Annotated in this window: 52 protein-coding genes (2 of these 52 running past the window's edge); 16 read left to right on the top strand and 36 right to left on the bottom strand. The window is 57.3% G+C overall.

Annotated elements, in window-relative coordinates; all coding sequences use genetic code 11:
- The 15 genes from BFP89_RS16095 to BFP89_RS16025 form a co-directional block, all read right to left on the bottom strand.
- A protein-coding gene (locus tag BFP89_RS16095; protein WP_065886427.1) for a polysaccharide biosynthesis protein crosses the window boundary here: on the bottom strand, positions 1-1884 show its 5' portion. The gene continues 111 nt to the left of window position 1, outside the view; the window shows 1884 of its 1995 coding nt (coding positions 1-1884); its start codon is at positions 1882-1884; its stop codon lies off the left edge, out of view.
- A gap of 92 nt (positions 1885-1976) precedes the next feature.
- Entirely contained in the window at positions 1977-3005 is a 1029-nt protein-coding gene (locus BFP89_RS16090) for an MraY family glycosyltransferase (protein ID WP_065886426.1), read from the bottom strand.
- Complete coding sequence (locus BFP89_RS16085) at positions 3002-3961, bottom strand: UDP-glucose 4-epimerase family protein (protein ID WP_083208077.1); 960 nt, start codon at positions 3959-3961, stop codon at positions 3002-3004. Before BFP89_RS16085 ends, BFP89_RS16090 begins: the two co-directional genes overlap by 4 nt.
- Positions 3962-3975: 14 nt before the next feature.
- Positions 3976-5103, bottom strand: coding sequence for a non-hydrolyzing UDP-N-acetylglucosamine 2-epimerase (wecB, locus tag BFP89_RS16080; protein ID WP_057722891.1), 1128 nt, complete (start codon positions 5101-5103; stop codon positions 3976-3978).
- A complete protein-coding gene (locus tag BFP89_RS16075) occupies positions 5096-6106 on the bottom strand; it encodes a polysaccharide biosynthesis protein (protein ID WP_065886424.1) in 1011 nt (336 codons plus the stop codon). The genes wecB and BFP89_RS16075 overlap by 8 nt, the downstream gene beginning before the upstream one ends.
- Positions 6107-6122: 16 nt before the next feature.
- On the bottom strand, positions 6123-6980 hold the full coding sequence (locus tag BFP89_RS16070) for a dTDP-4-dehydrorhamnose reductase family protein (protein ID WP_065886423.1): 858 nt from the start codon (positions 6978-6980) through the stop codon (positions 6123-6125).
- A 9-nt stretch (positions 6981-6989) separates the two neighbouring features.
- Positions 6990-8228: a glycosyltransferase family 4 protein gene (locus BFP89_RS16065; protein ID WP_065886422.1), complete on the bottom strand. Its 1239-nt coding sequence runs from the start codon at positions 8226-8228 to the stop codon at positions 6990-6992.
- 1 nt (position 8229) lies between these two features.
- Positions 8230-9441, bottom strand: a complete 1212-nt coding sequence (locus tag BFP89_RS16060; protein WP_065886421.1) for a glycosyltransferase family 4 protein — start codon at positions 9439-9441, stop codon at positions 8230-8232.
- A 17-nt stretch (positions 9442-9458) separates the two neighbouring features.
- Positions 9459-10574: an EpsG family protein gene (locus BFP89_RS16055; protein WP_065886420.1), complete on the bottom strand. Its 1116-nt coding sequence runs from the start codon at positions 10572-10574 to the stop codon at positions 9459-9461.
- Complete coding sequence (locus BFP89_RS16050; RefSeq protein ID WP_065886419.1) at positions 10574-11854, bottom strand: O-antigen translocase; 1281 nt, start codon at positions 11852-11854, stop codon at positions 10574-10576. The genes BFP89_RS16055 and BFP89_RS16050 overlap by 1 nt, the downstream gene beginning before the upstream one ends.
- Entirely contained in the window at positions 11838-12983 is a 1146-nt protein-coding gene (gene rffA, locus BFP89_RS16045; RefSeq protein ID WP_065886463.1) for a dTDP-4-amino-4,6-dideoxygalactose transaminase, read from the bottom strand. Before rffA ends, BFP89_RS16050 begins: the two co-directional genes overlap by 17 nt.
- Before the next feature lie 445 nt (positions 12984-13428).
- A complete protein-coding gene (locus BFP89_RS16040) occupies positions 13429-14703 on the bottom strand; it encodes a Wzz/FepE/Etk N-terminal domain-containing protein (protein WP_065886418.1) in 1275 nt (424 codons plus the stop codon).
- A gap of 449 nt (positions 14704-15152) precedes the next feature.
- Positions 15153-15392, bottom strand: coding sequence for a lipopolysaccharide assembly protein LapA domain-containing protein (locus BFP89_RS16035; RefSeq protein ID WP_065886417.1), 240 nt, complete (start codon positions 15390-15392; stop codon positions 15153-15155).
- A gap of 20 nt (positions 15393-15412) precedes the next feature.
- On the bottom strand, positions 15413-15709 hold the full coding sequence (ihfB, locus tag BFP89_RS16030) for an integration host factor subunit beta (RefSeq protein ID WP_065886416.1): 297 nt from the start codon (positions 15707-15709) through the stop codon (positions 15413-15415).
- Positions 15710-15840: 131 nt separating this feature from the next.
- Positions 15841-16125: a hypothetical protein gene (locus BFP89_RS16025; RefSeq protein ID WP_065886415.1), complete on the bottom strand. Its 285-nt coding sequence runs from the start codon at positions 16123-16125 to the stop codon at positions 15841-15843.
- Between the two features lie 472 nt (positions 16126-16597).
- Here BFP89_RS16025 and BFP89_RS16020 point away from each other — a divergent pair, with 472 nt between their 5' ends.
- The 3 genes from BFP89_RS16020 to BFP89_RS29740 are packed head-to-tail and all read left to right on the top strand — an operon-like array spanning position 16598 to position 19302.
- A complete protein-coding gene (locus BFP89_RS16020) occupies positions 16598-17845 on the top strand; it encodes a hypothetical protein (protein WP_065886414.1) in 1248 nt (415 codons plus the stop codon).
- 39 nt (positions 17846-17884) lie between these two features.
- Positions 17885-18892, top strand: a complete 1008-nt coding sequence (locus BFP89_RS16015; protein ID WP_083208076.1) for a glycosyltransferase family 2 protein — start codon at positions 17885-17887, stop codon at positions 18890-18892.
- On the top strand, positions 18889-19302 hold the full coding sequence (locus BFP89_RS29740; protein ID WP_083208075.1) for a GtrA family protein: 414 nt from the start codon (positions 18889-18891) through the stop codon (positions 19300-19302). The genes BFP89_RS16015 and BFP89_RS29740 overlap by 4 nt, the downstream gene beginning before the upstream one ends.
- 137 nt (positions 19303-19439) lie before the next feature.
- Here BFP89_RS29740 and rpsA read toward each other — a convergent pair whose 3' ends face one another.
- The 8 genes from rpsA to mtnA all read right to left on the bottom strand — a co-directional run bounded on the left by rpsA (position 19440) and on the right by mtnA (position 31832).
- On the bottom strand, positions 19440-21125 hold the full coding sequence (gene rpsA / locus BFP89_RS16005) for a 30S ribosomal protein S1 (RefSeq protein ID WP_065886412.1): 1686 nt from the start codon (positions 21123-21125) through the stop codon (positions 19440-19442).
- Positions 21126-21244: 119 nt separating this feature from the next.
- Complete coding sequence (gene cmk / locus BFP89_RS16000; RefSeq protein ID WP_012722932.1) at positions 21245-21934, bottom strand: (d)CMP kinase; 690 nt, start codon at positions 21932-21934, stop codon at positions 21245-21247.
- On the bottom strand, positions 21931-24177 hold the full coding sequence (locus tag BFP89_RS15995; protein ID WP_065886411.1) for a bifunctional prephenate dehydrogenase/3-phosphoshikimate 1-carboxyvinyltransferase: 2247 nt from the start codon (positions 24175-24177) through the stop codon (positions 21931-21933). Before BFP89_RS15995 ends, cmk begins: the two co-directional genes overlap by 4 nt.
- On the bottom strand, positions 24170-25282 hold the full coding sequence (gene hisC, locus BFP89_RS15990) for a histidinol-phosphate transaminase (protein ID WP_065886410.1): 1113 nt from the start codon (positions 25280-25282) through the stop codon (positions 24170-24172). Before hisC ends, BFP89_RS15995 begins: the two co-directional genes overlap by 8 nt.
- Before the next feature lie 9 nt (positions 25283-25291).
- Positions 25292-26386, bottom strand: a complete 1095-nt coding sequence (gene pheA, locus BFP89_RS15985; RefSeq protein ID WP_053132458.1) for a prephenate dehydratase — start codon at positions 26384-26386, stop codon at positions 25292-25294.
- Entirely contained in the window at positions 26386-27471 is a 1086-nt protein-coding gene (serC, locus tag BFP89_RS15980) for a 3-phosphoserine/phosphohydroxythreonine transaminase (protein ID WP_065886409.1), read from the bottom strand. Before serC ends, pheA begins: the two co-directional genes overlap by 1 nt.
- Positions 27472-27681: 210 nt before the next feature.
- The gene (gene gyrA / locus BFP89_RS15975; RefSeq protein WP_065886408.1) at positions 27682-30336 is read right to left on the bottom strand and encodes a DNA gyrase subunit A; all 2655 of its coding nucleotides are present in this window, start codon (positions 30334-30336) and stop codon (positions 27682-27684) included.
- Positions 30337-30761: 425 nt separating this feature from the next.
- Positions 30762-31832 carry an S-methyl-5-thioribose-1-phosphate isomerase gene (gene mtnA / locus BFP89_RS15970; protein WP_065886407.1) on the bottom strand — a complete coding sequence of 357 codons (1071 nt, stop codon included), beginning with the start codon at positions 31830-31832 and terminating at the stop codon, positions 30762-30764.
- A 110-nt stretch (positions 31833-31942) separates the two neighbouring features.
- Between mtnA and BFP89_RS15965 the strand changes: the two genes are divergently transcribed.
- From BFP89_RS15965 to BFP89_RS15950, 4 genes are all read left to right on the top strand, one after another.
- Positions 31943-33274, top strand: coding sequence for a TRZ/ATZ family hydrolase (locus BFP89_RS15965; protein WP_065886406.1), 1332 nt, complete (start codon positions 31943-31945; stop codon positions 33272-33274).
- A gap of 29 nt (positions 33275-33303) precedes the next feature.
- The gene (gene ubiG / locus BFP89_RS15960) at positions 33304-34002 is read left to right on the top strand and encodes a bifunctional 2-polyprenyl-6-hydroxyphenol methylase/3-demethylubiquinol 3-O-methyltransferase UbiG (protein ID WP_003189760.1); all 699 of its coding nucleotides are present in this window, start codon (positions 33304-33306) and stop codon (positions 34000-34002) included.
- A 4-nt stretch (positions 34003-34006) separates the two neighbouring features.
- Positions 34007-34678, top strand: coding sequence for an N-acetylmuramic acid 6-phosphate phosphatase MupP (gene mupP / locus BFP89_RS15955; protein WP_065886405.1), 672 nt, complete (start codon positions 34007-34009; stop codon positions 34676-34678).
- A gap of 87 nt (positions 34679-34765) precedes the next feature.
- Positions 34766-35506, top strand: coding sequence for a YciK family oxidoreductase (locus tag BFP89_RS15950; protein WP_065886404.1), 741 nt, complete (start codon positions 34766-34768; stop codon positions 35504-35506).
- A 132-nt stretch (positions 35507-35638) separates the two neighbouring features.
- Here BFP89_RS15950 and BFP89_RS15945 read toward each other — a convergent pair whose 3' ends face one another.
- Genes BFP89_RS15945 through BFP89_RS15920 form a run of 6 tightly spaced genes read right to left on the bottom strand, consistent with a single transcriptional unit; the run spans position 35639 to position 41796 of the window.
- Complete coding sequence (locus tag BFP89_RS15945) at positions 35639-37153, bottom strand: ABC transporter substrate-binding protein (RefSeq protein ID WP_065886403.1); 1515 nt, start codon at positions 37151-37153, stop codon at positions 35639-35641.
- The gene (locus tag BFP89_RS15940; RefSeq protein WP_065886402.1) at positions 37135-38154 is read right to left on the bottom strand and encodes an ABC transporter ATP-binding protein; all 1020 of its coding nucleotides are present in this window, start codon (positions 38152-38154) and stop codon (positions 37135-37137) included. Before BFP89_RS15940 ends, BFP89_RS15945 begins: the two co-directional genes overlap by 19 nt.
- Positions 38151-39107 carry an ABC transporter ATP-binding protein gene (locus BFP89_RS15935; protein WP_065886401.1) on the bottom strand — a complete coding sequence of 319 codons (957 nt, stop codon included), beginning with the start codon at positions 39105-39107 and terminating at the stop codon, positions 38151-38153. Before BFP89_RS15935 ends, BFP89_RS15940 begins: the two co-directional genes overlap by 4 nt.
- Positions 39104-39961, bottom strand: a complete 858-nt coding sequence (locus BFP89_RS15930) for an ABC transporter permease (RefSeq protein ID WP_065886400.1) — start codon at positions 39959-39961, stop codon at positions 39104-39106. The genes BFP89_RS15935 and BFP89_RS15930 overlap by 4 nt, the downstream gene beginning before the upstream one ends.
- Positions 39958-40905: an ABC transporter permease gene (locus tag BFP89_RS15925; protein WP_065886399.1), complete on the bottom strand. Its 948-nt coding sequence runs from the start codon at positions 40903-40905 to the stop codon at positions 39958-39960. Before BFP89_RS15925 ends, BFP89_RS15930 begins: the two co-directional genes overlap by 4 nt.
- Positions 40906-40908: 3 nt before the next feature.
- The gene (locus BFP89_RS15920; protein ID WP_065886398.1) at positions 40909-41796 is read right to left on the bottom strand and encodes a proline iminopeptidase-family hydrolase; all 888 of its coding nucleotides are present in this window, start codon (positions 41794-41796) and stop codon (positions 40909-40911) included.
- A gap of 182 nt (positions 41797-41978) precedes the next feature.
- On the opposite strand from BFP89_RS15920, the gene BFP89_RS15915 reads away from it, so the two are divergent.
- Together BFP89_RS15915 and BFP89_RS15910 are read left to right on the top strand one after the other, a co-directional pair.
- A complete protein-coding gene (locus BFP89_RS15915) occupies positions 41979-42743 on the top strand; it encodes a LuxR family transcriptional regulator (protein ID WP_065886397.1) in 765 nt (254 codons plus the stop codon).
- A gap of 92 nt (positions 42744-42835) precedes the next feature.
- Positions 42836-43768: a proline iminopeptidase-family hydrolase gene (locus BFP89_RS15910; protein WP_065886396.1), complete on the top strand. Its 933-nt coding sequence runs from the start codon at positions 42836-42838 to the stop codon at positions 43766-43768.
- A 180-nt stretch (positions 43769-43948) separates the two neighbouring features.
- Here BFP89_RS15910 and BFP89_RS15905 read toward each other — a convergent pair whose 3' ends face one another.
- Positions 43949-45451 carry a nucleobase:cation symporter-2 family protein gene (locus tag BFP89_RS15905; protein ID WP_065886395.1) on the bottom strand — a complete coding sequence of 501 codons (1503 nt, stop codon included), beginning with the start codon at positions 45449-45451 and terminating at the stop codon, positions 43949-43951.
- 201 nt (positions 45452-45652) lie between these two features.
- The gene (gene punC / locus BFP89_RS15900) at positions 45653-46837 is read right to left on the bottom strand and encodes a purine nucleoside transporter PunC (protein WP_065886394.1); all 1185 of its coding nucleotides are present in this window, start codon (positions 46835-46837) and stop codon (positions 45653-45655) included.
- A gap of 122 nt (positions 46838-46959) precedes the next feature.
- Between punC and punR the strand changes: the two genes are divergently transcribed.
- Complete coding sequence (punR, locus tag BFP89_RS15895) at positions 46960-47868, top strand: DNA-binding transcriptional activator PunR (RefSeq protein WP_065886393.1); 909 nt, start codon at positions 46960-46962, stop codon at positions 47866-47868.
- A gap of 154 nt (positions 47869-48022) precedes the next feature.
- On the opposite strand, the gene BFP89_RS15890 is transcribed toward punR, so the two are convergent.
- Positions 48023-49192 (bottom strand): aspartate aminotransferase family protein, encoded by a 1170-nt coding sequence (locus BFP89_RS15890; RefSeq protein ID WP_065886392.1) that lies wholly within the window; start codon positions 49190-49192, stop codon positions 48023-48025.
- A 101-nt stretch (positions 49193-49293) separates the two neighbouring features.
- Between BFP89_RS15890 and BFP89_RS15885 the strand changes: the two genes are divergently transcribed.
- Positions 49294-50199, top strand: coding sequence for a LysR family transcriptional regulator (locus BFP89_RS15885; RefSeq protein WP_065886391.1), 906 nt, complete (start codon positions 49294-49296; stop codon positions 50197-50199).
- Here the strand turns inward: BFP89_RS15885 and BFP89_RS15880 are convergent.
- Positions 50196-50819, bottom strand: a complete 624-nt coding sequence (locus BFP89_RS15880; RefSeq protein WP_065886390.1) for an HAD family hydrolase — start codon at positions 50817-50819, stop codon at positions 50196-50198. The genes BFP89_RS15885 and BFP89_RS15880 overlap by 4 nt on opposite strands.
- Positions 50820-51071: 252 nt before the next feature.
- Here BFP89_RS15880 and BFP89_RS15875 point away from each other — a divergent pair, with 252 nt between their 5' ends.
- Entirely contained in the window at positions 51072-52229 is a 1158-nt protein-coding gene (locus BFP89_RS15875) for a CyaA/EF/ExoY family adenylyl cyclase toxin (RefSeq protein WP_242527078.1), read from the top strand.
- A gap of 36 nt (positions 52230-52265) precedes the next feature.
- Here BFP89_RS15875 and fabV read toward each other — a convergent pair whose 3' ends face one another.
- Positions 52266-53459: an enoyl-ACP reductase FabV gene (gene fabV / locus BFP89_RS15870; RefSeq protein WP_065886389.1), complete on the bottom strand. Its 1194-nt coding sequence runs from the start codon at positions 53457-53459 to the stop codon at positions 52266-52268.
- Positions 53460-53722: 263 nt separating this feature from the next.
- Here fabV and BFP89_RS15865 point away from each other — a divergent pair, with 263 nt between their 5' ends.
- From BFP89_RS15865 to BFP89_RS15850, 4 genes are all read left to right on the top strand, one after another.
- Positions 53723-54547, top strand: coding sequence for an aspartyl/asparaginyl beta-hydroxylase domain-containing protein (locus BFP89_RS15865; RefSeq protein ID WP_065886388.1), 825 nt, complete (start codon positions 53723-53725; stop codon positions 54545-54547).
- 149 nt (positions 54548-54696) lie between these two features.
- Positions 54697-56070, top strand: coding sequence for a nucleotide 5'-monophosphate nucleosidase PpnN (gene ppnN, locus BFP89_RS15860; protein WP_065886386.1), 1374 nt, complete (start codon positions 54697-54699; stop codon positions 56068-56070).
- 167 nt (positions 56071-56237) lie between these two features.
- Entirely contained in the window at positions 56238-56495 is a 258-nt protein-coding gene (locus tag BFP89_RS15855; RefSeq protein WP_065886384.1) for an AbrB/MazE/SpoVT family DNA-binding domain-containing protein, read from the top strand.
- Complete coding sequence (locus BFP89_RS15850) at positions 56492-56887, top strand: PIN domain-containing protein (protein WP_065886383.1); 396 nt, start codon at positions 56492-56494, stop codon at positions 56885-56887. The genes BFP89_RS15855 and BFP89_RS15850 overlap by 4 nt, the downstream gene beginning before the upstream one ends.
- 127 nt (positions 56888-57014) lie before the next feature.
- On the opposite strand, the gene BFP89_RS15845 is transcribed toward BFP89_RS15850, so the two are convergent.
- Both BFP89_RS15845 and BFP89_RS15840 read right to left on the bottom strand, forming a co-directional pair.
- On the bottom strand, positions 57015-57344 hold the full coding sequence (locus BFP89_RS15845; protein ID WP_065886379.1) for a YXWGXW repeat-containing protein: 330 nt from the start codon (positions 57342-57344) through the stop codon (positions 57015-57017).
- A 132-nt stretch (positions 57345-57476) separates the two neighbouring features.
- Positions 57477-57671: the end of a DMT family transporter gene (locus BFP89_RS15840; RefSeq protein WP_065886376.1), read on the bottom strand. Its footprint extends 705 nt past the window's final position; the window shows 195 of its 900 coding nt (coding positions 706-900); the start codon falls outside the window, past its right edge; it ends in the stop codon at positions 57477-57479.

Genomic DNA, 57671 nt, shown 5'->3' with positions numbered 1-57671 from the left:
ATCCACCGCTGCAAGCAACTCAGTGAGCTTGCCCTTGAGGACTTCCCATGACAGATAATCTTCGTTGGCACTCATGATCATCGGGTGTTGGGTCGCGACGACGTTGTCGCCAATCAGCAATTCTTCGTAAAGCTTTTCGCCGGGACGCAGGCCGGAGAATTCGATGGCAATATCGCCATGGGGATTCTTTTCGGAACGCACGCTCAGGCCGGACAGATGAATCATTTTTTCGGCCAGCTCGACAATCTTCACCGGCTCGCCCATGTCCAGTACAAACACATCACCGCCCAAGCCCATGGAGCCTGCCTGAATCACCAACTGCGCCGCTTCAGGGATCGTCATGAAATAACGCGTGATCTTCGGGTGGGTGACCGTCAATGGGCCGCCAGACTTGATCTGCTTGTGAAAGAGCGGAATCACCGAGCCCGAAGAACCCAGTACATTGCCGAAACGAACCATCGTGAAACGGGTCTTGTTGACGCGTGAGACATTCGACTTGTCACCGAACAATACGGGAGCCAGTTCACGACTGAGCGCCTGCAGGGTCAGTTCGGCCAAACGCTTGGTACTGCCCATGACATTGGTCGGGCGTACGGCTTTGTCCGTAGAGATCAGAACAAAGTTGGAAACACCAACTTGAAGTGCGGCCTGGGCAGTATTCAACGTCCCGATGACGTTGTTCAGCACACCTTCTGCGATGTTGTGCTCAACCATCGGTACATGCTTGTACGCTGCGGCATGATAAACCGTATCCACGCGCCAGGTTTTCATCACATCCAGCAGTTTGGACTGGTTACGCACAGAACCAAGGATGGGCAATAACTTGACGGGCAACGACTCACGGACCACGCGCTGCTCAAGTTCCGACAGGATGCTGTAGAGATTGAACTCACTGTGTTCGAACAACAGCAGCGTCGTCGGACGCAACGCCAGAATCTGCCGGCACAACTCGGAACCGATCGAACCGCCTGCGCCAGTGACCAGAACAGTCTGGCCCTTGATGCAGTGTTCCAGGAGCTCGTCCTGTGCAGGCACCGTGTCGCGACCCAGCAAGTCGGCGATGTCGACTTCCTGGATGTCATCGACCTTGACGCGACCGCTGGCCAGGTCCATGAAACCCGGAACGCTTCGTACGTGGAGCGGGAAGCCTTCGAGGAAACCAAGGATTTCACGGCGACGCCCACGGTTGGAGGAAGGGATGGCCAACAGTATTTCCTGGGCGCCAGTGGTATCGATCATTCGCTGGATATGTTTGGCCTTGTACACCTGCAGACCCGAAATGACGCGATCAGTGATGCTTTCATCGTCGTCGATAAACGCAACAGGGCGCATCACCCTGCCCATCCTCAACGCCGCGACCAATTGGTTGCCGGCTGCGCCCGCGCCATAAATAGCAACGCGCGGCAGACCATCTTCCCGGCTAGTGAACGGAACGTGCTGAGCCGCCGTAAACCAGTCACCCAGGAAGTATTGGCGCATCGCCAGACGCAGGCCGCCGACCATGATCAGGCTGAGCCACCAATAGTTGAAAATGATCGAGCGCGGGACCACATTCTGGTGATTGCTGTACCAATATACGACCACGCCGAGAATCAGCGATGAAAGGCTGACCGCCTTGATAATCGCAATCAGCGCATCGTTACCGAAATACCGCATCACCGCTCGGTACATACCGAAACGAATGAACAGGGGTATCGCCACGACCGGTGCGGCAATAAACAGCCAAAGGTGAGCGATGATTGGATTAGCCATTTCATCGACGCCCAGACGTACGACGAAAGCAAGCCACAATGCAGCCCAGACCACCATTACATCGGTACTGACCTGAATCAGCCGCTTTTTGCGTCGAGGCAAACCGACTAAGAACGCCCGTAACTTATCCATAACCCCTTCGAACACCTCTGTACATTCCAATGCCTAATACTGCAAAGCCATCCACGGGCTTTTCAGGACTCGCCGACCGACTACGATAACCTTTACTTCTGCGCGACCATCATCTCGAGCTCGCCGGCATGAAACTTTATCGCCAGCGCGACCAACGGCAAGTAGGCAACAACCAACGCCCACGTACCATCCCATCCGCTCAAGACTACACCCGCCGCAATAGGCAAAAGCCAAAAAACGTTGATGGCAGCAACGGCCATGGTCACTGGCAAGTGCTTGCCATATTTGCGCGAGGCAAATTGATAAGCATGACTGCGATGCGCTTCGTAAACCTTATCACCCCTTACCAATCGACGAACAAGCGTGCAGGTCGCGTCGACGACGAAGACGCCGAGCAAAATCAACCATGCCCAGAAAAAATCCGATTTGACCCAGGCTGCCTGCAGTGAGAAGAACGCCAGGGTAATCCCCAGGAAACCGCTACCGGCATCCCCCATGAAAATCTTGGCCGGCGGAAAATTCCAAACCAGAAATGCCCCCACTGCCGCCGCCAGCAATAAAGGCAGCCAGATCATCTGCGGGTGACCGCCCAATACGTAAAGCAAACAGGCGCCCAGGCAGGCGCAAATCGCTTCCACGCTGGCGATACCGTCAATTCCATCCATGAAATTGTAGAGATTGAGCATCCAGACGATATAGACAGCCGCCAGCACAGTACCCACAAGCCCCAGATCCAGGGCCCATCCGAATATGTTCAGCGGCGCAAGTCCGTTGATCCAGAACAACGCCCATGCCGCCGCTGCAAAATGCCCTGCCAAACGCCAGCGAGCTGCAATGTGCCCATGGTCATCCATAAAGCCCAGGACGGCTATTACCATGCCGGCGCCGCCTGCTGCGACGAGCGAAGGCCACGGGACCAGGTCCAGCCACCCGACCAGCGGGAGTACCGCAAGAAAGGCCAATACAATGGCTACCCCGCCGCCCCTTGGCGTAGGAACAGAATGTGAACTCCGTGCGTTCGGTATATCAATGATGCTTCGAGATAACGCGTAGCGCCTAAGCACAGCGGTCATGACAAACGAGACAAACGCAACAACCGGAACGATCCACCAATAACTCATGTGTTTTGACTTTCCATATAAGCAGACGCCGTGACCTTGAGCGCCTCGTCAACCGACAGCGGAGGCGTCCAGCCTAAAAGGGCACGCGTCTTCCCAATATCGACCTGCAAGGAACCGCACAACCGTTGGGACAGACTGCGTTTGCCCAGGGTAATTGCGGCCGCACTCAGCAACGAGGCCGGAACGGGAAGAAGACGCGCGGGTTTGCCCAGCGCGGACGCCATTTTGCGTAATAAAACAGTGGTTGAAAGATCCTCGCCATCACTGACCATGAATACCTGGTTGGCGGCGGCTGGATGAGTGATGCAGGTAATCGAAAGATCAACCAGGTTATCCAGCGCGACCAGACTGCGCGCGTTATGAATGGCGCCGAAAGGCAATGGCACACCTTTGTGCAGCCAACGCATCATGCTCAGGAAGTTGGCTTTTACACCCGGGCCATAAACCAGCACCGGACGGATGATCACCACTTCCATCCCTGTCGTTGCAGCCATCTCCAGGAGACCCTGTTCGGCCTCCATCTTCGATATGCCGTAAGGGTCCGACGGTGCCGGCGGCTGATCGGCGGTATAAGGCGCGCCCAAGACCGTGCCTTCACCGTTGACCTTGATTGAACTGAGGAACACAAAGCGTCGCACACCAGCCTGCGCCGCCTGATGCGCCAGGGCCAGGGTGCCCTGGACATTGACGCGGCGAAAGGCTTCAAGCGGATCGGCCTCGGCATCGTTCATCACATGAACGCGGGCCGCGCAATGAACAACCGCTTCAACCCCGGTCAGAACGCCCGAAAAATCAGCGCTCGACAGGTCGTCGAATTGAACCACTTGATCGGCGCCAGGACAGGAAAAACCGGGGTCTCTGACGGCAACCGTGACCTGAACATCTGTACGAGCGGATAACACTTGGACCAACCGGCTACCAACAAATCCAGATGCCCCAGTCACAAATATGCGCACACCAAACTCCTTGTTTAGGATTTAGACCAAACGGTGCGATTAATATAATCGGTATAGCTGTGCACAATGCGCACGACTTTTTTGGAGACGGCGCCCCCCAAATAATCGCCTACCACCGACATCACTCGTTCGCCACGTACATGCTGGCTGGTCACGACCCTGACAGCGTTCAGCACGCGATCAGTCGTCAGGCCACACATGATAAGCGTGCCTTCATCCATGCCTTCTGGCCGCTCGTGAGCGTTGCGAATCGTCACCGCCGGCAGGTTCAGCAAAGACGCTTCTTCAGTGATGGTGCCGCTGTCGGACAGAATGCAAAACGCTTCCATCTGCAACTTGATGTAGTCGAGCAGACCGAACGGCTTAACGAAGCGAATCAGTGGATGGTCAAGCGACTCACCCAATGCTTCAAGGCGCTTACGCGTCCTTGGGTGTGTGGAAACAATAATAGGCAGCTTGTACTCGTCGGCCAGTGCCTTCAGCGAACCAATCAGATCCCGAAGATTATCCGGGGTATCTACGTTCTCTTCACGATGCGTGCTGACAATAAAGAAGCCACCGGAGGTCAGCCCTTCGCGAGCCAGTACATCGGAGGCTTGGATCTTGGGCATGTAGAAGTCGAGGACTTCTGCCATGTGCGACCCGGTCTTGATGATCGTTTCCGGGCGCACGCCCTCATCCAGCAGATAGCGACGGGCGTGTTCGGTCAGCACCATATTTATATCGCTGAGGTGGTCGAGAACCTTGCGATTCAGCTCCTCGGGCACGCGCTGGTCGAAGCAACGGTTACCCGCTTCCATATGGAAAACCGGGATTTTTCTGCGCTTGGCAGAAATGACAGCCAGACAGGTATTGGTATCCCCGTAGAGCAGGAGTGCATCCGGCTTTTCCGACTCGAACAACTCATCCGATTTAGCGATAACCTGAGCGATCGTCTGGGCCGCAGTATCACCTACAGCACCCAGGAAATGGTCGGGCTTGCGAATATCCAGGTCATCAAAAAATACCTGGTTAAGCTCATAATCGTAGTTCTGACCGGAATGCACCAAAATATGGTGGGTCTGTTTGTCCAGTTCTGCGATCACGCGGCTCATTTTGATGAGTTCCGGCCGAGTGCCCACCAGGGTCATGACTTTAAGCATTGAGTTGCTCCCGAACAAACTCCAACTTCATCAGCAGCGCTTTAACACCCTCAACGTCCAGGCGTTCAGTATTGTGTGATGTGTAGTCGTCCAACTCCGAAATATGCGTTTCACCCTCTACGAAATATTTCTCATAGTTCAGGTCGCGATTGTCCGCAGGGATCCGGTAATAACGGCCCATGTCTTCTGCCTTGGCCATTTCTTCGCGAGAAATCAACGACTCGTAAAGCTTCTCGCCGTGACGCGTGCCGATCACCTTGATCGAATTCATGCACTTGAACAGCTCTTTGAGCGCTTGAGCCAAATCTTCGACGGTCGATGCAGGCGCCTTTTGTACGAAAATATCGCCTTGTTCGGCATATTCAAAAGCATGCAAAACCAAATCAACCGAATCTTCCAGGGACATGAGGAAACGGGTCATGTTGGGGTCAGTTACCGTCAGTTCGCCGCCCTGCTTCAACTGATTGATGAACAGGGGGATCACCGAACCTCGGGAAGCCATAACGTTGCCGTAGCGCGTGGAACAAATGACAGGACCGTTTTGCGGGATCATCCGGGACTTGGCAACGACCAGCTTTTCCGCCATGGCTTTGGAAATACCCATCGCATTGATTGGGTAGACGGCTTTATCCGTGCTTAGAACCACTACGCGTTCTACATTGTTGGCGATCGCCGCGTTCAGCACGTTTTCCGTGCCCATCACGTTGGTTTTGACCGCTTCCATCGGATAGAACTCGCAAGAGGGAACCTGCTTGAGCGCAGCGGCGTGAAAGATGTAATTGACCCCGACCATCGCCTGGGAAATGCTGGCATAGTCACGCACATCGCCGATGTAAAACTTTACCTTGTCGTTACCCAGCGCAATGCGCATGTCTTCCTGTTTCTTTTCGTCACGGCTGAACACACGGATTTCTTTAACATCGGTATCGAGAAATCGCTTCAGCACGGTGTTACCAAACGAACCGGTACCGCCGGTAATCATCAAAACTTTATTATCGAACATCTGTAAAATCTCCTAATTATCGCTGAGCGCGCATAAATTGAATAAGGTCTGGCCAAGCAGGCGGAACGTAGCCCACAGCCTGGCGGAATCGCGTAGAGTCCAGAGACCGATCAATAGCTAGATGGTCATCCGGCACAATGTCGATTTTCTTTTCATAAATCTTCGCGATTTCATTCAGCAACGTGAATTTATCGATAGGCTCAGCGGAAACATGATAGAGACCGAACAGCTGCGGATTGGGAATCACGAAATCGGTAATGATGCGAGCGAGTTCTGAGGTCGGCACACCCGAAAATATGGCTTTCGTAAAACCTTTTACGGCACCTTCCTGGGAAAGGAACCAGTCAACCAGCGAAGCACTGCTTGCCAGCTCATGGCCGATGATTGAGGTGCGCAAGGTGATGGCGTGAGGTTGGTCTTGAACTTCACCAATAAACTTGGACTTTCCGTACAAGTCGACCGCGTCTGAAATATCAGACTCCAAATACATTCCCTTCTCGCCTGTAAAGACGCAGTCGGTACTGACATGGACAAGCCGGGCACCAATAAGCGCGCACAACTTCGACAGGCGATGCGGCAGCATCGAGTTGAGCGGCAACGTCGACAGCGGGTCCTTGGCCTGGGCTAACTGCTTGATCAAGCCCACGCAGTTGATAACGACATCCGGACGTGCCTGCTCGAAGACACCGACCAAGGCTTCGTAGTCCAGGACATCAACATCGGAATAGAAGTTTTCTGCGTACTTCTCGTCGAAGTACTTACGCCCCCCTCTACCACGCATGGTGCCAAACACACTATGTGAGGTATGGCTGGCGATGTACTTGAAAACAGCACTTCCGAGCATCCCTGTCACACCCAGCACTAAAATTTTCATATTGGATCTCTAGGTATTTTTAATTCGATCTTGAATAATTTCGACCAACCGGTGGCATTGGCTTTTCATTTCGTAATTATCACAGAAAAAGCGATACCCTGCGGCCCCGTAGGCGCTTCTTTTTTCGGGCTCGCTGCGATAAATTTCTTCGATGTTACTCGCCAGCGCAGCCGCGTCACCTGCGGGAGAGCAAAGGCCGGCGCCCGCCAACTGCACGACTCTCGCACCCTCGCCGTCAAGGGCGGCCAAGATGGGCTTGCCTGCTGCCATATAGGCCTGGACTTTGCTGGGAATGGTCAGGGTGAATATTTCGTCCTTTTTGAGCGTCACCAACAGGACTTCACTCTTGGAGAATAATTCCGGCATTGATTCAGATGGCAAACGCCCCACCAACTCCAGGTTGTGCAGCGCATGCAGACGCTTTTGCTCATTCATCCATTCAAGACGGCTACCACTGCCAACCACCACGATCTTGCAACCAAGGTGAGTCAGGGCTTTCGCCGCATCGACGATAGTTTCCAAAGATTGCGCAAATCCGAGATTACCAGCAAACACGATGCAAAAATTGGAGGTTAACAGCTGATTGATTTCATCAGGTAAAACACTGACGGCGCCTGCTGGCGGCGCGGGTGACAGCCGATAGGAGTTGGGATAATAAACAAGCTTGCTTCTGTCCACATACTTTTCGGCAGACGATATAAATGCTTCAGACTGTACCAATACGGTATCTGCCTTGGCATATATGAACCGAACCAGCACACCCACCGCCTTCAGCGCCCAGTGGTTCTTTATAAACCCGGTTGCTTTCAGCGTTTCGGGCCACAAATCCTGCACCCAGATCATCAGGTGCGCATTCGTAGAGCGTTTCAATACGATTGCGGGGATCGCAGCAGTGATGGGAGACACGGCGAACACAATGATAGCGTCGAATTTTTTTCCCGCATTTTGCTTTGGAAAATGCTTGATGCCATTAACTACAAATGACAGGTAGTTAAGGACCAGATTCTTGGCACCGCCTGCACGACGTGGCCTTAACGGTGCACGATGGACCTTTATCGAGTCTTTATAAAGGTGCTCGCTGCACGAATCGCTCTCATAGCCTTCGTAGGTATTACCGTCCGGATAATTAGGTTGTCCCGTAAATACTTCTACGGTATGGCCAAGCGACGCCAGCTCTTCAACAATATCATTGATGATAAAGCTCTCAGGATAAAAATACTGAGTAACGATTGCTATAGTTAGAGACATGTCAGTTCACACTATCGAATCTGGATTTGAGCGCTTTAGGCCCCAAAAAAATCACAGATTTAATGAATGAAACCATCGCAACCCACCGGTTAATTTTAATATCGAAACGAGGGGCGCGATTGGATTTCTCTACAAACTGAGCAGAGGTTTCCAGTATGTCAAAAAGCTTGGCCTTCGTACGGTGACGCTCGGAAACCTGCATGTACTCGGAAGGGCTCATCGCGTGCAGCGCTGCAATGGTATCAAAAATCCCTACGCGGTTGGTGGTCGCGGACTCTTCGTTATAGGAATATCCCACAACGTCCGAAAACAGACCACACGTGAGCGGTTTCTCAATCGACTCAATGCCGACGACAGAGGGAATACCAGCCGCCGAGGCTTCGATGATCGTCGTCCCCGACCCTACAAAGCAAAATGCCCCATCCAGGATAGAAGGCAGTTCGGCGTAATCTACCTCACCACAAAAATGCACGTGGGCCTCAACGCCGTGCGACCGAGCCAAGGCAACCAGCGCGCTGCGCTCAGGGCCATCGCCATATATGAAGTACTCAAAATCGGCGAGTTTGCGAAGCTCAGCCAGCTGCGAGATGACATGGCGATTGTAGATCTTGAAGTCAACCAAACGACCAACGGAAACTATACGCAAGGATGATTGGAGCGGCTGGCGAGCACTGTAGCTTTCAAAAGAAATACCCAACGGTAGAATATCCAGGCTCGACACATCGGAACCACTGAATTCCGCAGCCATTTCAGCCGTTCTTTCGTTAGGAAATAATGTGAGGTGGACGTTGCGATCATACAACTCCAGCATTTTTTTCCTGAAATAGATATTACGACCGCGCCACCAACTTATCTCCCTGGAGTGATAAATGCCGACACTGACCGATTTAAAATTCAACTGATCTTTGTTTAAATAAACATACGCCAACGTCAGCAGATCTACCGCATGAACAATATCGTAAACAGTTGTATCTGTTTTTGCCGGCATCAACGCGTTGATCCAACTGGACGCAGACAAAAACGGAACATGCTCTACAATATTAATTGTCGCGTGTTGGGAAAGTTCGGCGAACAGGCCCTTATCATACTTATCGGACAGTAAAGTCACGCTAATGGAGTGCCCGGACAGCTTGAGATACTTGGCCAATCTGACCACGTACGTCTCAACCCCGCCCATAGCGAGCCCTCCCATTACAAACAATATACTTTTCATACACCCTCAACCATAATCTATAAGAAATCGAAGAACACTTGGGACCCACCTGACCACCCTGAATTGCTATTGAGGTTCAGGTACAAAGTAGCAAAGGTGTAAGCCGCCACTAGCAAAAAGCCTATTTTTTTGCCGCACACCTGCACAGCGATCATGGGGATCAGCACGTACTCAAACATCGAAATACTTGCGTAGCCCCGACCGGCGAGGATTGCGAAATCGCCCAACACAATACGTAAAAAGGCCGCACAATAAAAAACACAGAAAATCAGATTGAAACTCTGATATCGATTTTCCAACTTTTTCCAAAATACAAGGCCTGCGATGACAACCAGCAAGTTCTTAATGTTCACCATGTCAAAAAGCGGCAATGAGTAGCTGTACATATCGGCATTGAGGTACAGTTCGATTTTATCGCCTACAAAACCGAAGAGTGCCATCTGACGCAGCACAGCTTTAAGGTCAATGGCCGCAGCGATCGCCAGCAGAACAGCACTGACTAAAAGATATAAACTGCGTTTCGGCCGAAAAAAATACAGCCCCACTGGCACAATGAAAAGCACCGACGACACATGAACTAACGTCGCGACAACGATCAGCATCGTCATCACTTTGTACTTTCGTTGATCCAGATAAGTTGCTGCCAGGAATAGCAAACCAGATGCCAGACCCAGCCGTATTGCATTGAGTTCCTTTGCCAGATAAAAATGCGTGAAGTAAACCAGCACTGCCAGCGCAAAATAAGGAGAAAAATACCTGATACTGCGAACGTTTAACGTAACCGCAATTAACGAGCTGAAACCGAATAGTACAGCTGAGTTTTTGCCGAGTGCCGCCAATACTGACAGGAACATAAAAAAGCCGAATTCGACATTAAACGTCCCGTAGCTATAATCGCAATATACGTTCTGGCAATCCAATACCGACGGTATCTGATAGAGCATCTCAAGATACGCGGCATCATCGCTGCCAACCCCAACTGCTCTGAACGTAGCCAAAAAAACAAGCGGAATGGCCATCAGCACAGAAATTACTATCGCTGGTAGTTTTCTATCACTTAACGTATCAAATGCCGCCACGAGCACTAAAAAGCCATAGGCCAAGTACAACGGGAGAGTAAATTCAAATTCCATTATCTTCGCGCCCAGCAGGCAAAGCCGATGATAGAAACGACAAAAAATATGATGTAAGCCATCATGTAGGCGTACATTACGCCATAAATACCGCCGATATTTTTTCCAAGCGAAAATGTGAGTCCAACAAAAAGCAGCGCCTGAACAACTTCAGACAATATATATAACTTGGTCGCTGCCTTGGCCACTGCCACGAAACCGATCACGTATGCTGAAACCTTGAAAAAATCGCCCACCAATTGAAAAATTATATAACTTTCCAACTCATGAAACTCGGAGGACAGCAGCAGCGGGATGAAGAAATGCCGACCAAAATAAAGCACACTCCCACCGATAAGAAAGCCGCCCATTACCAGCGACATAAACTTTATAACTTGACGTGTTATCGCCTTCTTTTCTCGCGTCGCCGATATAAGGGGCATGTAGTAGGACGCCAAGAAGACGCTAAAAAAGCCAATATAAGCACTTGAGAGCTTTATACTTCCTTGCCATATCCCTGCCTCTCTGTAGCCCACGTCCGTGATCAGCGATTCCCTGATAACAATTTCCACAACGGGAAACATGACCGCACTCACCAGCAGCATCAACCCGAATCTGGTAAACCCTTTTCCTATTTCAACATCAAACTTTCGCCACTTGAGCATTCTGAGCAGCGGCATGCCCTTGACAAAAAATAAAGACACAGTGATCGGCATGACAAAAATCGCAAGCATTGCAATCGCCGCACCTGGCATTTTATAGCTTGAAATCAAAAACCATATCAATGGAAGTGCCAGGATGTTTGAAACAACCTGCACCAGCGCATTCACATTTAGTTTACCGAGCCCATTGAAGAAACCGGAAAATAGAATATTGAACGCGAATGCAACCTGCGCGATTGCAAGGCACAGGATCACCCAGTAGAAGCGAGCCTCTCCAAACACCAGGACCGATATCTTCTCGGCAAATGAAAACAAGGCCACCAAGACAAGTATGGAGGCCCCCAGGGCATAGAATACCGAGGTAGAAAACAGCCTGTTCAGTTTGAACTTGCTGTCCTTGAACTCGGCTACATATTTGATGACACCGTGCCCTAATCCCCCCCCCGCCAACAAGACCGCGATGGAGACCAGGCTCATAAAGTGCCCTAATTTCCCTAGGCCATCTGCACCCAAATACAAGGCAATCAGCTTAAGAACGCAGAAACCTACCAGGATTTTTGATGCTTGAGCGGCGCTCGTAAAAAAAGCGCCCGCCAGCAGTCCCGCCCTTTTCTCGTTTAATTTACCGACCGGCGGCATTAACTGCACCTATAACAGAATCAATGACGTGCTGAATTTCAACGTCTGACATCCCGTACCAGATCGGCAGGCGAAGGAGGCGCTCACTTTCCTTAGTGGTAAAACGATCTTCACCATTAAAACGTCCCAACAGAATACCCGCCGGTGCGCTGTGCAGAGGCACATAATGAAAAACCCCTCCCACGCCGGAGGCGTTCAGGTGCTTAAGCACTGCTGTACGAGCGACGATGTCCTTGACCTTGATGTAAAACATGTGCGCGTTAGCCACACAGTTCTCAGGAACTGACGGCGTTTCGATTAGTTCGGCATCGACTAGATCTTTAAAAGCAGCATTGTAGCGATTCCACACATTGCATCGGAACTCGTTGATTGCATCCGCCCGTTCCAATTGACCGAATAGATAGGCCGCTTGAAGTTCACCAGGCAGGTAACTGCTGCCAATATCCACCCACGTATACTTATCGATCATCCCTCTGAAAAACTGGCTACGGTTAGTGCCCTTTTCACGGATAATTTCAGCGCGCCCGATAAAGCGCTCGTCGTTGATAAGTAGCAAGCCACCCTCGCCACCGCTGGTATAGTTTTTTGTCTCATGAAAACTATAAGCAGCCAGATGACCAATAGTGCCCAACTTGCGCCCTTTATAGGTGGACATCATGCCCTGCGCCGCATCCTCGACAACAAACAATTCATGTCGATGTGCTATGTCCATGATGGTGTCCATTTCACACGCCACGCCTGCGTAATGAACTGGCACGATGACCTTGGTTTTTTTCGTAATGGCCGCTTCAATCAATGTTTCATCAATATTCATAGTATCGGGACGAATATCGACAAATACAATTTTTGCCCCGCGCAGCACGAAGGCATTAGCGGTACTTACAAATGTGTAGCTGGGCATGATCACTTCATCACCCGGCTGTATATCGACCAGTATTGCCGCCATTTCAAGGGCTTGGGTGCAAGAGGGCGTCAATAATGCCTTTTTGCAAGAAAAAGTTTCTTCGAACCAGCGCTGGCAACTTATCGTGAAGTCTCCATCCCCTGACATCTTCGCGCTGCGCATAGCGCGAGTGACATATTGATCCTCATTACCGGTATAAGGCGGCTTATTGAATGGAACTTTCATCGAACTCACCATAAATTCTTTATTAACGTTGCCTGAAATGACAAAACAACGTATTTCGCGAAAAATCGCCTATCCCATTTATCAGCGTTATAAATGCTGGATCGGCCGCTGTTTTCACATTTTTACCAAGCTTCTTGAAGCCTGTCTGAGCCAGCTGCTTGTTTGATAAGCCATAACCTCTCCACACCTCGCCAATACTGTCAGCAACCTTACGCACGATTCCGCAGCCGGACGCTGCTGACAGGCGCTTCAAAATGTATAGGCAATTTTAAACTTGTTTTTCCTGGCGCAATAGCATAATCGCCTGTGGTGACCAAACAAATCAGTCGAATCTCAGGCCCGTTACAGATAGAGAGCGATTAGCCATCACCCACCGCAACTGAGGGCCGCATTTTTGCAGGTGCTTGCTAGCCCGCCTAGCAAGGTGTGCTCCAGGAGTCACCCCTTACGCAAGCCTTTTGGAGCGAAAAACACTGGAGAACAACACGAGGGCAATACCGAGAACCAAACCTGCAATAATGCCACCTATAATAATGAGCGACTTCTTGGGCTTTATTGCGCTCAACGGCTCCATAGCGGCTCGGTCGATAGCCACTAACTTTATGCGACTCATATCGATATTCAAATTACGCAAACGCGCCATTTCCGCTCTCAGCGGCTCAACCCCGGCCAGGAAAATATCTTCGTTTTCGCGACGATTGAGTACTTCAACTTGCCGATTGGTCTGAAGCAGCTGGAGCTCTTTGGCGATTTGGGCGATACGCGCCTCAGCGAAGTCATCGGAGTTTCGTTGATTGAGTGCCCGCTTTTCTGCCTCGAGCGCCTCTACCCCCATGAAATAAAGAGGTATCTGCTGGTTGTTCACTTCAGTGCGCATCACGCTGTTCGAGCTTGCGCGCTCAGCGTCTCCCAACGAAGAAGGCGTCGTCGGTTTGTTAATGCCCAGTGATTTGGCGATACCGATTGCCTCAGACAGTTGCGACATGCGATCGGTACGCAATGTTTTCAACTGGGCACGTAAGGCCTTCAATTCATCCAACAGTTGTGCGCGCTTCAGATTATCGGCTTCAAGTAATGAAGCTATCTTTGCTTCCTTGTCGGTTTCATAACTGGCTCGTGCAGCGTTAAACTTACCGGTGATTTCGTTAAGCCGGTTTTTTACAATGACATCCATATCGGCGGCTATTTGCTTACGCTCGCTGGCAATTGCATACTGAACGAAGTCGTTCAGAATTTTTACACCATCAACGCCTTGCGGATAATTCATTTCAAGCTTGATGTATGCGCTCAGCGACTCAGCTTTTTTCAAGTCCGGCACGATCAAATTGATCGAATTACGGTTGAACTCTTCAAAGCTCTGCTCAAGGGTACGTCCTGGACGCTCAAACTCGCTAAAGAGTTGCTGATTAGCTCTGAAAAAATTCAAGCGAGTTTCATAAGACTCAAGGGAAGCCCCAACTTTTAAAAGCGCTTCACTCGGTGGCAGCTTGTAAACTTCTGAGCGATTTAACGCATCCAGTTCATTGATTGCGGCAGGCCTTAGAACACTGCTCACCTGATATTCAGGAGTCGCCAGGAATGCGTACGCCGCTGCGAGCAGCGCCACGCCTGCAGTGGTTATCAGGACTGTTTTTTTCTGTCGCCAGACGATTTGAGATAGCGCAAAGAGGTCGACTTCACCAGTCGAGGGCACAGGGGGGGCGCGGAAGCTACTACTCACAACAAAAACCTGCCTTCAATGAGAAACTGCGGGCTCGTTATGCAGACTATCTTGCGTGATTTTTCCATCAACCGCCCAACGAGACCCAGCTTCGCTGCCTGGCCTTGAGCGCACAAAATGACTGTTCTCGAGAATATGTTGCATTTTGCCATCTCTTCGCTACATTGCAAGACTTGACAAGTCAATGAGACGCTTCCGGCCTGCGCGTAGGATATTTCCGCAGAGCTAGCAGCGCGCAACCGCTCCCCTTAAATACTGTCATTATCATTAATCGAAAAATGGATTCGACCCGCAGTCGCTACCAAAAAAGCTGCCGCTTTGAATTCTGATATTCATTTATAGGGTGTACATCAGCGCTTTCCATGTGAAAAACGACCAGGTGGATCCGACAAACGGCAAACCGCTCCCGTCACGGGTCATCTTGTCTCTCTGAACGGAGCAGATCCAGGTCACGCCGCCGGCATCTTTCTTCGGCTCTGCCTTGGCTTGAAAAGGAGGAACAGCACTGGGCCCAGTAACATTCCGAATATCAGTGCCAGCGTAACGAATACTGAAACAGGCAGCGTGGCGGAGGACCACCCCAAGAACGAAAGCGAAGCTGACTGTTGGTTTTCAAGCACAAAGCCTACGATTGCGAGAGCAACGATCGAAGCAATGATGACAGTGAAAATACGCTTGAACTGACGCATAACATACTCCTGGCAAACAATCAGATGCCCTCTTCCTCATCTTCATTTACCCGGTCGCGCAACTCTTTACCGGGTTTGAAATGAGGAACGAACTTCCCGTCAAGACTGACGGACTGGCCAGTCTTGGGGTTACGCCCTACTCGCGGTGCACGGTAATGCAGCGAAAAGCTACCGAAGCCGCGGATTTCTATACGATCCCCAGTGGCCAGGCACTGGGACATTTGCTCAAGCATAGTCTTGATAGCCAACTCGACATCCTTGGATGAGAGCAGCCCTTGATGGGTGACAATTCGTTCGATCAACTCCGACTTCGTCATATTTTTCCCTTCTTTTTCAAGCAGCTAGGAAAATCGCTTCGAAGGTTTTAGCATGACCTGAGGATTTTGAACAGCCCATGTATTAACTTATCTGCCTGTCTACTCCAGGACGGCCGTAAACGCCCAAATCTTCAATTACAGATCACCAGCATAGTGCGCGTAAGCGCGCCAGCCGGGTTCCAACCGAACGGATAGTCTTCGGCGTCATCCTTGGCTTCACTGGACCGGGCGATGACCTTGTAACCCCGCGCTTTGCACTCACGCATCGCACGCGCATCGCACTTTTCCCATTTATTTCCCAGACCCGAGCAGTCGATCTCAATACCGCTGCCGCCCCGCATCGCATGAGTCTTGGCGCTGGTAGCGGAGCAGCCTGTAAGCGTCAGCACTGCCAGCACTACAATAAACATGTTCATTCAACCCCTTATTGAATCGGCAATGTGGAACAGTTAAAGACTATAGCCAGTTGTGACCTTGAGACGTACGCGTTAGTTCTAGGTATTTGATTCACTTGATTTCAGAACTGACAGAAAGCGCCGGGTCGGTCATTGCCCGGTCTCTATATCATTCATACAACGCTTCGAAGCGCCCTCTCCGCCCCCGCGTCTCGACGGCGCGCGCATCCCGATTCGTGCGTGACAAATCCACCACACACAGGATGACGATAGACAGTCGTAAGCCGCGTTACATGCGAATCGACATCGCCTATGCATGCACGGACATCCCGTAACCTTCGGAAGATCAGCGCAGCAGCGCCGCTAACGCCATCGGGTAGCAAGCCCTTACGATGAGAAGCCAGCAAAAAGCGCACCTGCATCGCTCAGAAGGTATAATTCAAGCTAATCCGGTCCGAATTTTCACAATGAACGCCAAAGGGATGCAGCAGCAATGACGTTATTTAAACCTGCTAAACCAATTAAAAAAAATAGCAGGGTAAACGATAAAACCATATCCGACGCGCCCCATTCAAAGTACCCCACTCAATTAGTGGCTTATGCAATACTCTTGGGAATTTGCACTCTATTATTTGAGCCTCTTATCAGCACTCTGTCTGCAAACGCGTACGACTATGTGACCCATTTGAAGTGGGCAGCCGACATGGAGAATGGTCAAAAACTGATACTGCCTCACCCGCTATATCATCTGCTGGCCATCTTCACCAAAAAAACATTTGCCATCAGCTACCCTCAGTCGTCAACACTGGTCATAGTACTTTCAATATTTTTCCTTGCTGCTTTAAATTACAACATCTTGAAAATATATACGTCCACGTTGACCGCTATATTTTTCTCGATCTGCCTGCTCATCATTACGCCTTTACAACTTTTCTTCGCTATTGATCAGCATCTTTACTTTGGCTACATAGGAATAAGCATTTATCACAGCCCTACCATGCTGCTGCTCAAGCCTCTATCGCTCCTGGCATTCTGTTATACACTCAAGTCAGTAGACAACCCGCAACACAACACGCTAACCAACGGGCTCGCACTTGCTTTAGCCTTGTTTCTCAGTGGGATTTCAAAGCCAAGCTTCTTGATGATCGTGCTCCCCGCCTTTGTACTTTTTCTGCTGATCACCCGCCAACTCAAGTCAGCACTTATGAGCAAGTATATCTATCTCGCGTTTTTTCTTCCCATCGTCGGTTTGCTAGGCCTGCAGTTTTTTCAAACGTTTTTCTTCCAAGATCTCTCCCAAGGCACCGGCACTCCTGAAAGCCATATTGTTGTTCTACCCTTCGAGACCATGGCTCACTATTCGGACTTCCTATTTCCGAAGCTGATTTTATCGATAGCGTTTCCGCTGCTGACTTTTTTATTCTACCCAAGAGTTTTCATACAAGACAAAGCGGTCGTTTTTTCCTGCTGCTGCCTGTTGATGGGTTTGGTGCTGACCTATCTCTTCGCAGAAAGCGGGTCGAGAATGTACGATGGAAACTTCTGGTGGAGTGGGCAAATAGGGCTCTATCTGGTATTCCTCTTCTCTGTCGCCTTTTTATTTAAAAACAGACAACATCTGACGATTCGCAACGTAGACAAAGTAAAGTACTCACTCTGCCTCACGCTGTTTTTCTTGCATGCACTTTTTGGAATATTTTTTTACAAGCAAGAGCTTTTTTTCAATGCGAAATTTTGGTAACCGCTTGCCTACCCCACACACCAACAAGACCAAAATATTATGCCCGCAAAATTGACGCTACCTCATATCTCGGTGATCGTTCCCGTTTACAAAGCCGAAAACTCACTTGACGAACTTTACTTGCGCCTAAAATCCGCCCTCGAGGAAATCTCATTCGATTTCGAAATCGTATTGATAGAAGACTGCGGGGGTGATCGCTCATGGCAAATGATAGAGCGCCTCGCCGAGGCAGACCCAAGAGTACGTGGCATCCAGTTGAGTCGAAATTTTGGCCAGCACTATGGAATCACGGCAGGCCTGGATGCTTGCCGAGGCAAATGGGTCGTTGTGATGGATTGCGACCTTCAGGATCGCCCTGAGGAAATCCCTCGTCTCTATGACAAGGCGCAAGAAGGTTACGATATTGTTTTGGCCTTGAGAGGCAAACGAAGTGATCCGCTTCTTAAGAGATTCACCTCTTGGCTGTTCTACAAAACCTTCAGCTATCTGGCTGACTTTGAATATAATGGCGATAGCGGAAACTTTCGTATCATGTCGCGAAAGGTAGTCGATAACGTCTGCCAGATGCGTGAGCAACTTCGATTTTTTGGCGCACTGGTTCATTGGACAGGCTTTTCCAGCACCGGGATCGAAGTCTTGCATGCAGAACGCTTGGACGGGAAAAGTACCTATACATTTTCAAAGCTCTGGAACCTGGCAATGGAGACAATAATTGCCTACTCAGACAAACCACTTCGGCTTGCAGTAAAGCTAGGCTTCGCCATGGCGGCATTGGCATTTATCTATGGGGCATACCTCATTTTCACCACAATGCTACACGGAGCCGTTGTACAGGGCTGGACCAGCCTCATGGTTTCTACATTCTTTATTGGTGGCATTGTCATTTCCATCCAGGGCATTGTTGGCATATATGTCGGTAAAACCTTTGACCAGACAAAAAATCGCCCCTTGTATATTGTAGGACGAAAAACATACGATTTATCTGAAGACACATTTGGCGCACACACACAAACATCTCGATCTACATCAAGCCTCGAAAAAGAATGAAGGCCAAAATGAGCTTTTTTGCCTCACCCGCTTTTTCACAGTTGATCCGCTATGGCATTGTTGGTCTGACCAATAACGCCCTGCTTTATCTGGGCTACTTATTGCTCGTGTATTGCGGAAGTGGTGAAAAGCTGGCGATGACGCTGATTTATATAATAGGTGTTCTCACCAGTTATACGTTCAATTACAGATGGACGTTTTCCCAGCGAAAGAATCGAGGCGCCTTGATTCGATACATACAGATGCATTTAACCGGGTATCTCATAAACTTTATACTTCTGTATCTACTTGTCGACAAGTTACTTTACCCTCATCAACTTGTTCAGATTTTTGCAATCATAGTTGTCGCATTTTTTGGGTTTTTTACATGCAAGTACTTCGTCTTTCGTGAACAATCGGTTCGCGAATAAATCTATCTTTCAAGCAAGCGTGCCAGCGCTATTCACTGAAGTGCTACTGGATTACAAACTTCAAGCCTCATCAGACTGAACCAACAGGCACAAAAAAGGGCGACCGAAGTCGCCCTTTTTCTACAGCCTTACAGAACTTAGTTCTGCTTAGCCATTGCTTCGCGCAGCAGGGAGGCCATGGTGGTCTCGCCAGTTGCAGCTGCCGGAGTTTCTTTCAGACTCTGGATAGCTTCTTTCTCTTCCACTTCGTCTTTCGACTTGATGGAGAGTTGGATTACGCGGCTCTTGCGGTCAACGCTGATGATCTTGGCTTCTACTTCCTGGCCTTCTTTCAGAACGTTGCGCGCGTCTTCAACGCGGTCACGGCTGATTTCGGAGGCTTTCAGAGTCGCTTCGATATCGTCGGCCAGAGTGATGATGGCGCCTTTGGCGTCAACTTCTTTCACTGTACCTTTAACGATGGCGCCTTTGTCGTTCTCTTGTACGTACTCGGAGAACGGATCGCTTTCCAGTTGCTTGATACCCAGGGAGATGCGCTCGCGCTCTGGGTCAACCGACAGGATAACGGTGTCCAGCTCGTCGCCCTTCTTGAAACGACGAACAGCTTCTTCGCCAACTTCGTTCCAGGAGATGTCGGACAGGTGAACCAGGCCGTCGATGCCGCCGTCCAGACCAATGAAGATACCGAAATCGGTGATCGACTTGATGGTGCCGGAGATCTTATCGCCCTTGTTGAACTGGCCAGAGAAATCTTCCCATGGGTTAGATTTGCACTGCTTGATGCCCAGGGAGATACGACGACGCTCTTCGTCGATGTCCAGAACCATAACTTCCACTTCGTCGCCGACTTGTACGACTTTCGAAGGGTGGATGTTCTTGTTGGTCCAGTCCATTTCGGAAACGTGTACCAGGCCTTCCACGCCTTCTTCCAGCTCAGCGAAGCAGCCGTAATCGGTCAGGTTGGTAACACGCGCGGTCACGCGGGTGCTTTCTGGGTAACGGGCTTTGATAGCGACCCATGGATCTTCACCCAGTTGCTTCAGGCCCAGGGAAACACGGTTGCGTTCGCGATCGTATTTCAGAACCTTGACATCGATCTCGTCGCCAACGTTGACGATTTCCGATGGATGCTTGATACGCTTCCAAGCCATGTCGGTAATGTGCAGCAGGCCATCGACGCCACCCAGATCGACGAATGCGCCGTAATCGGTGAGGTTCTTGACGATACCTTTGACTTGTTGGCCTTCCTGCAGGGATTCCAGCAGAGCTTCACGCTCGGCGGAGTTCTCTGCTTCCAGGACGCTGCGACGGGAAACGACAACGTTGTTGCGTTTCTGGTCGAGCTTGATGACCTTGAATTCGAGTTCCTTGCCTTCCAGGTGCGTGGTGTCGCGCACAGGACGAACGTCGACCAAAGAACCTGGCAGGAACGCACGGATGCCGTTAACGTCGACAGTGAAGCCGCCTTTAACCTTACCGTTGATAACGCCCTTGACCACTTCTTCAGCTGCGAAGGCTGCTTCGAGAACAATCCAGCATTCAGCGCGCTTGGCTTTTTCACGGGACAGCTTGGTTTCACCGAAACCGTCTTCAACCGAGTCCAGAGCAACGTGAACTTCGTCACCGACATTGATTGTCAGATCACCAGCATCGTTGTAGAACTGTTCCAGCGGGATCAGAGCTTCAGACTTCAGACCAGCGTGAACGGTTACCCAGCGAGCTTGGTAATCGATATCAACGATAACACCGGTGATGATGGAGCCTGCCTGAAGGTTCAGGGTTTTTAGGCTTTCTTCAAAGAGTTCCGCAAAGCTTTCGCTCATTTTAATTCCTGTTGATAAGGGCGAAGAATACGCCCATCTCCACACCCCAGACGGTATGGGTCAGTTTCAATTAGAAGAAGCACCACAGGACTATGACTGGTCCCCTGCAGCCTTCTTGGTCACCCGGCGATATCGCGAATGGCGATCTCGCTCATGATGCGTTCCAGCACCTGCTCGATGGACAACTCCGTGGAATCCAGCTGTATGGCGTCAGCCGCCGGCTTGAGCGGGGCTACCGCACGCTGGGTATCACGCTCATCGCGTGCACGGATCTCATCTAGCAGACTCGACAGACTAACACCATCGACTTTGCCCTTCAACTGCAAGTAACGGCGGCGAGCACGTTCCTCGGCGCTGGCGGTCAGGAAAATTTTCAGCGGTGCCTCTGGAAACACCACCGTGCCCATGTCACGGCCGTCGGCGACCAGGCCCGGCGGCTCCTGAAACGCGCGCTGGCGCTGCAGCAATGCATCACGCACGGCGGGCAACGCGGCAACCTGGGAGGCCCAGGAACCGACTTGCTCGTTACGCAGGTCGTCGGTCACGTCGTCGCCTTCGAGGATGATCCGCTGGGGATGACCTTCCGTCGCGCCGACGAACTGGACGTCAAGGTGTGCCGCCAGCAGCTTCAGGGATTCTTCGTTGGTCAGGTCGACGCCATGGTTGCGCGCAGCGAAGGCCAGCAGGCGATACAGCGCGCCGGAATCGAGCAGGCACCAGCCCAGACGCTTGGCCAGAATGCCGGCGATCGTGCCTTTGCCCGAGCCGCTTGGCCCATCGATGGTAATCACCGGTGCTTTGATATTCACAATTGAGCCTCTTGGGCTACACGCATGCCGACATGGGCACACAGTGTAAGAAAGTTCGGAAAAGATGTAGCGACGTTGGCGCAGTCACGGATACGAATCGGCGCCGCCGCTCGCAACGACGCCACGCTCAATGCCATGGCGATGCGGTGATCGCCATGGGCATGCACGTCGCCGCCGCCTATCGGGCCGCCATCAATGATAATCCCATCAGATGTCGGTTCACACTTCACACCCAGCGCCAACAGACCGTCGGCCATGACCTGGATGCGATCGGATTCCTTCACCCGCAGCTCCTCGGCACCGCGCAACACGGTGCGCCCCTCGGCGCAGGCGGCGGCGACGAACAGCACGGGAAATTCATCGATCGCCAGCGGCACCAGCGCTTCGGGAATCTCGATGCCTTTGAGCACAGCGGCGCGTACACGCAAGTCGGCCACCGGTTCGCCACCCACTTCACGCGGGTTTTCCAGGGTAATGTCCGCGCCCATCAGGCGCAGAATATCGATCACCCCGGTGCGGGTCGGATTGATACCGACATGCTCGAGCAACAACTCGGAACCCTCGGCAATCGTGGCCGCCACCAGGAAAAATGCCGAGGAGGAAATATCCCCCGGCACTTCTATATGGGTAGCGGTCAACGTATGCCCGGACTCGACCGACGCCGTCGCGCCCTCCACGGTCACCGGGTAACCAAAACCGCGCAGCATGCGCTCGGTGTGGTCGCGGGTCGGTGCAGGCTCGGTCACTGCGGTTTTGCCTTCGGCATACAGTCCGGCCAGCAACACACAGGATTTCACCTGGGCACTGGCCATCGGCAGTACATAATTGATGCCTTTGAGTGCCTGGCCACCGCGTATGGTCAGCGGCGGGCACCCTTGCGGCCCGGTCTCGATCAGTGCACCCATGTCCCGCAACGGCTTGGCCACGCGGCTCATCGGGCGCCTGGACAGCGACGCATCGCCCGTCAGCACGCTGTCGAAGCGCTGCGCCGCCAGCAACCCGGACAGCAGGCGCATGGACGTGCCGGAATTGCCCAGGTAGATCGGCCCCGGCGCCGGTTTCAAGCCATGCAAGCCTACGCCATGAATCGTCACGCGCCCGTGGTGCGGCCCTTCAATCACCACGCCCATGTCGCGAAATGCCTGCAAGGTCGCCAGGGCGTCCTCACCTTCAAGGAAGCCTTCCACTTCGGTCACGCCATCAGCCAATGAGCCCAGCATGATCGAGCGATGGGAGATCGACTTGTCACCCGGCACCCGAATGCGCCCGCTCAAGCGGCCACCTGGACGGGCGATGAAGGTCAGTTCGTCGGCATCCACTGCGGTTTCCATATAGGCGCGCCGCGCCAGGATCTTGCTGAAGTGTTCACGCGCCACCCGCGCACGGGTGAACACGCCCAAGAGTTGATGGCCATCGCCCGCATCCACGGCGTCGCGCAAGGCGTCGAGGTCGCTGCGGAAAGTGTCCAGGGTACGCAACACCGCTTCACGATTGGCGAGGAAGATGTCGTGCCACATCACCGGGTCGCTGCCGGCAATCCGCGTGAAGTCGCGGAAGCCGCCGGCGGCATAGCGGAAAATCTCCAGGTTCTCGTTGCGCTTGGCCAATGAATCCACCAGGCCGAATGCCAACAGATGGGGCAGATGGCTGGTCGCCGCCAGCACTTCGTCGTGACGCTCGACCTGCATATGCTCCACATCCGCCCCCAACTCGCGCCACAACCGGTCCACCACGGCCAAGGCCGCAGGATCGGTCTGCGCAAGCGGCGTCAGGATCACTTTGTGCCGGCGAAACAGCTGGGCGTTGGACGCTTCCACCCCACTCTGCTCGGAGCCGGCAATCGGATGGCCGGGCACGAAACGCGGCGGCATTTCACCAAACGCCAGTTGCGCCGCGCGCACCACGTTGCCCTTGGCGCTGCCGACATCCGTGAGGATCGCGCCGCCCAAATCCAGGCCGGCCAAAAACGCCAACAGCTTTTCCATGGCCAGGATCGGCACGGCCAGTTGGATCACGTCGGCGCCCTGGCACGCGATGGCCAGGTCCGCCTCGCAGCGATCCACCACCCCCAGCTCCACCGCCAGCTTGCGCGATTGCGGGTCCAGGTCCACGCCAACCACTTCGCCGCACAGGCCGCTCTCGCGCAGGCCCTTGGCGAAGGATCCACCGATCAACCCAAGACCGACCACCACCAGGCGACCAATCTTAGGCACAGCAGGTTGCAGTGCAGTGAAATCAACCACGGGCCAGAACCTTGGCCAACGCCTCCAGGAAGCGACTGTTCTCAGCCGGCAAACCGATGGTGACGCGCAGGTGATTGGGCATGCCGTAATTGGCCACCGGGCGCACGATCACGCCTTCGCGCAGCAAACCCTGGAAGACCGGGGCGGCTACCTGGCCGAGGTCGACGCAGATAAAGTTGCCCCTGGACGCAATCCAGCCCAGGCCCAACTCGCGAAAACCGTCCTGCAATTGCTGCATGCCGCGCTCGTTGAGGCGACGGCTTTCCTCGAGGTAATCGGCATCGTTCAACGCCGCGCAGGCCGCCGCCAGGGCCAGGCTGTTGACGTTGAACGGTTGGCGCACACGGTTCAGCACATCGGCGACTACCGCGCTGGACAAGCCATAGCCAACCCGCAGCGACGCCAGGCCGTAGGCCTTGGAGAAGGTGCGCGACACCAGCAGGTTCGGATAGGCCGCCAGGAAGGCCAGGCCATCCGGCAGGTCGCTGCCTTCGGCGTACTCGATATAAGCCTCGTCCAGCACCACGAGGACGTGCGCGGGCACGTCCTGCAGGAATTCGTTCAAGGCCTGCTGATCGAACCAGGTGCCCGTCGGGTTATTCGGGTTGGCGATAAACACTACGCGGGTTTGCGCATCGATTGCGGCCAGCATTGCCGGCAGATCGTGGCCCCAGTCCTTTGCCGGAATCACCCGCGCATCGGCGCCTACGGCCTGGGTGACGATCGGGTAGACCGCAAATGCATGCTCACTGAACACCGCGTTCAGGCCCGGTGCCAGGTAGGCCCGGCCGACCAGCTCGAGGATGTCGTTGGAGCCGTTGCCCAGGGTCACCTGGTTCAGCTCGACCCGACACTTTTGCGCCAGCAACGACTTGAGGGCAAAGCCGTTGCCGTCGGGATAACGGGTCAGCTCCGCCAACTCTTCCCGAATCGCCGCCAACACTTTGGGGCTCGGGCCCAGCGGGTTTTCGTTACTCGCCAGCTTGACGATTCTGGATGGGTCCAGATTCAACTCACGCGCCAACTCGTCCACAGGCTTGCCCGGAACGTAAGGCGAGAGTTGTTGCACGCCCGGCTGCGCCAGGGCGAGGAAGTTGCCACTCATGTCAAAGCCTCACAAAACCGCTTTCGGGTAAGAGCCCAGCACCTTGAGTGCCACGGCCTCCTGGCTGATTTTCTCCAGCACACCTTTGACCAGTGGGTCGCGGTGATGCCCGATGAAGTCGATAAAGAACACGTAGGTCCATTTACCACTGCGCGAAGGACGCGTCTCGATGCGCGTCAGGTCAATCCCGTTGTCGTGGAACGGCACCAGCAGTTCATGCAGCGCGCCGGGCTTGTTGCTCATGGAGACGATGATGGAGGTCTTGTCGTCGCCGGTGGGCGGCACTTCCTGGCTGCCGATCATCAGGAAACGTGTGGAGTTGTCCGGACGGTCCTCGATTTTCTCGGCCAGGCGCGTGAGCCCGTACAGGCCCGCCGCCATATCGCCGGCAATCGCCGCCGAGTTCCACTCGCCCTTGACCCGCTTGGCCGCCTCGGCATTGCTGGAGACCGCCACGCGCTCGACGTTCGGGTAATGCGCATCCAGCCACTTGCGGCACTGGGCCAGGGACTGGGCGTGGGAATAGATACGGCTGATGCTGTCGGTCTTGGTGCTCTCGCCTACCAGCAGATGGTGGTGGATACGCAGTTCGACTTCGCCACAGATCACCATGTCGTGCTCGAGGAAGCTGTCCAGCGTGTGGTTGACCGCGCCTTCGGTGGAGTTTTCCACCGGCACCACGCCAAAATTCACCGCACCGGCCGCCACTTCGCGGAACACTTCGTCGATCGCCGCCATTGGCTTGCTGATCACGGCATGGCCGAAATGTTTCATGGCCGCCGCTTGGGTGAAGGTGCCTTCCGGGCCGAGGTACGCCACTTTCAGCGGCTGCTCCAGCGCCAGGCACGAGGACATGATTTCACGGAACAACCGCGCCATCTCTTCGTTGCCCAGCGGCCCCTTGTTGCGCTCCATCACGCGCTTGAGCACCTGAGCCTCGCGCTCGGGCCGGTAGAACACCGGCACCTCGCCTTCCGCCAGGGACGCCATTTTCACCCGGGCCACTTCCTGGGCGCAGCGTGCGCGCTCGCTGATCAGCTCGAGGACTTTCTCGTCCAGGCTGTCGATGCGTACGCGCAGGGCCTTGAGTTCTTGCTCAGACATTAGCCGTGTTCCTTTTCGAACTCTGCCATGTAGGCAACCAGCGCGTTGATGGCGTGGATGTCGACGGCGTTGTAGATGGAGGCGCGCATGCCACCGACCGAACGGTGACCCTTGAGGTTCAGCAGGCCGCGCTCGTCGGCACCGGCCAGGAACGGCTTGTCCAGGCGGTCGTCAGCCAGGCGGAATGGCACGTTCATCCATGAGCGATTGGCGAGGTTGATCGGGTTGCTGTACAGGCCGCTGGCGTCGATGAAGTCGTACAGGGTGCGCTTCTTCACTTCGTTGAGCTTGCCCATGGCAGCCACGCCGCCCTGCTCCTTGAGCCATTCGAACACCAGGCCGGACAGGTACCAGGCGAATGCCGGCGGGGTGTTGTACATCGAGCCATTATCGGCCGCGACCTTGTAGTTGAGCATGGTCGGGCACACCGAGCGCGCGCGGCCGAGCAGGTCTTCGCGGATGATGTTGACCAGGATGCCGCTCGGGCCGATGTTTTTCTGCGCGCCGGCGTAGATCATGCCGTACCGGGACACGTCGATTGGACGCGAGAGGATGTCCGAGGACATGTCGCACACCAGCGGGACGTCGCCCACTTGCGGCACCCAGTCGAATTGCAGGCCGCCGATGGTTTCATTGGCGACGTAGTGCACGTAGGCCGCATCCTTGGACAGTTTCCATTCGTTCTGACCAGGAATGGCGAAGTAGTCATAAGGCTTGGCGGTGCCTGCCACATTGACATGACCGTAGCGGGAGGCTTCTTCAATGGCCTTCTGACCCCAGATACCGGTGTCGATATAGTCGGCCGTGCCGCCTTCGGGCAGCAGGTTCAGCGGGATCTGGGCGAACTGCTGGCTCGCGCCGCCCTGCAGGAACAGCACTTTGTAGTGGGAGGGGATGTCCAGCAAGTCGCGCAGATCCTGCTCGGCCTTGGTGGCAATGGACACGAACTCATCGCTGCGATGGCTCATTTCCATCACGGAGAGGCCTTTTCCATGCCAGTCGAGGAGTTCAGCCTGCGCGCGCTGCAGGACTGCTTCAGGAAGCGCCGCGGGACCGGCACAGAAGTTATAGGCTCTCTTGCTCACATCCAATCTCTCTGATCTGGTGGGACTGAAATCAAACACTGCAGGGGCGAGCTTGCTCGCGAAAAACCCGAGAGCGCAAGGCGTATCAGGCAGCCCGCGTCATCGTTGGCGATTTTCGCGAGCAAGCTCGCTCCTACAGGGGGCGGCGTTATATTTCAAAGGGGACAAACAACAAGGGGGCGAATCTTCATCCGCCCCCTGTGTGTCCGCTTATTCCTGCGGTTCTTCTTCGTCTGCGGCAGCATCGAGGGTTGGCTCGTCGACGTTGTCATCGCCGGCTGCGATCACCTCGCCATCGAATTCCTCACCTTCGAGCGCTTCGCCCTCAACTTCCGAAGGCTCCTGCACACGCTCAAGGCCGACCAGTTTTTCGTCCTTGGCCAGCTTGATCAGGGTCACGCCCTGAGTGTTACGGCCCAGGCTCGATACTTCCGCCACGCGGGTACGTACCAGGGTGCCCTGGTCGGAAATCAACATGATTTCCTCGCCGTCGAGTACCTGCACCGCGCCGACCAGACGGCCGTTGCGGTCGTTGCTGACCATGGCGATCACGCCCTGGCCGCCACGCTTATACTCCGGGAACTCGCTGATGGCGGTGCGCTTGCCGTAGCCACGCTCGGAAGCGGTAAGGATCTGGCTGCCTTCTTCCGGAATCAACATGGAGATCAGCTTCTGCCCTTCCGGCAGGCGCATGCCGCGCACGCCGCGGGCGGTACGGCCCATGGCGCGAACGTCGGATTCCTTGAAGCGCGTGACCTTGCCGCCGTCGGAGAACAGCATGACTTCGCGCTCGCCATCGGTAATCGCGGCAGAGATCAGCACGTCGCCTTCATCCAGCTCCAGGGCGATCAGGCCCACGCTGCGTTGACGGCTGAAGGATTCCAGCGGGGTCTTCTTCACGGTGCCCATGGCGGTGGCCATGAAGATGAAGTGACCTTCGGTGTATTCCTCGACCGGCAGCATGGTGGTGATGTATTCATCACTGTCCAGCGGCAGCAGGTTGACCAGTGGACGCCCACGGGCGGCACGGGAGGCTTCCGGGATTTCGTAGGTTTTCAGCCAGTACACCTTGCCCTTGCTGGAGAACAGCAGCAGCGTGGTGTGGCTGTTGGCGACCAGCAGGTGAGCGATGTAGTCCTCATCCTTGACGCCGGTAGCCGATTTACCTTTACCGCCACGACGCTGGGCCTGGTACGCCGCCAGCGGCTGGGTCTTGGCGTAGCCACCGTGGGAGATGGTCACCACACGCTCTTCTTCCGGGATCATGTCACCCAGGGTCAGGTCGAGGCGCGCATCGAGGATCTCGGTGCGGCGCACGTCGCCGTATTCGGCGCGGATCACTTCCAGCTCTTCGCGGATCACTTCCATCAGGCGCACGGCGCTGTTGAGGATGCGGATCAGCTCGCCGATCTGGTTGAGAATCTCCTGGTACTCGGCCAGCAGCTTCTCGTGCTCCAGCCCGGTCAGGCGGTGCAAACGCAGTTCCAGGATGGCCTGGGCCTGTTCCGGCGACAGGAAATACTTGCCGTCACGCAGGCCGTATTGCGGGTCCAGGGTCTCGGGCCGGCAGGAATCAGCGCCGGCGCGTTCAACCATGGCCACCACGGCGCTGGATTCCCATGGCATCTTGATCAGGGCTTCCTTGGCTTCCGACGGCGTCGGCGAAGCCTTGATCAGGGCGATTACCGGGTCGATGTTCGACAGCGCAACCGCCTGGCCTTCCAGGATGTGGCCGCGCTCGCGGGCCTTGCGCAGTTCGAACACGGTACGACGGGTGACCACTTCACGGCGGTGACGTACGAAGGCTTCCAGCAGATCCTTGAGGTTCAGGATGCGTGGGCGGCCATCGATCAGGGCAACCACGTTGATACCAAACACGCTTTGCAGCTGGGTCTGGGCGTAGAGGTTGTTGAGGATCACCTCGGGCACTTCGCCACGACGCAGCTCGATGACTACGCGCATACCGTCCTTGTCGGACTCGTCGCGCAGTTCGGTGATGCCTTCGAGCTTCTTCTCTTTAACCAGCTCGGCGATCTTCTCGATCAGGCGCGCTTTGTTCAGCTGGTACGGCAGTTCGGTAATGACAATCTGCTGGCGGCCACCGACCTTGTCGATGTCCTCGATGATCGAGCGGGCGCGCATGTAAATGCGCCCGCGACCGGTGCGGTAGGCTTCGATGATGCCGGCGCGACCGTTGATGATCGCGGCGGTCGGGAAGTCCGGGCCGGGGATGTATTGCATCAGCTCATCGACGGTCAGCTCGGGGTTGTCGATGAGGGCCAGGCAACCGTCGATGACTTCACCGAGGTTGTGCGGCGGGATGTTGGTGGCCATGCCCACGGCGATACCGCTGGAACCGTTGACCAGCAGGTTGGGAATACGGGTGGGCATGACGGCCGGGATCATTTCGGTGCCGTCGTAGTTCGGCACCCAGTCCACGGTTTCTTTATGCAGATCGGCCAGCAGTTCGTGCGCCAGCTTGGTCATGCGCACTTCGGTGTATCGCATGGCCGCGGCGTTGTCGCCGTCGACCGAACCGAAGTTGCCCTGGCCGTCTACCAGCAGGTAGCGCAGGGAAAACGGCTGGGCCATCCGAACGATGGTGTCGTACACCGCAGTGTCGCCGTGGGGGTGATACTTACCGATCACGTCACCGACAACACGGGCAGATTTCTTGTACGGCTTGTTCCAGTCGTTACCCAGCTCGCTCATCGCGAACAGCACACGCCGGTGCACGGGCTTCAAGCCGTCGCGCGCATCAGGCAGTGCCCGACCGACAATGACGCTCATCGCGTAGTCGAGGTAGGACTGTTTCAGCTCGTCTTCGATATTGACCGGGAGGATTTCTTTGGCCAGTTCGCCCATGAGAAGCCTGATTCCTTTTTCGGGTGAAACTTCGTTACATCCATTCGGGACGAACAAAGCTCGCCGCTGCCGGCACGGTGCCTGACAACGACTTACGACAAATCAACGAGTTATGACACGGATCTGCACGTTATGGACCACCCCTCGGGGCAGCCCTGGAAACCGCCGGATGTTATCACAATCGCCGCCACGCACCTATCCCCCTGATGCGCATGGAGGCTAGTAATTTGATGAATGACAGGCTTGAGGGGGACGAGAGAGGCTCAGAGGTGGGGTGGTGCTGTTTTTTGAGGCTGGATCCGGGACTTTTATTGACTTTGAGGGCCAATCGGGGGCAAGCCCCCTCCCACACTTGAATTGTGAACACAGTCAAACCTGTGGGAGGGGGCTTGCCCCCGATAGCAATGGCACAGACACCACAGCCCTCAATGCAGCCGCTTACGACACATCAACCTGGCCAGCTTGGCGGTATCCGGCCGCTCCATCACACCTTTTTCGGTCACGATCACATCAATCAGATCCGCCGGCGTCACATCGAACGCCGGATTAAATGCCTGCGCCTCCAACCGCTGGCCATTCACCTCCAGCAACTCACCGACATCACGCTCTTCCAGGGTCACATCATCGCCGGTAGCCATCATCAGATCGACGGTCGAGCTCGGCGCCACCACCATGAAGCGTACGCCATGGTGCATGGCGCAAACGGCCAGTTGATAGGTACCGATCGTGCTGATCACATCGCCATTGGCCGCGATGCAGTCCGCGCCGACCACCACCCAGGTGACGCCTTTGGTCTTGAGGATATGCGCCCCGGCGGCGTCGGCATTTACCGTGACCGGAACGCCGGCGCCGGCCAACTCCCAGGCGGTCAATCGCGAGCCTTGCAGCCACGGCCGGGTTTCATTGGCATAAACCTGCTCGACCAGGCCTTCCAGGAATGCCGCGCGGATCACCCCGAGGGCCGTGCCGACACCGCCGGAGGCCAGGGCGCCGGCGTTGCCATGGGTCAGGATCGCCTGGGCGTTGCCCTGATGCTTGCGAATGCGCTCGAGGCCCAATTGGGCCATGACCACATTGGCTTCGCGATCGCTCTCATGAATCGCAATGGCTTCGGCTTCCAGCACCGCCAACGGGTCGGCCTGTTGCTTGAGACGGTCAAGGCGCTCGCGCATGCACTTCAACGCCCAGAACAGGTTGGATGCGGTGGGGCGGGTATCGGCCAGCAATGCGTAGTCTTCTTCCCATGCCGCCTGCCAGTCATCGCCTTCGGCAATGCGTTGGCGCGCAGCCAGGACCAGGCCGTAGGCCGCACTGATACCGATGGCCGACGCGCCGCGCACCACCCTCGCGCGAATGGCGGCGGCCACCTCGTCGACGGTCGAGCACGTCACCCAGCTTTCCCGGGCCGGCAATGCACGCTGATCGAGCAGGTGCAGCACGCCATCACGCCACTCGATGGCCTTCACCTTCTCCGCCGCCAACAGTCGGTCGCGCATCCCTTAACCCCGTACTTATGAACAAAAGCCGCCGATTATAGCGATCCGCCCGCCGGGACGCTCGGGTATACTTCGCCCTTCTTTTATAGCTGCCCAGGAAGAAGCCTGCGATGACGCCCACTGCCGCCCCGCTCGACTTATTACTGCTGCCGACCTGGCTGGTACCCGTCGAACCCGCCGGCGTAGTGCTCAAGGAGCATGGCCTGGGTATCCGCGACGGTTGCATCGTGTTTATCGGGCCGCGGGCGGCGGCATTGAAGCTTGAGGCGAGCGAAGTGCGCGAACTGCCGGGCATGCTGCTCAGCCCCGGCCTGATCAACGCCCACGGGCATGCGGCGATGAGCCTGTTTCGCGGCCTGGCCGATGACCTGCCATTGATGACCTGGCTGGAAAAACACATCTGGCCCGCCGAGGCCAAGTGGGTCGATGAAGCCTTCGTGCGCGATGGCACCGATCTGGCCATCGCCGAGCAGCTCAAGGGCGGCATCACCTGCTTCTCCGATATGTATTTCTACCCCAAGGTCGCCAGCGATTGCGTGCACAACAGCGGCATGCGCGCGCAGATCGCCATTCCGATCCTGGACTTCCCCATCCCGGGCGCCAGCACCGCCGATGAGGCGATTCGCCAGGGCATCGAGCTGTTCGGCGACCTCAAGCATCATCCACGTATCAAGATCACGTTCGGGCCTCATGCGCCGTATACCGTCAACGATGACAACCTGGAAAAGATCCGGATCATCGCTGAAGAGCTGGACGCCGCAATCCATATGCACGTGCACGAAACCGCCTTCGAAGTGCAGCAAGCCGTGGAACAGACGGGCGAGCGGCCACTGGCCCGTCTGGGTCGCCTTGGCCTGCTGGGCCCGCGCTTCCAGGCCGTTCACATGACCCAAATCAGCGAGGAGGACCTGGCTTTGCTGGTAGAAAGCAACACCAGCGTGATCCATTGCCCGGAATCGAACCTGAAACTGGCCAGCGGCTTCTGTCCGGTTGAACGCCTGTGGCAGGCTGGCGTCAATGTGGCTATAGGCACTGACGGCGCCGCCAGCAACAACGACCTCGACCTGTTGGGCGAAACCCGCACCGCCGCGATGCTGGCCAAGGCCGTCGCCGGTTCGGCCACCGCGCTGGACGCCCATCGCGCGCTGCGCATGGCCACCCTCAATGGCGCGCGGGCGATGGGCCTGGACAGCCAGATCGGCTCGCTGGAAGTCGGCAAGGCTGCGGATATCGTCGCCTTCGACCTTTCGGGGCTGGCGCAACAACCGATCTACGACCCGGTCTCACAGCTTATCTACGCCACCGGACGTGACTGCGTGAAACACCTTTGGGTCGCCGGCAAGCAGTTGCTCGACGACCGACGATTGACCCGCATGGATGAAGCACAGTTGACCGCCACGGCCATTGCCTGGGGCCAACGCATCAGCGGGCACAGCGAATAAACCGATTTATCAGATTCAGAGGATTCACCATGAGCAACGTCGACCACGCCGAAATCGCCAAATTCGAAGCCCTGGCCCACCGCTGGTGGGACCGTGAGAGCGAGTTCAAGCCGCTGCATGACATCAACCCACTGCGGGTCAACTGGATTGACGAACGCGTCAACCTGGCCGGCAAAAAGGTGCTGGACGTCGGTTGCGGCGGTGGCATCCTCAGTGAAGCCATGGCCCAGCGCGGCGCCACCGTCATGGGCATCGACATGGGCGAGGCACCGCTGGCCGTGGCCCAGCTGCACCAGCTGGAATCCGGCGTAAGCGTGGAATACCGCCAGATCACCGCCGAAGCCCTGGCCGAGGAAATGCCCGAACAGTTCGACGTGGTCACCTGCCTTGAAATGCTCGAGCACGTGCCGGACCCGTCTTCGGTGATCCGCGCCTGTTTCCGCATGGTCAAGCCCGGCGGCCAGGTGTTCTTCTCCACCATCAACCGCAACCCCAAGGCTTATCTGTTCGCGATCATCGGCGCCGAATACATCATGAAGCTGCTGCCGCGCGGCACCCATGACTTCAAGAAATTCATCCGCCCCTCCGAGCTGGGCGCGTGGAGCCGCCAGGCCGGGCTGACCGTCAAGGACATCATCGGCCTGACCTACAACCCGCTGACCAAGCACTACAAGCTGGCCAACGACGTTGACGTCAACTACATGATCCAGACCCTGCGCGAGGAGTAAGCCTGTGAAGTTGCGAGCGGTTCTCTTCGACATGGACGGTACCCTGCTGGACACCGCGCCGGACTTTATCGCCATCTGCCAGGCCATGCGCGCCGACCGTGGCCTGCCGCCGGTCAACGACCAGCACATCCGCGATGAAATCTCCGGTGGCGCGAAGGCGATGGTCGCCGTGACTTTCTCGATGGACCCGGAGTCGCCAGGTTTCGAAGCGCTGCGCCAGGAATTCCTCGAGCGATACCTCAAGGACTGCGCGGTGCACAGCAAATTGTTCGACGGTATGGCCGAGCTGCTGGAAGACATCGAGAAGGCCAAGCTGGTCTGGGGCGTGGTCACCAACAAGCCGCTGCGCTTTGCCGAGCCGATCATGCAGCAACTGGGCCTGGCCGAACGCTCGGCCGTGCTGATCTGTCCGGACCACGTAAAGAACAGCAAGCCGGACCCGGAGCCGATGATCCTGGCGTGCAAGATGCTCGACCTCGACCCGGCCAGCGTGTTGTTCGTGGGCGACGATTTGCGTGATATCGAATCCGGTCGCGATGCCGGCACCCGTACGGCGGCAGTTACCTACGGTTATATCCATCCGGACGACAACCCGCGTCACTGGGGGGCGGATGTGGTGGTGGACCACCCATTGGAGCTGCGCAAGGTGCTGGATAGCGCGGTGTGCAGTTGCTGATTTAACTGATCGATGAAGATCCAATGTGGGAGGGGGCTTGCCCCCTCCCACATTGGATCTTCGGCGTTTTCGAATGTGAGGTTATGTATGTTTGATTATTCTGCCCCTCCAGAACTGCTCAAAGGCCGGGTGATCCTGGTCACCGGTGCCGGCCGCGGGATCGGCGCGGCTGCGGCGAAAACCTACGCCGCCCACGGTGCCACCGTGTTGCTGCTGGGCAAGACCGAGGCCAACCTGGCTCAGGTGTATGACGAAATCGAAGCCGCCGGCCAGCCGCAACCGGTGGTGATCCCGTTCAACCTGGAGACCGCCCTGCCCCATCAATACGATGAGCTGGCAGCGATGATCGAAAAGGCATTCGGCCGCCTCGACGGCCTGCTGCACAACGCCTCGATCATCGGACCGCGCACGCCCATCGAGCAATTGTCCGGCGAGCACTTCATGCGGGTGATGCACGTCAACGTCAACGCGATGTTCATGCTGACCAGCACCCTGCTGCCGCTGCTCAAGCTGTCCACGGATGCGTCGGTGGTGTTCACTTCCAGCAGCGTCGGGCGCAAGGGCCGCGCGTATTGGGGCGCTTACGGTGTGTCGAAGTTTGCCACTGAAGGCTTGATGCAGACCCTGGCCGACGAGCTGGAAGACGTCGCCGCCGTGCGCGCCAACAGCATCAACCCGGGCGGTACGCGCACCAGCATGCGAGCCCAGGCCTACCCTGGGGAAAACCCGATGGAACGGCCGGCGCCGGAAGAAATCATGCCGGTGTACCTGTACCTGATGGGGCCGGACAGTGCAGGGATCAATGGGCAGGCGTTCGACGCCCAGTAACCCCTGACACAACCTGAAGCAAAATGTGGGAGGGGGCTTGCCCCCGATTGCGGTGGATCAGCCCATGAATCTGTTGGCTGAGACACCGCTATCGGGGGCAAGCCCCCTCCCACATTGGTATTGCAGCGCTCGTCAGTTTTTCACCACTTCCTCAAGCGTGAAGCGGCCCAGCGGGTTTTGCAGGAAGTTGCTCACATTCTTGCGTGAGATATTGATGTACGGGCTGTAGTACAGATCGATCCAGTTCACGTCCTGTTTCGCCAGTTTCTGCAACTCCACGTACATCTGTTCACGCTTGGCCGGGTCGGCCTCGATGCGCGCCTGCGCCACCAGGGCCTTGACCTTGTCGTTCTGGTAACGGGTCATGTAGTTCTGGTTGGTGTCATGGCCCAGCACGAAAGTGGTCTTCTGGTCCGGGTCGAGGATGTCGTTGGTCCAGTACATCACCGAAATATCGTACTCACCGTCCACCAGCATCTGCCAGCTCTGGGTCGGGTCGACCTTTTGCAGGTTGGCGGTGACGCCGACCTTGGCCAGCTGGTCCTTGATGATCACCGCAATCTGCTCGTCCGCTTCGTTGCCGGCGTTGACCACGTAGTTGAGCTTCAGGTCCTTGGCGCCTGCATCGGCCAGCAGCTTTTTCGCCGCAGTCGGGTCATACGGGCGTTGCAGGTTATTGGCGTAGTGATAGAGCGAGCCTTTCGGGATGTAGGAATAGGCCACGGTGCCTTGTCCGTAAGTGGCGGTCTTCACCAGCGATTGTTTATCGATGGCCATGTCCAGCGCTTCACGCACTTCTGGCTTGGCCAACAGGCCGTGCGCGTGGTTGATCAGCAGGTGATCTTCGCGGGTGGACGGGTCGGCATGGATCACCACGTTCGGGTCTTTCTTCAGCTCTTCAACCCGGGAGAAGGGTACGAAGATCGCCGTGTCCAGCTCGTTGTTCTGCACCATGCGCATGCGTGTGTTGTCGTCCGTGACCGACACCCACTCCACCCCGTCCAGGCTGACGTTGCCGGCCTGCCAGAAGTTCGGGTTCTTCTTCAGGATCACGCGGTCGCCCTTGCGCCATTCGTCCACGGTGAAGGCGCCGGAGGTCACCGGGTTTTCCGAGTAGGCGTCTTCGCCCATTGTCGTCATGGCTTTTTCCGACAGGATCGACACCGTTGGCGACGCCAATTGCGAGAGAAACGCCACCGCCGGCGTTTTCAGGGTCACCACCAGGGTTTTCCCATCGCGGGCCTTGGCGGTGTCGATCAGGCTGAACGGGTCGCTCCACAGCGACGCCTTGTTATCGCGGATGCGCAACAGGCTGAACGCTGCGTCGCTGGCGGTGATCGGCGAGCCGTCGGAGAACTTGGCGTCGCGCAGTGTGAAGGTGTAGGTCAGGCCGTCCTTGGAAATCTCCCAGCTTTGCGCCAGGCCCGGTTCCATTTTGGTGCCCAGGTTGTCCACTCGCACCAGGGTGTCGTAGACGTTGGCAAATACCCAGGTATCGCGGTTCTGCGCGCTTTTGATCGGGTCAAAGGTGGTGCTGTCTTCACGGCAACCGATGGTCAGTACGCCAGCAGCCTGGGCCAGGCCGGCAGTGAGGGACCAGGCGGTCAGCGTGGCGGCGGCGAGTAATTTCAAATGGCGCGATTGCATGTCATAACTCCTTGTTCATGATGGGCAGGAAGGGGCAAAGGGTGTTCAAGCACGCAACTGTACCGATGCTCATGCACTGAATGGGTGGGCGGCAACACCACGGAACACATGGCCTGGGCATAGCGGCAACGCGGGTGAAACGCGCAGCCTGTGGGCAAATTCAGCGGGCTGGGTGGCTCGCCGGGCAATGGCTGCGCAGGCAACGGACGATGGGGGTCAATCTGCGGAATCGCCTCGATCAACGCCGCCGTATAGGGATGGCGCGGCGCAGTGAACACCGCTTCCACCGGCCCCTCCTCGACGATCTTGCCCAGGTACATCACCGCCACGCGGTCGCACAGGCGCCGCACGATGGCCAGGTCATGGGCGATAAACAAGATCGCCAGGTTCATGCGCTGTTGCAGTTCCAGCAGCAGATTGATGATCTGGCCCTGGATCGACACATCCAGCGCCGCCACGCATTCGTCGGCGACGATCAAGCGTGGTTCCACCGCCAGCGCCCGGGCGATCCCCACGCGCTGGCACTGGCCGCCACTGAGGGAGCCGGGTTTGCGCGAGGCCAGTTCAGGGCGCAGGCCAACCAGCTCGAGCAGTTCATCGACACGGGCGCGGATGTTTTGCGGCGCGACCTTGCGCTGCACCCGCAACACTTCGGCGAGGGTTTCACCGATGCTGTGACGCGGGTTCAGGGCGGCGTAGGGGTCCTGGAAGATCATCGCGGTTTCCCGGCGCAAGCGCGCAATATCGATAGCGCTGCCCCGGGCCATGTCGACACCGTCGAACAGCACCTGCCCGGCGCTGATCGGGTTGAGGTGCAAAATTGCCCGGCCCAACGTGCTTTTACCGCTGCCGGACTCGCCCACCAGCCCGAGGGTCTCACCGGCAGCCAGATTCAGCGACACCCCGTTCACCGCCCTCACCCACTGCTTGCTCAACCCGAACAGGCCACTGCCGGATGCGGCAAAGCGGACCTCCAGGTCCTTGATCTGCAACAGGCTCATGGGCGCCCTCCGAGGGGATAGTGACAGGCAACTCGCGCGCCTTCCGGCAACAGTTCGGTACACAGGGCGCCGACCTGCGGGCAGCGCGGGTTGAAGCGGCAACCGCCCGGCAATGCGTCGAGCAGCGGCGGCTGGCCAGGGATGGTGCGCAACAACGCATGGCCGCTGCTGTGGGCCGGCTGGCAATCGATCAGGCCGGCGGTGTACGGATGCCGTGGCTGAGCCAGCAGTTCGTATTTGCTGCCGTGTTCGCACAGGCGCCCGGCGTACATCACCGCGATGGAGTCGCAGCTTTGCGCGACCACGCCGAGGTCGTGGGTGATCATGATGATCGACAGGCCACGCCTGTCGCGAAGGTCGAGCAACAACCGCAGGATTTGCGCCTGCACCGTCACATCCAGGGCCGTGGTGGGTTCGTCGGCGATCAGCACCTTCGGGTTGCACCCCAGGGCTACGGCAATCATCGCGCGCTGGCGCATGCCGCCGGAAAACTCATGGGGATAGTTGTCGACACGGGCCTGCGGGTCGGGAATGCCCACTTGGCGCAGCACGTCGATGGCCTGCCGGCGCGCGTCTTTCTTCGAGGCGCCTTGATGCAGGCGGATGCCTTCGGCGATCTGCTCGCCGATACGCATCAACGGGTCCAGATGGCTGCTGGGGTTCTGGAAGATCATGCCCAACTGCCCGCCACGGACGGCGCGCATGCCGGCTTCATCCAGGCGCAGCAGGTCCTGGCCGGCCAGGTGCACCGTGCCGCCCTGCACGCGCAGGTTGGGCGATGGCAGCAGGCGCATCAGGCCGCGACAGGCCAGGGTCTTGCCCGAACCGCTTTCACCGACCAACCCGAGGATTTCACCCTCGGCGAGGTCAAAGGACACGCGGTCGACCAGGGTCAGCGCATGCCCGGCGTTATCGGCGATCACGCTGAGGTCGCGCACTTGCAGCAGGCTCATGAACGATCCCCCAGGACTTGCGCTACACCATCGGCCAGCAGGCTGAAGCCCATGGCCAGGGTGACGATGGCCACGCCCGGGAAGGTGCAGATCCACCAGGCGGTGGTGATAAAGGCCTGGCCCTCGGCGACCATCGTGCCCCATTCGGCGGTCGGTGGCTGCACGCCCAGGCCCAGGTAGCTCACCGCAGCGCCGTTGAGCAGCACCAGCACCGCGTCGGACATGGAAAACACGATCGAGCCAAACATGGCATTGGGCAGCAAATGCCGGAACAGAATGCGCCCATGACCAAACCCCAGGCTCCTGGCGGCCAGGGCAAAGTCGCTCTCCTTGAGTACCAGGATCTGCGAGCGGATCAACCGCGCATACGAGACCCAGCCCACCAGCGCCATGGCGATGTAAAAGCTCTGCAGTCCAGGCCCGAGAATGGCCATGATCGCCAGCATCAACACCAGAAACGGGAACGCCAGCACCACATCGATCACGCGCATGCACACGCTGTCCAGGCGCCCGCCGATATAACCGGAGATCGCACCGATGAAGGTGCCGATCATGAACGGAAAGATCACCCCGACAATCGCCAGTTGCAGGTCGATGCGCGCGCCCCAGATCACCCGCGACAGCACGTCGCGGCCGTAGTTATCGGTGCCGAACAGGTGCGCAGCACCGGGCGCCAGCAGGCTCATATCGGTGTTCTGCGCAATCGGGTCGTAGGGCGCGATCCACGGCGCGAACAGCGCCAGGGTCAGCCATGCGAGCAGTATCAACAGGCCCCACGCAGCGGTCAGCCGGCCGTTGCGAAAACCCAGGCGCAGGCGCAAACGCCAGGGCGCTATCAATGGGCGGCTGTTCATTGCATTTTCACCCGTGGGTCGAGGGCCACCGTGACCACGTCGGCGATGAAGTTGACCACCACCGTCGCACAGGCCAGCACCATTGCCACGCCCTGTACCACCATGTAGTCGCGGGTAAAAATACCGCGCACCAGCAACTGGCCGATGCCGGGAATGGCGAACAGGCTTTCGATGACCACCGTGCCGCTGATCAGCCAGCCGATGTTCACAGCCAGCAGGTTGACGGCCGGCACCAGGGAGTTGGGCACGACATGGCGGCGGAACACGGCGGCTTCCGACAGCCCCCGCGCCCGCGCTGCGGTGACATGATCGGCCTGCAGTTCCACCAACATGCTCGCGCGCAAATTGCGCACCAGCACTGCCGACAGCGCCAGGGCAATGGTCAGACACGGCAACACCATATGGTGGGCCTTGTCCAGCCAGGTGCGACCATAACCGGACACCGGAAACAAGCCCCACTGCACACTCAGCAACAGGATCAGCATCAGGCCCAGCCAGAACGCCGGCATGCCCAGGCCGACCGTGGTGAATACGCGGATCAGGTTGTCTGGCCAACCGCCTTTATTGCGCGCCGCCACTGTCGCCAGCGGGACCGCGATCAACAGCGCCAGCAGCACACTGCCGAGCACCAGCACCAGCGTCGGTTCAATACGCGTGACGATCAGCTTGAGAGCGTCGACCTTGTACAGCAGCGATTGGCCGAGATCGCCCTTGAGCAGGTTCTTCAGGAAGTAGAAATATTGCAGCCACAACGGTTCATCGAGGCCGTACTGGGCGCGGATTTTCAGCAACGCGTCCGGCGTGCTGCGCGAACCCAGCAGCGCGCGCGCCGGATCGCCCGGGATCGAGCGCACCAGCACAAAGGTGATCAGGCTGATGCCCAATAGCACCGGCAACAATTGCAGGGGCCGGGACAGTACAAAGCGGTAACGCGCGAGGTTCATTCGTCAGCCTCGGTGGCGGGCGAGAAAGTCCAGCAGCACCGGAAAATACGCCTCGGGTTCTTCGTAGAACGGCATATGGCTGCTGTTGGGAAATACGTGCAGTTCGGCGTGCCGGGCCGCCATTTTCATGCGCAGGGCACAGGCCGGCGTGAGTTCGTCGTGCTGGCCGGTGGTGATCAATATCGGCATCTTGAACGTGGCCATTTCAGGAATGCGGTTCCAGTCCTTGAGGTTGCCGATATAAAGGAATTCGTTGGGCCCCTGCATGGTTTCGTAAGGCCCCATGTTCCAGTCGCCGAGGGAGCGTTTGACCGGCTCCGGCCATTCGTCCAGGCGGCACACGTGGCGATAGTTGAGCAAGGTGATGGCGGCTTGATACTGCGGGTGATCGAGCGTGCCCATGGCTTCATGGCGCTGCATCATGGCCACGGTTTCGCTGCCAAGGGCGCCGCGCAGGCGTTCAAGTTCCCGTGACAGGTGGGGAATATCGCCGACCGTGTTTTCGAGAATCAGGCTTTTCAGCGCATCGGGGTAATGAATGGCGTACTCGATACCCAGCCAACCGCCCCAGGAATGCCCGAGCAGATGCACTGGGCCCAGGCCCAGTGCCTGGCGCACGGTCTCGACTTCTTCGACATAACGGCGGATTTCCCACAGGGAAACGTCGGTCGGTCTGGCTGATGCGCCCGTGCCAAGCTGGTCGAATGCAACCACTCGCAGGTTATGGTCTTTGAGCCAGCCATGGGCGTCGCGCAAATAGTCACACGGCAGGCCCGGCCCGCCGTTGAGGCACAGCAGCACCTCATCGCCTTCGCCAAAGCTGTAGACCACGAGATTATGGCCGTCGACTTGCACGTTGTACTGCTGGTCGGGGGCAATTTCACGCCACATGCATACATTCCTTGTGTTGTATCGGCCTGGCAGGTAGTGGCCGTTTGTACGTCAACACTACCGAGGATGCCGCGCGTCCATAACCTAGCGTTTCTTATAGGTTTGGCCTGGCAGTCCTTCGCCGGGGCGTGGCATTCTACTTGCAGCAAGTCGAGATTCAAATGAATTCGGGAGCAGAACGGATGCTGGCCAGGCTAACTGCCTTCAATAATCGCCTGATGCCGGGCAGGAGCCTGGACGAGCAGATAGACAATACGTTTATCCTCGCCCAACAGCTGGGTTTCGATGCGCTGGTGTACGACTACACGCCGGTGCCCATCGACCTCAACGGGGTGCTGATCACGCCCTCGGTGCTGCAACTGCGCAACACGCCGACCGACTGGCACGCCTTGTGGTGCAGCGAAGGGTTCTACCAGATTGATCCGGTGCAACACCTGGCCTTGCGCAGCGTATCGCCGTTTGTCTGGTCGTATGAGGCAAAAGCCGAGACTGCACTGCAAACGATCATCGACCCCTGCCATGCACCCGTTTGTTCCTACCTGCACGAACAACAGTTGACCTGCGGCGTCAGCGTGCCGATCCACCTGCCCCGCGGTGGCTTCGCTTCACTGACCGGGCTGCGCACCGGTAAGGCGAGTGCGGTATTGAAAGATGCGCAGCAGACCTTGTCGGACTTCAGCGTGATCGGCCACGCGTTACAGGAAGCGGCTTATCCTTTGTTCAACAAAGCAGTGCGCACCTACCCGCATATCCACCTGACCAAACGCGAGCGCGAGTGCCTGAAATGGGCCGCCGAAGGCTTGACTGCGGCCGAGATCGCCACGCAATTGACCCGTTCGCTGGCGGTGGTGACCCTGCACCTGGCGTCTGCCATGCACAAGTTGGGCGCCAAGAACCGCGTGCAGGCGGTGGTGCGCGCCACGCACTACCGGTTGCTGGACGATTGATCGTTATCTAAAACCTAGCTGTTTTGCTAGTTACCTAAACGTCGCGTGCAGACTATCGTAGCCATGATCCTTTTTTCAGAGCAGGGTACGAAATGGAATTCATCGACAAAGTCCGCGAAGGCTACGCCCCCTTCGGCGCCTATCAGACGTGGTATCGCATCACGGGCGAGCTGTCTACCGGCCGCACACCACTGGTGATCATCCATGGCGGCCCCGGCTGCACCCACGATTACGTCGACGCGTTCAAGGATGTCGCCGCCAGCGGCCACGCGGTGATTCACTACGACCAGTTGGGCAATGGTCGCTCGACGCACTTGCCGGAAAAACCGGCTTCGTTCTGGACCGTCGAGCTATTCCTCGACGAATTGAACAACCTGCTCGACCACCTGCACATCAGCGACAACTACGCGATCCTCGGGCAATCCTGGGGCGGCATGCTCGGCAGCGAACATGCGATTCTGCAGCCCAAGGGCTTGCGCGCCTTTATCCCGGCCAACTCACCGACGTGCATGCGCACCTGGGTCAGCGAGGCCAATCGACTGCGCAAGCTATTGCCCGAAGGTGTGCATGAAACCCTGCTCAAGCATGAAGCCGCCGGTACCTACCAGGACCCTGAATACCAGGCCGCCTCGCGGATTTTCTACGACCAGCACGTGTGCCGGGTCAACCCGTGGCCGGAAGAAGTCGCGCGCACCTTCGCCCAGGTCGATGCCGACCCGACGGTGTATCACGCCATGAGCGGCCCGACGGAGTTCCATGTGATCGGCAGCTTGAAGGACTGGAACGTGATCGGTCGCTTGCCTGCGATCAACGTGCCGACCCTGGTGATCTCCGGCCGGCACGACGAGGCCACGCCGCTGGTGGTCAAGCCGTTCCTGGACGAAATCCCGGACGTGCGCTGGGCGCTGTTCGAAGACTCCAGCCACATGCCCCACGTGGAAGAACGCCAGGCGTGCATGGGGACGGTGGTGAAGTTCTTGGATGAAGTATGTTCAATGCCGCACCAAGCCCTCAAGGCTGGCTAATTCCAATGTGGGAGGGGGCTTGCCTTAAGGCTTTTTGTAGGAGCGAGGGGGGCGCCTAGCTCTTGCTCGCGAAAAACTCACAGGCACTGCGTTCATTCAGGAAGCACGCGTTATCGTTGACGTTTTTCGCGAGCAAGCTCGCTCCTACAGACTGGCATCAGGGCTTGCCCCCTCCCACATTCAGGCCTCAGTGGTTTCAGGTTTGGCGGTTTTCCTCAAGGTATCCGCCACCAAAGGAATCTCCTTGCCTTCGGCATCGAACAGTTTGCCACCCCGGTAGTAATCGCCATCGCGCAATGCCGCCACGTCGCGAAAGCACAAACTGCGTTCAGTCCCCGCCACGAACACCGACTGCTGGTCGGAGTTACCGGCGGTGAAGTGGTTGAACGTCAGGTTGAGCAAGATCGCCATGATCGCCGACGAGCTGATGCCCGAATGGAAAATGGTCGCGAACCAGCTGGGAAACTGGTCGTAGAAGCTGGGCGCGGCGATAGGAATCATGCCGAAACCGATACTCGTGGCGACGATGATCAGGTTCATGTTGTTGCGGTAATCCACCTTGGACAATGTGCGAATACCGCTGGCCGCCACGGTGCCGAACAACACAATGCCGGCACCGCCAAGTACCGAGGTAGGCACTGCGGCAATCACCCGGCCCATGAACGGCAGCAGGCCAAGCACCACCAGGAACACCCCGCCGGTTGCCACTACAAACCGGCTTTTCACCCCAGTCACCGCCACCAGGCCGACGTTCTGGGCGAACGCACTCTGCGTGAAGGAACCGAAGATCGGCGCGAACAGGCTCGACAACATGTCGGCGCGCAGGCCGTTGCCCAGGCGTTTGGAGTCGACCTTGGTGTCGATGATCTCGCCCACCGCCAGAATGTCCGCCGAGGTTTCCACCAGCGTCACCATCACCACAATGCACATGGAAATAATCGCCGCCACATGAAAGGTCGGCATGCCGAAATGGAACGGCGTGGGAAAGCCGAACATGGGCCCCTGGGTCACGCCGGAGAAGTCGGCCATGCCCAGGAAGACAGCGATCACCGTGCCGATCACCATCGCCAGCAGAATCGACAGACGCGAGATGGCCGCGCTGCCGATTTTGCTCAGCAGCAACACCAGCACCAATGTCAGCGCGGCCAGGCCGATATTCGACATGCTGCCGAAATCCGCCGCGCGACTGTTGCCGCCCATGGCCCAGCGCGCCGCCACGGGCATCAGGGTCAGGCCGATGGTGGTAATGACGATACCGGTCACCAGCGGCGGGAAAAACCGGGTAATGCGTGAGAACACCGGGGTGATCAACAACCCAATGAACGACGCGGCCATCACCGCGCCGAGAATCGCCGGCACGCCCCCTGCCCCGTCGCTGCCAACGATCGCCACCATGGTCGCCACACCGGCGAACGACACGCCCTGCACCAGCGGCAACTGGCAGCCAAAGAATGGCAGGCCAAGGGTTTGCAGCAACGTGGCCAGGCCACCGGCAAACAACGACGCGGCGATCAACAGGCCGATATCCGCCGGCGACAACCCGGCTGCCTGGCCGACGATCAACGGTACGGCAACGATGCCGCCATACATGGTGAGCACATGCTGCAGGCCGTAGGCCATGTTGGCGGCGACCCCCAGATTTTCATCTTCGGGCCGCTGCGGTGACGCCTTCGGGATAGTCATGGTGAGCGCATCTCTGTTTTTGTTGTGCGCTCACTGTATGCAATGTTGAGACTGTATGTCCATAGAGTTGTATACAATCATTCGGACAAGATAGCCTGCCGAGGCGTTACAAAAACAATTCGGTCGTCTTGAGCCACAACGCGTTCAAGCTGAAGAAACTCAATCCAAATGTGGGAGGGGGCAAGCCCCCTCTCCACATTTTCACTTCAGATCAGTTGCCAGCTCAGAGCACTGCGCCTTCGGCCGCGCCAGCCAGTAACCCAGCACCGCCAGCGGTGCGGTCGCCAGCATCACAATCACCGTGATCAACAGCGCCTGCTCGATCATTGACGACACCAACAGACTGGCGAGAAAGCACAAGCCCAATTGCAGGGTATTTTGCAGAGCCGCCGCCTTGCCGGAATTTTCCGAAAATGGCATCAGCGCATTCGCCACCACGATCGGGTAGCTGGCCCCGTTGCACAGCGCCATCAGGCAGAACGGAATCAGCAAGGTGGTGAGTGTCGGCACCGTCAACGTTGCAACCAGGTACAACGCCACCATGCTCAGGCAATAGAAGGCGAGCAGCCACGGTAGCAAGGTTTTGCCCGGCAAGCGCTGCAAGGCGCTGCGGCAACTGTAGCCGCCGACGAGAAAGGCCAGGGTGGGCAGCACGTAACTGAGGCCGATGTCACTCGGGGTGTAGCCCATGCCACCGAGGATGAAGGGCGAAGCAGTCAGCCAGGCAAAGAAACTGGCGGAGCAGGCGGCAAATATCATGACGTTGCCGGTAAATACCCGTGAAGTGAGCAACTGTGCATAGCCCAGGCGCACGGGTTGGTGCGTTTGACGCTTCGGCGCGGCGCGCAGGAACACCGTCGGCAACAGCAGAAGCAGCGACACACCCAGCAACACGCCAAAAATCGCCTGCCAGCCAAAGTGATTCAACACCATCGCGCCCAACAACGGCGCCAACGCCGGCGACAGCGACATCAGCGGCATGATGCTGGCGAATACCCGGTGGGCCTTGTCCGCCGGGTAGCGATCAATCACCAGGGCCTGCCAACTCACGGCGGCAGAGCACACGCCGATCGCCTGCATAAAGCGCAATGCCCAGAGCTGCGGCGCGGTCTGCACCCAGAACATACCCAGGCACCCCAGCACAAACAGGCTCAACCCCATGAGCAGGACCGGCTTGCGCCCGAGCCGGTCGGACAGCGGCCCCCACAGCAACTGCCCCAGCGCAAAACCGGCAAGGAAAATGCTCAAGCTGGCGCCCACGGCCCCGGCGCCAATCTGCAACTGCTCGCCCATGGCGCCAAACGCCGGCAAATACATGTCCATGGCGAGATAACCGAGCATGCTCAGCCCCGCCAGATACCACGTGAAACCAAAAGAATTTTTCATTGAAGCCTTGTCGATCCTGCCATCAAACTATTTGCTGACTGGCGTCCATTATGAAGCTGGCAGTTTTCCTGTGAAGCGATAATAATTGGACTGTCTTATCAATAATTTTGAAGGCAAACGCCATGTGGTCCGAATACTCCCTGGATGTGGTCGATGCCGTCGCACGCCACGGCAGTTTCAGTGCCGCCGCCCAGGAACTGCATCGCGTGCCGTCGGCCATCAGCTACACGGTGCGTCAGCTCGAAGAGTGGCTGGCCGTGCCGCTGTTTGTACGGCGCCACCGTGACGTGGAGCTGACGCCCGCCGGCCGCCTGTTTATCGACGAAGCCCGCGGGGTGATGAAAAAAATGCTCGGCACCCGGCGCCTGTGCCAGCAAGTGGCCAATGGCTGGAGCGGCCAATTGAAGGTGGCGGTGGATTCCATCGTCAAGCCGCAACGCTGTCGGCAACTGGTGCTGGACTTCTATCGGCAGTTTCCCGACGTGGAATTGCTGCTGGAGTACGAGGTGTACAACGGTGTGTGGGATGCGCTGGCGGACGAGCGCACCGACATTGTGATCGGCGCCACCAGCGCGGTGCCGGTGGCCAGCCACTTCAGCTTTCGTGACATGGGCTTGTTGAACTGGTTGTGCGTGGTCAGCGCCAGACATCCCCTGGCAGCAGTCAGCGGCCTGCTCAGTGACGATCAACTGCGCCCCTTTGCCTCACTGTGCATGACCGACACCTCGCGCAACCTGCCCAAGCGGGACACCTGGACCCTGGATAACCAGCGCCGCCTGGTGGTGCCCAACTGGTCCTCGGCGCTCGATTGCCTGCGCGATGGTTTGTGCGTCGGCATGGCCCCGGCGCATCAGGTGCTGCCGTGGATCGAGCGCGGCGAGTTGGTGGCGCTGCAGCTGCACCGCCCCTTCCCGGCCAGCCCATCCTGCGTGGCCTGGGCGCAGAACAAACTGTCGCCGGCCATGGCGTGGTTGCTGGAGTACCTGGGGGATACCGAGACCCTGAATCAGGAGTGGTTGAATGGAATCTGAAAAGCAGCACAGAATTCTGTGGGAGGGGGCGCCTGGCTGTTGCTCGCGAGAAACTCACCGACACCGTGTTCATTCAGAAAGCACGCGTTATCGTTGACGTTTTTCGCGAGCAAGCTCGCTCCTACAGACGGCATTCCCACATTTTGATTGCCTTTCAGTCCAGCAGTCGGGTGATGGCTCGAACGATCATCTCGACTTCCCTGGCATCAAGGGTCAACGGCGGCAACAGGCGAATGATCTTGCCCCGCGTGATGTTGATCAACAGCCCGTGCTCCTGGGCGGCACGGTGTGCAAGGTCGCGATAAGGGCTGGCCAGTTCAATCCCGATCATCAAGCCTTTGCCACGAATCGCCCGCACTTGCGGGTGCCCATCCAGCTCGATGCGCAAGCGATCCAGCAAGTGTTCGCCCTGGCGGGCAGCGTTCTGCAACAAGCCTTGCTCATGAATAATATCCAGCACGGTGCAACCGACACGGCACGCCAGCGGGTTGCCGCCAAAGGTGCTGCCATGGCTGCCCGGCGTGAACAATTCGGCGACGCCGGCGCGGGCCAGGCAGGCGCCGATCGGTATGCCGTTGCCGAGGCCTTTGGCCAGGGTCATTACGTCGGGGACAATGCCCTCGTGCTGAAAGGCGAACCAGGCACCCGTACGGCCAATGCCGGTTTGTATTTCGTCGAGCATCATCAGCCAGCCGTGGCGCGTGCAGTGATCGCGCAGCGCTTTCAGATAGCCGGGCGGTGCCGGTAATACACCGCTTTCACCCTGGATCGGCTCCAACAGCACGGCGGCGATACGCGCGCCACAGTGCTGGGTGATACGTTCCAGTGCGTCCAGATCGCCAAAACCCACCCTCAGAAAATCCCCCGGCAAACGTTGAAACCCAAGGCGTACCGACGGCCCGTCACTGGCTGCCATGGTGCCCAGCGTGCGCCCGTGGAAAGCGTTCTCCATCACCACTACCAAGGGTTGCTCAATGCCTTTTTTCCAGCCATGCAGCCGTGCCAGTTTCAGCGCTGCTTCATTGGCTTCAGCGCCTGAATTGTTGAAGAACGCGCGGTCCAGCCCGGACAGCTGGGTCAGGCGCCGGGCCAGACGCTGTTGCCAGTCAATGCTATAGAGGTTGGAGGTGTGCAACAGCAGGCCGGCCTGCTCGCTGATGGCCGTTACCAGCCGCGGATGGGAATGGCCGACATTGGTCACGGCCACGCCCGCAACCGCGTCCAGGTATTCGCGGCCGTGCTGATCCCACAGACGCGTGCCCAAACCACGGGTGAAACTCAAGGCCAAGGGTTGATAGGTGCTCATCAGGCAGGCGGCAGTCATGGGGCGGGCTCCAGTGCATCGTTGTGGTGTTTAAGTATCGTTAGCCACCACAGCTGGATAAACTGCGAATTACTGCAATTACTTTAAACCAGGACTTGATAATGGATCTGTTCCAGGCCATGTCGGTGTACGTGAAAGTCGTCGAGACCGGCAGCATGACCGCCGCCGCGCACGAGTGCGGGATGTCGACCACCATGGTCGGCAACCATCTGCGGGCGCTTGAGCAACGACTGGGCGTCAGTTTGCTCAAACGCACCACCCGCAAACAGAACCTTACCGAATTTGGCGGGCAGTATTATCAGCGCTGTCTGGAAGTGCTGGGGCTGGTGGCAGACTCCGAGCTACTGGCGGAGCAGATTCACAGCGAAGCCCCCAAAGGCACCCTGCGTATCACCGCGCCGCCTGTGTTCGGCACCGAACGTCTCGTGCCGGCCTTGAGCGAGTTTTCCCAGCGCTACCCGCTGATCGACCTGTACGTGGTGCTGAGCAATGAGCGGATGGACCTGGTCGACAGCGGCTTCGACGTGGCGATCCGTCTCGGCGAACTGGAAGCCTCCAGCGTGATCGCCAGGCCCCTGCAGGCCTACACCCTCACCCTCTGCGCGTCCCCTGCGTACCTGGCGCGGCGTGGCACGCCGCAGACGCCGGCTGACCTGCAGCAACACGACTGCCTGGCCTTCGCCTACCCTGCGACCGACAACTGGCGCGACACCGACAAACTGTGGCGCATGACCGGGGACGCGGGCGAGGTAGAGGTGCCGGTGGCCGGCGCATTGACCATCAACAGCTCCCAGGGCTTGCGCCAGGCGGCGGTAAACGGCATGGGCATCATCATGCTGGCGGATGCCCTGGTGCAACCGGACCTGGAGAGCGGCAAGCTGGTCGCCTTGCTGACCGGCTACAAACTGCCCAGCCGGCCCATGCACCTGCTGTATCGCCAGGACCGTTATCGCCTGCCCAAGCTGCGGGCCTTCGTCGATTTTGTCATGGAGAAGTGGGCGCGCTAGAACGCCACGCCCCGTTCACGCAGATGCGCGGCGGTGCGCTCGGCCGACACATGGTGGATGCCCTGCCAGCCAAGGGCGATGGCCGCGTCGACATTGCCGACGACATCATCAATGAACACCACCTCATTGGGCTGGATGTCCGGCAGATGGGCACGGATCCGCGCAAGACTGGCCTGGTAGATCGCCGGGTCCGGCTTGATCAGTTTCAATTGGCCGGAGACGACGATATCGCGGAACAATTGCAGGAACGGGTAGCGTTCAAGGGCATAGGGAAAGGTTTGCGCCGACCAGTTGGTCAGCCCGAACAAGGGCATATTGGCCTGATGCAACGCGGTGAGAATCGCAACCCCTTCCTGCAACGCACCACGCAACATTTCGTGCCAGCGCGCGTAATAAGCCTCGATCAAGGCCCGGTGTTCAGGATGTTGGGCAATCAGGCTGCGGGTGCCTTCAGCCAGGGTTCGGCCGGCATCCTGCTCGGTGTTCCAGGCCTGGGTGCAGATATTCTCGAGAAACCATTGCCGTTCCTGCTCGTCGGCAATCAACTTGCGATACAGATGCTGCGGGCTCCAGTCAAACAACACGCCACCGAAATCAAACACTACCGCACGGATCGTCATGGGTTTGCTCTCGTTTGCACAATGAGTGAGGCAGTCTGGCATGCCCAGGACCCGCAGCAGAAGGCAAGCACGTGTAGGATCGTTCTGAAAATTCACCACACCTCTGCGTAAGGGGCCAATCTCTTTTACTGTCAGCCCTGTCAAGGAGAACTGTGACTGAACGGAATCATCCAACATTGCCGCTAGACGTGACGTAGAGGTATTCCGATGAAAACCAGGAGTCTCAGTGTTACATCACCCTCCGCACTCAGCATGGAAGCCTTGCACCGCAAACAGTCCCTTCAGAAAAACGCAGGTGCCGGGGAATTCGACAGCCTGCACACCCCCCTGATCGAGCGGGTAAAAGAGCAAACAGGAATAGTTTCAAGCCACCTTGAACCCTTGCAACAGATCGCGGCGACCACCAACTCCATCATCGGCATACGCCCAGTCGAGTCCGTGGCTACCGGACTGATAGAAGCCGGACACCCCACCAAGGATTTTCACATCAAGGGCAAAAGTGCCAACTGGGGGCCGCAGGCCGGTCTGATCTGTTCCGACCAGGCACTCAGCAAGCTGGAGAGCGCGCCGGAGAAAGTCGCAAAGGCCAACGCGCAGATCCTGGATTGTGTCGAGCAAGGCCATGCAGTCCCGATCCCGCTGAAACTCTCGCGCGGCCGCCTTAACGAATTGGTGAAGCTGGGCGCTATCACTGAGCTGTCTGCAAAAGACGCCAACGGTACGCTGCACCTCAGCGCCCAAGGGCCGAGCGGGCAACGCTATACGTTTCAAGCCCGTTGCGCTTCGCCCGCCGCCGACACCTATCTGATCACCCACCAGGACAAGCCGCTTGAAGTGCTGGCCAAGCAGGCAGAGGGCAAGCCTTTGACCGCCGATTACGATCTGCATATGGTCGCGCCGCACCTGAGTGACTTCGGGCCCCAGGATAAGCTCCCCGTACCGGATGTCGCGCACAGCGTGTTCAAGGAACGACTCAATCGATACAAACAGGTTCCGCAGAAACTGCTCGCAGACTTTGCAAGCGCGGCCAATTTCTACCAGAAAGAGGATCCCCATCTCGGCAATGCCACGTCACGACTGAAGCAGATGATAGGCATCATCAACCAGAAACTGGTCGGTGACGCAGAGCGAGTGGTTCACCACAATGCGGATTCAGGCAGCCCGGCAACGGAGGTAACCGCGAACTACCCGGCAACATTTTTCCTGCCGGCGAAACTGGGTAGATTCGACGAAATCAGCATCATCCGCGACGCCAGGGAAATGGCCGATTTCATTAAAACCGCCAAGGACAGCGGCTATCATTTGCCGTTGAATCCACTCTGGGAGAAAGAAGTGGTCGAGGTGCGACGGCCTGACTTCATCCGCGCGCAAAACCTTATTCAACTCAAACTCGGGCAAACAGCAGCCTGATCACTTTGTGATCCAGGCCGCTGCCAATCACATCATTTACGCCTGGACCAGACCGTTGATCTTGACGGTCGGGTTCACGTCCGCGTCGTAGTCCACGCCGTCGACTTCGAAACCGAACAAGCGCAGGAACTCAGCCTTGTAGCCGGCAAAATCGCTGATCTCGTTGACGTTGTCGTCGGTAACCTGGTTCCACAGCGCCGCCACGGCGTCCTGGACCTTTGGCTCCAACTCGGCCAGGTCGGCACGCAGGCGACCGTCGGCATCCAGCTTTGGCTCGCTGCCGTAGAGGCTGTCCTTGAACAGGCCGTAGACCTGCTCGATGCAACCCTCGTGAGTGCCCTGCTCTTTCATGACCTTGAACAGCAGCGACAGGTACAGCGGCATGATCGGGATTGCCGAACTTGCCTGGGTGACCACAGCCTTGAGCACCGACACACGGGCGTCGCCCTTGAGTGCAGCGAGGTTTTCGCGCAGGGTCAGGACTTTCTTGTCCAGGTCCTTCTTGGCTTCGCCGATGGAACCGTTCCAGTAGATGTCCTGGGTCAGCTTTTCGCCGAGGTAAGTGAACGCGGTGGTCTTGGCGCCTTCGGCCAGTACATCGGCGTCGCGCAGGGCGTCGATCCACAGCTGCCAGTCTTCGCCGCCCATCACTTTCACAGTGCCGTCGATTTCTTCCTGGGTTGCCGGCTCCAGCGTCGTGTCGACCACCACGCCCTTGTCGGTGTTGATCCCACGCAGGGTTACAGCCTTGCCGATCGGCTTGAGGGTGGAGGTGTGCACCACGCCTTGCGGGTCGGTACGGCGTGGCGCGGCCAGGCTGTAGACCACCAGGTCGATCTTGCCCAGGTCTTTCTTGATGGTGTCGATGGTCAGGCGCTTGATCTCGTCGGAGAACGCGTCGCCGTTGATGCTCTTGGCGTACAGGCCCTTTTGCACGGCAAACTTCTCGAACGCCGCGCTGTTGTACCAGCCGGCGGAGCTCAGCTTGCCTTCTTCGCCTTCTTTCTCAAAAAACACGCCCAGGGTGTCGGCGCCGCAGCCAAACGCAGCACTGATACGCGCGGCCAGGCCGTAGCCGGTGGAAGCACCGAGGACCAGCACCTTCTTGGGGCCGCCTTCGATTACGCCGTTTTGGGTGACGTACTCGATCTGCTCCTTGACGTTCGCTTCACAGCCAACAGGGTGAGCGGTCACACAGATAAAGCCACGAACCCGCGGTTTGATGATCATAAAAATTCTGCCTCTTCCAAGGTGCCGAAGGCCAATGGTGGCCATTCAACTTCAATCGTACCGGTCTATGACGCCTGAAAAACCGAAGCGTCACGATAGACGCAAATCTTCCGTTCTCAAAATTCAATCCACCCACCCTGACGACCGTTACAAACTGTGCACCGCGTTAACACTTTTCGAACTATTTAAAACGCCCAAGCGCGGCAGAAACCCCTATCATGACGATATTGTTTCATTATGTTTCAAGTTTGGAGCCAGGTTTCATGAGCAAAAATGCTGTCGGCAAAAAGCTGGTGTCCCTCGCCTGGGTCGTCGGCGTTCTGCTGCTGATCTACTGTTTCCCGCGTATCTGCCTGGTGTTTCTGCTGCTGGTGCTGTTCTGCGGTGTTTATGATTTTTTGCGCAACGGCCTCTACGACCGCGGCACCATCAAGAAATATTTCGTCGGCAACGGCCGCAATACCTGGGTGCTGGCACCGTTCAACACCCTGCTCGACCTGTTGAGCAAGCGCAATCGGCACGTCTACACCATGCAAGACCTGCCGCCGGCCTGGCGCGAAGACCTGCAACAGGTCATTAACGACGCCATGGCCCGCAAGGAAGAAATCATCGGTTACCTGGACGCACGCATGGCCGAGAAGAAACGCGGCATGCTGTTTTTCCAGTGGTACGGTCGCCCCATCGAAACCGCCCTGGACATCCCGCAACTGCGCAAGAAACTGCCATTTGTGAAGACCATCGGCGTGTCGGTGTTCAACGAGAATCGCTCGACATCGTTCCACTTCGGCCCCCTGCGCATGATGTTCCGCGTGCTCTACAACATGGCGCCGGCGCCGCACCATGAAGGCGTGTATATCCAGGTGGGCAAGCACAAGCACTATTGGCACGACGACCCGCTGTTTATCTTCGATGACACGCTGATGCATGCGTCTTTCAACAAGAACGATGCAAAACGTTACTGCCTGTTCATTGATATCGTGCGGCCGACCCGGGTGCCCTCCGTGCTTAACGCCGTGATCGCCGGTTTTGCCGGCCTGGTGTTCACCCTGCGTCGAGTTTTCTACAAAAACTGGAAGCTGATCCAGTAAGTTCTGCGGCATGATGGGGCTGGACGGTATTTGCGCTCGGCCTTGCGCCTGAGGTAAATAACCGTCTCGTGCGACCGTATACGGCGCCCATCATTCTCAAGCCACCGCGCCTGTCGTGGATGCGGTGGCTGTGCTTTCAAGGAATCAGAATGCCCCAACGTCAAGTCATCAACGCCGCCGTCAGCCCCAAGGGCAGCCTCGAAACCCTGTCACAACGTGAAGTCCAGCAACTGAGTGAAGCCGGCAGCGGCAGCGTCTACGCCCTGTTTCGCCAGTGCGCCCTGGCGATCCTCAACACCGGCGCGCATATCGATAACGCCAAGACCATCCTCGATGCCTACAAAGACTTTGAAGTGCGCATCCACCAGCAAGACCGCGGCGTACGCCTGGAACTGCTCAACGCGCCCGCCGACGCCTTCGTCGATGGCGAGATGATCGCCAGCACGCGCGAAATGCTGTTCAGCGCCTTGCGTGACATCGTCTACACCGAGAATGAGCTGGACAGCCAGCGCATCGACCTGAGCAACTCCCAGGGCATCACTGACTACGTGTTCCACCTGCTGCGCAACGCCCGTACGCTGCGCGCGGGTGTCGAGCCCAAGATCGTGGTGTGCTGGGGCGGCCACTCGATCAACACCGAAGAATACAAATACACCAAGAAAGTCGGGCACGAGCTGGGCCTGCGCAGCCTTGACGTATGCACCGGCTGCGGCCCCGGCGTGATGAAAGGGCCGATGAAAGGCGCGACCATTTCCCACGCCAAACAACGCATCACCGGTGGCCGCTACCTGGGCCTGACCGAGCCGGGCATCATCGCTGCCGAAGCGCCCAACCCGATCGTCAACGAGCTGGTGATCCTGCCGGACATCGAGAAACGCCTGGAAGCCTTTGTGCGTGTCGGCCACGGCGTCATCATCTTCCCCGGCGGCGCCGGCACCGCTGAGGAATTCCTCTACCTGCTGGGCATCCTGATGCACCCGGACAACCGCGACCTGCCGTTCCCGGTGGTGCTGACCGGGCCCAAGCATGCGGCCCCTTACCTGGACCAACTGCACGCGTTCGTCGGCGCTACCCTCGGCGAAGCGGCGCAGAAGCATTACCAGATCATCATCGACGATCCGGCCGAAGTCGCGCGCCAGATGACGCTGGGCCTCAAGGCCGTGAAGCAGTTCCGACGCGAGCGCAACGACGCGTTCCACTTCAACTGGCTGTTGAAGATCGACGAAGGTTTCCAGCGCCCCTTCGACCCGACCCACGAAAACATGGCCAGCCTGCAACTGAGCCATGCGCTGCCGCCCCATGAACTGGCGGCCAACCTGCGTCGCGCGTTCTCGGGGATCGTGGCGGGTAACGTGAAGGACAAAGGCATTCGTTTGATCGAAGAAAACGGCCCGTACGAGATTCACGGCGACCCGGCGATCATGAAACCGCTGGACGAGCTGCTCAAAGCGTTTGTCGCCCAGCACCGCATGAAGCTGCCGGGCGGCGCGGCGTATGTGCCGTGCTATCGCGTGGTGCAGTGAAAGGGCGCAGTCGGTCATAGTTTGTATCGGTCTGGCCCATCGCCAAAGGTGTGGGGATTGAGAGTCCGAGCTAGGGTTCGAGTACGACTCACCACACCTGCGAGCAACCTATGGACCAACGGATATTGTCCTCCATCATTCCTTACCCTAAGGTAAGGAATATCACGATGGAGAGCTTCACTATGGCGACCGCCACACTGACTTCAAAAGGGCAAATCACCATTCCCGTCCAGGTGAGGACAGCCCTCGGCCTGGAAACAGGCGACCGGGTGGAATTCGTCGAAATGGAAGACGGCAAGTTTTCCATGATTGCCGCGAGTAAAACCGTCACCGACCTCAAGGGTCTGATTCGCAAGCCTGCCACTGCGGTGTCCATCGAGGACATGAACCAGGCCATCGCGGCCCGGGGAGCAAACGCCGGATGATCGGCCTGGATACCAACGTGCTGGTGCGCTACGTCACCCAGGACGAGCCCATGCAGTCAGCCAAGGCGTCCAGACTGATCGAATCACTCACCGCTACGTCTCCGGGTTTTGTCAGCCTGGTGACCGTTGTGGAGTTGGTGTGGGTCCTGCAGTCCTGCTATGCGTCGGCCAAAAGCGATGTGGTGATGGTGCTGGAAACCCTGCTGCACACTCGCGAGCTCACGGTTGAGCGCGCCGATATCATCTGGCAAGCCCTGCGCAAGTTTGTGGCGAACACGGCAGACTTTGCGGACTGCCTGATCGAACGCTGCGCCCATGCAGCGGGTTGCGAATACACCGCCACCTTCGACCTCAATGCGGTCAAGGTGACGGGCATGAAACGTATCGGCTAAGTCGTCTTTTGCAGGAGCGAGCTTGCTCGCGAAAATCGCCAACGATTACGCGAACATTCAGGTAGCACGCGGCGCCTGTGGCTTTTTCGCGAGCAAGCTCGCTCCTACAGCAGGAGAGGACGCTCGGTCAACGAATCCAGCCACCGACCTGCCAGTGATACCCGTCATTGCGCTGTACCCAATGCGGATGCACATAGCGATAACCCTCGCGCACCGGCTCCCAGTGGCCGTGCACCGCCACATAGCGCCCGCCTTGCCAGCGCCAGTAACCGCGTGACCAGATATAACCTTCGCGTACCGGTGGTTCGACTTCGATCACCTGTACGGGCGGCGGCTGCGGTGCAACAACTTCTACATACTCATGTTGTACCGGTCTGCGCTCATGCACGACACGCTCTTGCACACACCCGGATGCTGCGACGACTACCGCCGCCATTGCCGCATAACGTAGCAACATACAAAACCCTCGGGCCTAATCGCCCCGCACCTGTATCAGTAAGAAATCCCCCTTTGTTGCAACCAGGCCTCCTGCTTGGGCATGGTTTATTTTTAACAGGAGATGTCTGTCAGATTGCTGAACCCACCGGCCTCAAGACGTGCACTCGACGGTCGGTCGCTTCAGGCGCAATAAAACCAGCCCGGCAATGACCACGGCGATGCCGGCGTAGGTCGAGTCATGGATCCTGTCGCCGAACATCAACGCCGCCCATACGAGGGTGACCGGAGGCTCCAGGTAGACCAACGCGGCAACCTGGGTGGCCGTCATCACACGCAGCAGCTGCCA

The organism is Pseudomonas sp. 31 R 17, assembly GCF_900004915.1.
In the GTDB taxonomy this organism is placed as follows: domain Bacteria; phylum Pseudomonadota; class Gammaproteobacteria; order Pseudomonadales; family Pseudomonadaceae; genus Aquipseudomonas; species Aquipseudomonas orientalis_A.
Note: the sequence above shows the minus strand (reverse complement) of the source record. Positions and strands in the feature narration are given on the sequence as shown.

Bases quoted from the DNA above. Each gene is read 5' to 3' on its own strand.
- BFP89_RS15945 (WP_065886403.1), bottom strand. From the start codon at position 37,153: ATGCAATCGCGCCATTTGAAATTACTCGCCGCCGCCACGCTGACCGCC.
- BFP89_RS15965 (WP_065886406.1), top strand. From the start codon at position 31,943: ATGACGCCCACTGCCGCCCCGCTCGACTTATTACTGCTGCCGACCTGG.
- BFP89_RS15875 (WP_242527078.1), top strand. From the start codon at position 51,072: ATGGAAGCCTTGCACCGCAAACAGTCCCTTCAGAAAAACGCAGGTGCC.
- BFP89_RS16025 (WP_065886415.1), bottom strand. From the start codon at position 16,125: ATGAACATGTTTATTGTAGTGCTGGCAGTGCTGACGCTTACAGGCTGC.
- BFP89_RS15850 (WP_065886383.1), top strand. From the start codon at position 56,492: ATGATCGGCCTGGATACCAACGTGCTGGTGCGCTACGTCACCCAGGAC.
- BFP89_RS16090 (WP_065886426.1), bottom strand. From the start codon at position 3,005: ATGAGTTATTGGTGGATCGTTCCGGTTGTTGCGTTTGTCTCGTTTGTC.
- BFP89_RS15930 (WP_065886400.1), bottom strand. From the start codon at position 39,961: ATGAACAGCCGCCCATTGATAGCGCCCTGGCGTTTGCGCCTGCGCCTG.
- BFP89_RS15905 (WP_065886395.1), bottom strand. From the start codon at position 45,451: ATGACTATCCCGAAGGCGTCACCGCAGCGGCCCGAAGATGAAAATCTG.
- BFP89_RS16070 (WP_065886423.1), bottom strand. From the start codon at position 6,980: ATGAAAATTTTAGTGCTGGGTGTGACAGGGATGCTCGGAAGTGCTGTT.
- hisC (WP_065886410.1), bottom strand. From the start codon at position 25,282: ATGAGTGGCAACTTCCTCGCCCTGGCGCAGCCGGGCGTGCAACAACTC.
- BFP89_RS16075 (WP_065886424.1), bottom strand. From the start codon at position 6,106: ATGTTCGATAATAAAGTTTTGATGATTACCGGCGGTACCGGTTCGTTT.
- BFP89_RS15855 (WP_065886384.1), top strand. From the start codon at position 56,238: ATGGAGAGCTTCACTATGGCGACCGCCACACTGACTTCAAAAGGGCAA.
- gyrA (WP_065886408.1), bottom strand. From the start codon at position 30,336: ATGGGCGAACTGGCCAAAGAAATCCTCCCGGTCAATATCGAAGACGAG.
- punR (WP_065886393.1), top strand. From the start codon at position 46,960: ATGTGGTCCGAATACTCCCTGGATGTGGTCGATGCCGTCGCACGCCAC.
- BFP89_RS15940 (WP_065886402.1), bottom strand. From the start codon at position 38,154: ATGAGCCTGTTGCAGATCAAGGACCTGGAGGTCCGCTTTGCCGCATCC.
- pheA (WP_053132458.1), bottom strand. From the start codon at position 26,386: ATGTCTGAGCAAGAACTCAAGGCCCTGCGCGTACGCATCGACAGCCTG.
- BFP89_RS16055 (WP_065886420.1), bottom strand. From the start codon at position 10,574: ATGGAATTTGAATTTACTCTCCCGTTGTACTTGGCCTATGGCTTTTTA.
- rpsA (WP_065886412.1), bottom strand. From the start codon at position 21,125: ATGAGCGAAAGCTTTGCGGAACTCTTTGAAGAAAGCCTAAAAACCCTG.
- BFP89_RS15865 (WP_065886388.1), top strand. From the start codon at position 53,723: ATGAGCAAAAATGCTGTCGGCAAAAAGCTGGTGTCCCTCGCCTGGGTC.
- BFP89_RS15885 (WP_065886391.1), top strand. From the start codon at position 49,294: ATGGATCTGTTCCAGGCCATGTCGGTGTACGTGAAAGTCGTCGAGACC.
- wecB (WP_057722891.1), bottom strand. From the start codon at position 5,103: ATGCTTAAAGTCATGACCCTGGTGGGCACTCGGCCGGAACTCATCAAA.
- BFP89_RS16060 (WP_065886421.1), bottom strand. From the start codon at position 9,441: ATGAAAAGTATATTGTTTGTAATGGGAGGGCTCGCTATGGGCGGGGTT.
- BFP89_RS16020 (WP_065886414.1), top strand. From the start codon at position 16,598: ATGACGTTATTTAAACCTGCTAAACCAATTAAAAAAAATAGCAGGGTA.
- BFP89_RS15880 (WP_065886390.1), bottom strand. From the start codon at position 50,819: ATGACGATCCGTGCGGTAGTGTTTGATTTCGGTGGCGTGTTGTTTGAC.
- rffA (WP_065886463.1), bottom strand. From the start codon at position 12,983: ATGAAAGTTCCATTCAATAAGCCGCCTTATACCGGTAATGAGGATCAA.
- BFP89_RS15950 (WP_065886404.1), top strand. From the start codon at position 34,766: ATGTTTGATTATTCTGCCCCTCCAGAACTGCTCAAAGGCCGGGTGATC.
- ihfB (WP_065886416.1), bottom strand. From the start codon at position 15,709: ATGACGAAGTCGGAGTTGATCGAACGAATTGTCACCCATCAAGGGCTG.
- BFP89_RS16015 (WP_083208076.1), top strand. From the start codon at position 17,885: ATGCCCGCAAAATTGACGCTACCTCATATCTCGGTGATCGTTCCCGTT.
- BFP89_RS15925 (WP_065886399.1), bottom strand. From the start codon at position 40,905: ATGAACCTCGCGCGTTACCGCTTTGTACTGTCCCGGCCCCTGCAATTG.
- BFP89_RS15935 (WP_065886401.1), bottom strand. From the start codon at position 39,107: ATGAGCCTGCTGCAAGTGCGCGACCTCAGCGTGATCGCCGATAACGCC.
- BFP89_RS15890 (WP_065886392.1), bottom strand. From the start codon at position 49,192: ATGACTGCCGCCTGCCTGATGAGCACCTATCAACCCTTGGCCTTGAGT.
- BFP89_RS15910 (WP_065886396.1), top strand. From the start codon at position 42,836: ATGGAATTCATCGACAAAGTCCGCGAAGGCTACGCCCCCTTCGGCGCC.
- BFP89_RS15845 (WP_065886379.1), bottom strand. From the start codon at position 57,344: ATGTTGCTACGTTATGCGGCAATGGCGGCGGTAGTCGTCGCAGCATCC.
- BFP89_RS16035 (WP_065886417.1), bottom strand. From the start codon at position 15,392: ATGCGTCAGTTCAAGCGTATTTTCACTGTCATCATTGCTTCGATCGTT.
- fabV (WP_065886389.1), bottom strand. From the start codon at position 53,459: ATGATCATCAAACCGCGGGTTCGTGGCTTTATCTGTGTGACCGCTCAC.
- punC (WP_065886394.1), bottom strand. From the start codon at position 46,837: ATGAAAAATTCTTTTGGTTTCACGTGGTATCTGGCGGGGCTGAGCATG.
- BFP89_RS15920 (WP_065886398.1), bottom strand. From the start codon at position 41,796: ATGTGGCGTGAAATTGCCCCCGACCAGCAGTACAACGTGCAAGTCGAC.
- mtnA (WP_065886407.1), bottom strand. From the start codon at position 31,832: ATGCGCGACCGACTGTTGGCGGCGGAGAAGGTGAAGGCCATCGAGTGG.
- ppnN (WP_065886386.1), top strand. From the start codon at position 54,697: ATGCCCCAACGTCAAGTCATCAACGCCGCCGTCAGCCCCAAGGGCAGC.
- BFP89_RS29740 (WP_083208075.1), top strand. From the start codon at position 18,889: ATGAAGGCCAAAATGAGCTTTTTTGCCTCACCCGCTTTTTCACAGTTG.
- BFP89_RS15915 (WP_065886397.1), top strand. From the start codon at position 41,979: ATGCTGGCCAGGCTAACTGCCTTCAATAATCGCCTGATGCCGGGCAGG.
- ubiG (WP_003189760.1), top strand. From the start codon at position 33,304: ATGAGCAACGTCGACCACGCCGAAATCGCCAAATTCGAAGCCCTGGCC.
- BFP89_RS16050 (WP_065886419.1), bottom strand. From the start codon at position 11,854: ATGCCGCCGGTCGGTAAATTAAACGAGAAAAGGGCGGGACTGCTGGCG.
- BFP89_RS16065 (WP_065886422.1), bottom strand. From the start codon at position 8,228: ATGTCTCTAACTATAGCAATCGTTACTCAGTATTTTTATCCTGAGAGC.